Origin of the sequence: Halomarina rubra (genome assembly GCF_023699475.1) — an archaeon.
Lineage (GTDB): Archaea > Halobacteriota > Halobacteria > Halobacteriales > Haloarculaceae > Halomarina > Halomarina rubra.
The window spans coordinates 55,904-109,171 of sequence record NZ_JALXFV010000005.1 but is presented as its reverse complement, the minus strand read 5'-3'; the positions used below and the strand labels follow the sequence as shown (position 1 = coordinate 109,171).

Annotated in this window: 61 protein-coding genes and 2 tRNA genes (2 of these 63 only partly in view); 25 read left to right on the top strand and 38 right to left on the bottom strand. The window is 69.3% G+C overall.

What is annotated here, in order from left to right:
• A protein-coding gene (locus M1L36_RS10330; protein WP_250873658.1) for a DUF7115 domain-containing protein crosses the window boundary here: on the bottom strand, positions 1–374 show its 5' portion. 568 nt of this gene lie to the left of the window's left edge; the window shows 374 of its 942 coding nt (coding positions 1–374); its start codon is at positions 372–374; its stop codon lies off the left edge, out of view.
• Between the two features lie 83 nt (positions 375–457).
• Here M1L36_RS10330 and M1L36_RS10325 point away from each other — a divergent pair.
• Positions 458–597 (top strand) — tRNA-Met (locus tag M1L36_RS10325).
• A gap of 51 nt (positions 598–648) precedes the next feature.
• On the opposite strand, the gene M1L36_RS10320 is transcribed toward M1L36_RS10325, so the two are convergent.
• Positions 649–1,050 carry a hypothetical protein gene (locus tag M1L36_RS10320; protein WP_250873657.1) on the bottom strand — a complete coding sequence of 134 codons (402 nt, stop codon included), beginning with the start codon at positions 1,048–1,050 and terminating at the stop codon, positions 649–651.
• Between the two features lie 287 nt (positions 1,051–1,337).
• Between M1L36_RS10320 and M1L36_RS10315 the strand changes: the two genes are divergently transcribed.
• Entirely contained in the window at positions 1,338–1,469 is a 132-nt protein-coding gene (locus M1L36_RS10315; protein WP_439954815.1) for a DUF7503 family protein, read from the top strand.
• A gap of 1 nt (position 1,470) precedes the next feature.
• Here the strand turns inward: M1L36_RS10315 and M1L36_RS10310 are convergent, their stop codons facing one another.
• Together M1L36_RS10310 and M1L36_RS10305 are read right to left on the bottom strand one after the other, a co-directional pair.
• A complete protein-coding gene (locus M1L36_RS10310) occupies positions 1,471–3,588 on the bottom strand; it encodes a CHAT domain-containing protein (protein WP_250873656.1) in 2,118 nt (705 codons plus the stop codon).
• Between the two features lie 21 nt (positions 3,589–3,609).
• Positions 3,610–4,308 carry a DUF7504 family protein gene (locus M1L36_RS10305; protein ID WP_250873655.1) on the bottom strand — a complete coding sequence of 233 codons (699 nt, stop codon included), beginning with the start codon at positions 4,306–4,308 and terminating at the stop codon, positions 3,610–3,612.
• A 210-nt stretch (positions 4,309–4,518) separates the two neighbouring features.
• Here M1L36_RS10305 and M1L36_RS10300 point away from each other — a divergent pair, with 210 nt between their 5' ends.
• Entirely contained in the window at positions 4,519–5,433 is a 915-nt protein-coding gene (locus M1L36_RS10300) for a mechanosensitive ion channel family protein (RefSeq protein ID WP_250873654.1), read from the top strand.
• Positions 5,434–5,529: 96 nt separating this feature from the next.
• On the opposite strand, the gene M1L36_RS10295 is transcribed toward M1L36_RS10300, so the two are convergent.
• A complete protein-coding gene (locus M1L36_RS10295; protein WP_250873653.1) occupies positions 5,530–7,014 on the bottom strand; it encodes a right-handed parallel beta-helix repeat-containing protein in 1,485 nt (494 codons plus the stop codon).
• 180 nt (positions 7,015–7,194) lie between these two features.
• Positions 7,195–8,244: a S66 family peptidase gene (locus M1L36_RS10290; RefSeq protein ID WP_250873652.1), complete on the bottom strand. Its 1,050-nt coding sequence runs from the start codon at positions 8,242–8,244 to the stop codon at positions 7,195–7,197.
• Between the two features lie 130 nt (positions 8,245–8,374).
• Here M1L36_RS10290 and M1L36_RS10285 point away from each other — a divergent pair, with 130 nt between their 5' ends.
• The 3 genes from M1L36_RS10285 to M1L36_RS10275 all read left to right on the top strand — a co-directional run bounded on the left by M1L36_RS10285 (position 8,375) and on the right by M1L36_RS10275 (position 10,570).
• The gene (locus tag M1L36_RS10285) at positions 8,375–8,818 is read left to right on the top strand and encodes a DUF8009 family protein (RefSeq protein WP_250873651.1); all 444 of its coding nucleotides are present in this window, start codon (positions 8,375–8,377) and stop codon (positions 8,816–8,818) included.
• Between the two features lie 288 nt (positions 8,819–9,106).
• Positions 9,107–9,349 carry a DUF8028 family protein gene (locus M1L36_RS10280; protein ID WP_250873650.1) on the top strand — a complete coding sequence of 81 codons (243 nt, stop codon included), beginning with the start codon at positions 9,107–9,109 and terminating at the stop codon, positions 9,347–9,349.
• 231 nt (positions 9,350–9,580) lie between these two features.
• Positions 9,581–10,570 carry an aldo/keto reductase gene (locus tag M1L36_RS10275; RefSeq protein WP_250873649.1) on the top strand — a complete coding sequence of 330 codons (990 nt, stop codon included), beginning with the start codon at positions 9,581–9,583 and terminating at the stop codon, positions 10,568–10,570.
• Positions 10,571–10,641: 71 nt separating this feature from the next.
• Here M1L36_RS10275 and M1L36_RS10270 read toward each other — a convergent pair whose 3' ends face one another.
• Positions 10,642–10,812, bottom strand: coding sequence for a DUF1059 domain-containing protein (locus tag M1L36_RS10270; protein WP_250873648.1), 171 nt, complete (start codon positions 10,810–10,812; stop codon positions 10,642–10,644).
• Between the two features lie 147 nt (positions 10,813–10,959).
• Between M1L36_RS10270 and M1L36_RS10265 the strand changes: the two genes are divergently transcribed.
• The 3 genes from M1L36_RS10265 to M1L36_RS10255 all read left to right on the top strand — a co-directional run bounded on the left by M1L36_RS10265 (position 10,960) and on the right by M1L36_RS10255 (position 13,303).
• Positions 10,960–11,772: an NAD(+)/NADH kinase gene (locus tag M1L36_RS10265; protein ID WP_250873647.1), complete on the top strand. Its 813-nt coding sequence runs from the start codon at positions 10,960–10,962 to the stop codon at positions 11,770–11,772.
• A 95-nt stretch (positions 11,773–11,867) separates the two neighbouring features.
• Entirely contained in the window at positions 11,868–12,803 is a 936-nt protein-coding gene (gene mptA / locus M1L36_RS10260) for a GTP cyclohydrolase MptA (protein ID WP_250873646.1), read from the top strand.
• Positions 12,804–12,907: 104 nt separating this feature from the next.
• Positions 12,908–13,303 (top strand): VOC family protein, encoded by a 396-nt coding sequence (locus tag M1L36_RS10255; protein WP_250873645.1) that lies wholly within the window; start codon positions 12,908–12,910, stop codon positions 13,301–13,303.
• 105 nt (positions 13,304–13,408) lie between these two features.
• On the opposite strand, the gene M1L36_RS10250 is transcribed toward M1L36_RS10255, so the two are convergent.
• Positions 13,409–14,212 (bottom strand): TrmB family transcriptional regulator, encoded by an 804-nt coding sequence (locus M1L36_RS10250; protein WP_250873644.1) that lies wholly within the window; start codon positions 14,210–14,212, stop codon positions 13,409–13,411.
• 42 nt (positions 14,213–14,254) lie between these two features.
• On the bottom strand, positions 14,255–15,940 hold the full coding sequence (locus tag M1L36_RS10245; protein ID WP_250873643.1) for a DUF255 domain-containing protein: 1,686 nt from the start codon (positions 15,938–15,940) through the stop codon (positions 14,255–14,257).
• 162 nt (positions 15,941–16,102) lie between these two features.
• Here M1L36_RS10245 and M1L36_RS10240 point away from each other — a divergent pair, with 162 nt between their 5' ends.
• The 3 genes from M1L36_RS10240 (at position 16,103) to M1L36_RS10230 (ending at position 19,534) form a co-directional block, all read left to right on the top strand.
• Complete coding sequence (locus M1L36_RS10240; protein ID WP_250874050.1) at positions 16,103–16,588, top strand: FxsA family protein; 486 nt, start codon at positions 16,103–16,105, stop codon at positions 16,586–16,588.
• An 82-nt stretch (positions 16,589–16,670) separates the two neighbouring features.
• Positions 16,671–16,744, top strand: a tRNA-Ile gene (locus M1L36_RS10235).
• Positions 16,745–18,088: 1,344 nt separating this feature from the next.
• On the top strand, positions 18,089–19,534 hold the full coding sequence (locus M1L36_RS10230) for an MATE family efflux transporter (RefSeq protein ID WP_250874049.1): 1,446 nt from the start codon (positions 18,089–18,091) through the stop codon (positions 19,532–19,534).
• A gap of 33 nt (positions 19,535–19,567) precedes the next feature.
• Here M1L36_RS10230 and M1L36_RS10225 read toward each other — a convergent pair whose 3' ends face one another.
• Both M1L36_RS10225 and M1L36_RS10220 read right to left on the bottom strand, forming a co-directional pair.
• The gene (locus tag M1L36_RS10225; RefSeq protein WP_250873642.1) at positions 19,568–20,572 is read right to left on the bottom strand and encodes a Cdc6/Cdc18 family protein; all 1,005 of its coding nucleotides are present in this window, start codon (positions 20,570–20,572) and stop codon (positions 19,568–19,570) included.
• Between the two features lie 273 nt (positions 20,573–20,845).
• Complete coding sequence (locus tag M1L36_RS10220; protein WP_250873641.1) at positions 20,846–20,989, bottom strand: hypothetical protein; 144 nt, start codon at positions 20,987–20,989, stop codon at positions 20,846–20,848.
• A gap of 95 nt (positions 20,990–21,084) precedes the next feature.
• On the opposite strand from M1L36_RS10220, the gene M1L36_RS10215 reads away from it, so the two are divergent.
• Entirely contained in the window at positions 21,085–21,402 is a 318-nt protein-coding gene (locus tag M1L36_RS10215; RefSeq protein WP_250873640.1) for a HalOD1 output domain-containing protein, read from the top strand.
• Positions 21,403–21,588: 186 nt separating this feature from the next.
• Here M1L36_RS10215 and M1L36_RS10210 read toward each other — a convergent pair whose 3' ends face one another.
• Positions 21,589–22,443 carry a hypothetical protein gene (locus M1L36_RS10210; protein ID WP_250873639.1) on the bottom strand — a complete coding sequence of 285 codons (855 nt, stop codon included), beginning with the start codon at positions 22,441–22,443 and terminating at the stop codon, positions 21,589–21,591.
• Positions 22,444–22,570: 127 nt separating this feature from the next.
• Between M1L36_RS10210 and M1L36_RS10205 the strand changes: the two genes are divergently transcribed.
• On the top strand, positions 22,571–22,750 hold the full coding sequence (locus tag M1L36_RS10205) for a hypothetical protein (protein WP_250873638.1): 180 nt from the start codon (positions 22,571–22,573) through the stop codon (positions 22,748–22,750).
• A 21-nt stretch (positions 22,751–22,771) separates the two neighbouring features.
• Here the strand turns inward: M1L36_RS10205 and eif1A are convergent, their stop codons facing one another.
• From eif1A to M1L36_RS10180, 5 genes are all read right to left on the bottom strand, one after another.
• Positions 22,772–23,056 (bottom strand): translation initiation factor eIF-1A, encoded by a 285-nt coding sequence (gene eif1A, locus M1L36_RS10200; protein WP_305794458.1) that lies wholly within the window; start codon positions 23,054–23,056, stop codon positions 22,772–22,774.
• Between the two features lie 174 nt (positions 23,057–23,230).
• Positions 23,231–23,665 (bottom strand): hypothetical protein, encoded by a 435-nt coding sequence (locus tag M1L36_RS10195; protein WP_250873637.1) that lies wholly within the window; start codon positions 23,663–23,665, stop codon positions 23,231–23,233.
• A gap of 105 nt (positions 23,666–23,770) precedes the next feature.
• Positions 23,771–24,436 carry a halocyanin domain-containing protein gene (locus M1L36_RS10190; protein ID WP_250873636.1) on the bottom strand — a complete coding sequence of 222 codons (666 nt, stop codon included), beginning with the start codon at positions 24,434–24,436 and terminating at the stop codon, positions 23,771–23,773.
• A gap of 138 nt (positions 24,437–24,574) precedes the next feature.
• Positions 24,575–24,937, bottom strand: coding sequence for a DUF5789 family protein (locus tag M1L36_RS10185; protein ID WP_250873635.1), 363 nt, complete (start codon positions 24,935–24,937; stop codon positions 24,575–24,577).
• Positions 24,938–25,036: 99 nt separating this feature from the next.
• The gene (locus M1L36_RS10180; RefSeq protein ID WP_250873634.1) at positions 25,037–26,230 is read right to left on the bottom strand and encodes a redox-regulated ATPase YchF; all 1,194 of its coding nucleotides are present in this window, start codon (positions 26,228–26,230) and stop codon (positions 25,037–25,039) included.
• A 169-nt stretch (positions 26,231–26,399) separates the two neighbouring features.
• On the opposite strand from M1L36_RS10180, the gene M1L36_RS10175 reads away from it, so the two are divergent.
• Both M1L36_RS10175 and M1L36_RS10170 read left to right on the top strand, forming a co-directional pair.
• Positions 26,400–26,810 (top strand): VOC family protein, encoded by a 411-nt coding sequence (locus tag M1L36_RS10175; protein WP_250873633.1) that lies wholly within the window; start codon positions 26,400–26,402, stop codon positions 26,808–26,810.
• 311 nt (positions 26,811–27,121) lie between these two features.
• Positions 27,122–27,412 carry a hypothetical protein gene (locus M1L36_RS10170; RefSeq protein WP_250873632.1) on the top strand — a complete coding sequence of 97 codons (291 nt, stop codon included), beginning with the start codon at positions 27,122–27,124 and terminating at the stop codon, positions 27,410–27,412.
• Positions 27,413–27,634: 222 nt separating this feature from the next.
• Here M1L36_RS10170 and M1L36_RS10165 read toward each other — a convergent pair whose 3' ends face one another.
• From M1L36_RS10165 to M1L36_RS10140, 6 genes are all read right to left on the bottom strand, one after another.
• Positions 27,635–28,435, bottom strand: coding sequence for a phosphorylase family protein (locus M1L36_RS10165; protein ID WP_250873631.1), 801 nt, complete (start codon positions 28,433–28,435; stop codon positions 27,635–27,637).
• 42 nt (positions 28,436–28,477) lie between these two features.
• Positions 28,478–29,128 carry an HAD family hydrolase gene (locus tag M1L36_RS10160; protein ID WP_250873630.1) on the bottom strand — a complete coding sequence of 217 codons (651 nt, stop codon included), beginning with the start codon at positions 29,126–29,128 and terminating at the stop codon, positions 28,478–28,480.
• Between the two features lie 30 nt (positions 29,129–29,158).
• A complete protein-coding gene (locus M1L36_RS10155) occupies positions 29,159–30,358 on the bottom strand; it encodes a M24 family metallopeptidase (protein WP_250873629.1) in 1,200 nt (399 codons plus the stop codon).
• 82 nt (positions 30,359–30,440) lie between these two features.
• Positions 30,441–31,778: a metallophosphoesterase gene (locus M1L36_RS10150; RefSeq protein ID WP_250873628.1), complete on the bottom strand. Its 1,338-nt coding sequence runs from the start codon at positions 31,776–31,778 to the stop codon at positions 30,441–30,443.
• Positions 31,779–31,865: 87 nt separating this feature from the next.
• Complete coding sequence (locus tag M1L36_RS10145) at positions 31,866–32,585, bottom strand: fumarylacetoacetate hydrolase family protein (RefSeq protein WP_250873627.1); 720 nt, start codon at positions 32,583–32,585, stop codon at positions 31,866–31,868.
• A gap of 96 nt (positions 32,586–32,681) precedes the next feature.
• Positions 32,682–33,635 carry a D-2-hydroxyacid dehydrogenase gene (locus M1L36_RS10140; RefSeq protein WP_250873626.1) on the bottom strand — a complete coding sequence of 318 codons (954 nt, stop codon included), beginning with the start codon at positions 33,633–33,635 and terminating at the stop codon, positions 32,682–32,684.
• 76 nt (positions 33,636–33,711) lie between these two features.
• Between M1L36_RS10140 and M1L36_RS10135 the strand changes: the two genes are divergently transcribed.
• On the top strand, positions 33,712–34,224 hold the full coding sequence (locus tag M1L36_RS10135) for a gamma carbonic anhydrase family protein (RefSeq protein WP_250873625.1): 513 nt from the start codon (positions 33,712–33,714) through the stop codon (positions 34,222–34,224).
• 73 nt (positions 34,225–34,297) lie between these two features.
• Here the strand turns inward: M1L36_RS10135 and M1L36_RS10130 are convergent, their stop codons facing one another.
• The gene (locus tag M1L36_RS10130) at positions 34,298–34,984 is read right to left on the bottom strand and encodes an SOS response-associated peptidase (RefSeq protein ID WP_250873624.1); all 687 of its coding nucleotides are present in this window, start codon (positions 34,982–34,984) and stop codon (positions 34,298–34,300) included.
• Positions 34,985–35,100: 116 nt separating this feature from the next.
• Entirely contained in the window at positions 35,101–35,541 is a 441-nt protein-coding gene (locus M1L36_RS10125) for an RDD family protein (protein WP_250873623.1), read from the bottom strand.
• A gap of 228 nt (positions 35,542–35,769) precedes the next feature.
• On the opposite strand from M1L36_RS10125, the gene M1L36_RS10120 reads away from it, so the two are divergent.
• Both M1L36_RS10120 and M1L36_RS10115 read left to right on the top strand, forming a co-directional pair.
• Positions 35,770–36,162, top strand: a complete 393-nt coding sequence (locus M1L36_RS10120; protein ID WP_250873622.1) for a hypothetical protein — start codon at positions 35,770–35,772, stop codon at positions 36,160–36,162.
• A gap of 76 nt (positions 36,163–36,238) precedes the next feature.
• Positions 36,239–37,525 (top strand): ornithine cyclodeaminase, nickel-pincer nucleotide-dependent, encoded by a 1,287-nt coding sequence (locus M1L36_RS10115; protein WP_250873621.1) that lies wholly within the window; start codon positions 36,239–36,241, stop codon positions 37,523–37,525.
• Here M1L36_RS10115 and M1L36_RS10110 read toward each other — a convergent pair.
• A complete protein-coding gene (locus M1L36_RS10110) occupies positions 37,501–37,767 on the bottom strand; it encodes a DUF7553 family protein (protein WP_250873620.1) in 267 nt (88 codons plus the stop codon). The genes M1L36_RS10115 and M1L36_RS10110 overlap by 25 nt on opposite strands.
• A 42-nt stretch (positions 37,768–37,809) precedes the next feature.
• On the bottom strand, positions 37,810–38,208 hold the full coding sequence (locus M1L36_RS10105; RefSeq protein ID WP_250873619.1) for a universal stress protein: 399 nt from the start codon (positions 38,206–38,208) through the stop codon (positions 37,810–37,812).
• A gap of 51 nt (positions 38,209–38,259) precedes the next feature.
• Here M1L36_RS10105 and M1L36_RS10100 point away from each other — a divergent pair, with 51 nt between their 5' ends.
• Both M1L36_RS10100 and M1L36_RS10095 read left to right on the top strand, forming a co-directional pair.
• Positions 38,260–39,696: a phosphoribosylamine--glycine ligase gene (locus tag M1L36_RS10100; protein WP_250873618.1), complete on the top strand. Its 1,437-nt coding sequence runs from the start codon at positions 38,260–38,262 to the stop codon at positions 39,694–39,696.
• Positions 39,697–39,832: 136 nt separating this feature from the next.
• On the top strand, positions 39,833–40,795 hold the full coding sequence (locus M1L36_RS10095) for a phytoene/squalene synthase family protein (protein WP_250873617.1): 963 nt from the start codon (positions 39,833–39,835) through the stop codon (positions 40,793–40,795).
• A gap of 36 nt (positions 40,796–40,831) precedes the next feature.
• Here the strand turns inward: M1L36_RS10095 and M1L36_RS10090 are convergent, their stop codons facing one another.
• The 5 genes from M1L36_RS10090 to M1L36_RS10070 form a co-directional block, all read right to left on the bottom strand.
• Entirely contained in the window at positions 40,832–41,305 is a 474-nt protein-coding gene (locus tag M1L36_RS10090) for a CBS domain-containing protein (RefSeq protein ID WP_250873616.1), read from the bottom strand.
• A 66-nt stretch (positions 41,306–41,371) separates the two neighbouring features.
• Positions 41,372–42,250: a bisanhydrobacterioruberin hydratase gene (gene cruF / locus M1L36_RS10085; RefSeq protein ID WP_250873615.1), complete on the bottom strand. Its 879-nt coding sequence runs from the start codon at positions 42,248–42,250 to the stop codon at positions 41,372–41,374.
• Positions 42,251–42,319: 69 nt separating this feature from the next.
• On the bottom strand, positions 42,320–43,195 hold the full coding sequence (locus M1L36_RS10080; RefSeq protein ID WP_250873614.1) for a prenyltransferase: 876 nt from the start codon (positions 43,193–43,195) through the stop codon (positions 42,320–42,322).
• Positions 43,195–44,718 carry a bifunctional phytoene desaturase/3,4-desaturase gene (crtID, locus tag M1L36_RS10075; RefSeq protein ID WP_250873613.1) on the bottom strand — a complete coding sequence of 508 codons (1,524 nt, stop codon included), beginning with the start codon at positions 44,716–44,718 and terminating at the stop codon, positions 43,195–43,197. The genes M1L36_RS10080 and crtID overlap by 1 nt, the downstream gene beginning before the upstream one ends.
• A 77-nt stretch (positions 44,719–44,795) precedes the next feature.
• Positions 44,796–45,413, bottom strand: coding sequence for an alpha/beta hydrolase (locus tag M1L36_RS10070; protein WP_250873612.1), 618 nt, complete (start codon positions 45,411–45,413; stop codon positions 44,796–44,798).
• A 110-nt stretch (positions 45,414–45,523) separates the two neighbouring features.
• On the opposite strand from M1L36_RS10070, the gene M1L36_RS10065 reads away from it, so the two are divergent.
• Both M1L36_RS10065 and M1L36_RS10060 read left to right on the top strand, forming a co-directional pair.
• Positions 45,524–46,222: an SDR family NAD(P)-dependent oxidoreductase gene (locus tag M1L36_RS10065; protein ID WP_250873611.1), complete on the top strand. Its 699-nt coding sequence runs from the start codon at positions 45,524–45,526 to the stop codon at positions 46,220–46,222.
• A gap of 46 nt (positions 46,223–46,268) precedes the next feature.
• Positions 46,269–47,138, top strand: a complete 870-nt coding sequence (locus tag M1L36_RS10060; RefSeq protein ID WP_250873610.1) for a ZIP family metal transporter — start codon at positions 46,269–46,271, stop codon at positions 47,136–47,138.
• Positions 47,139–47,236: 98 nt separating this feature from the next.
• On the opposite strand, the gene M1L36_RS10055 is transcribed toward M1L36_RS10060, so the two are convergent.
• On the bottom strand, positions 47,237–48,622 hold the full coding sequence (locus M1L36_RS10055) for a cytochrome P450 (RefSeq protein ID WP_250873609.1): 1,386 nt from the start codon (positions 48,620–48,622) through the stop codon (positions 47,237–47,239).
• Between the two features lie 120 nt (positions 48,623–48,742).
• Complete coding sequence (locus tag M1L36_RS10050; RefSeq protein WP_250873608.1) at positions 48,743–49,063, bottom strand: transcription factor S; 321 nt, start codon at positions 49,061–49,063, stop codon at positions 48,743–48,745.
• A gap of 85 nt (positions 49,064–49,148) precedes the next feature.
• Between M1L36_RS10050 and M1L36_RS21580 the strand changes: the two genes are divergently transcribed.
• Positions 49,149–49,631 carry an HVO_2922 family protein gene (locus tag M1L36_RS21580; protein WP_369694223.1) on the top strand — a complete coding sequence of 161 codons (483 nt, stop codon included), beginning with the start codon at positions 49,149–49,151 and terminating at the stop codon, positions 49,629–49,631.
• Complete coding sequence (locus M1L36_RS10040) at positions 49,628–49,996, top strand: hypothetical protein (RefSeq protein ID WP_250873607.1); 369 nt, start codon at positions 49,628–49,630, stop codon at positions 49,994–49,996. Before M1L36_RS21580 ends, M1L36_RS10040 begins: the two co-directional genes overlap by 4 nt.
• A gap of 15 nt (positions 49,997–50,011) precedes the next feature.
• Here the strand turns inward: M1L36_RS10040 and thiD are convergent, their stop codons facing one another.
• From thiD to M1L36_RS10020, 4 genes are all read right to left on the bottom strand, one after another.
• Positions 50,012–50,878 carry a bifunctional hydroxymethylpyrimidine kinase/phosphomethylpyrimidine kinase gene (gene thiD, locus M1L36_RS10035; RefSeq protein ID WP_250873606.1) on the bottom strand — a complete coding sequence of 289 codons (867 nt, stop codon included), beginning with the start codon at positions 50,876–50,878 and terminating at the stop codon, positions 50,012–50,014.
• Entirely contained in the window at positions 50,875–51,705 is an 831-nt protein-coding gene (gene thiM / locus M1L36_RS10030; protein ID WP_250873605.1) for a hydroxyethylthiazole kinase, read from the bottom strand. The genes thiD and thiM overlap by 4 nt, the downstream gene beginning before the upstream one ends.
• A complete protein-coding gene (gene thiE / locus M1L36_RS10025; protein WP_250873604.1) occupies positions 51,702–52,346 on the bottom strand; it encodes a thiamine phosphate synthase in 645 nt (214 codons plus the stop codon). Before thiE ends, thiM begins: the two co-directional genes overlap by 4 nt.
• Positions 52,347–52,466: 120 nt before the next feature.
• A protein-coding gene (locus M1L36_RS10020; RefSeq protein WP_250873603.1) for a heme-binding protein crosses the window boundary here: on the bottom strand, positions 52,467–53,268 show its 3' end. 935 nt of this gene lie beyond the right edge of the window; only the last 802 of its 1,737 coding nucleotides appear in the window; its start codon lies off the right edge, out of view; its stop codon occupies positions 52,467–52,469.

The following is a 53,268-nucleotide window of genomic DNA, read 5'->3' as shown; positions in this document are numbered from 1 at the left end:
ACGACGAGGGTGAGTTCGCTGAACCGGTAGACCGCCAGCACGGCCTCGCCGTCCGCCGTCTCGCCCGTCTCGCGGAGGACGCCGCTCAACAGCGGCGCGAGCACGTCGTCGAGGCGCTTGGTGGGGACGGTGAACTCCTCCTCGCCGGCCATCGTGCTCGTCGTGATGGTCGTCTTGCGCCGGCCCTCGGTGACCGCGACGCGGTCGACGTCGTGACCGATGGTCTCGACGGCCTCGTCGCGCAACAGCCCCTCCGCGCGGTAGACGTACGTTCGCGAGGGCGTGACGACGAGGCGGTCGTCGCCGCCGAGCGGCACGGCCGCCTCGACGGGGTCGTCGGCCACCGCCGACGCGAGCAGGCTGGGGGTTTCCATGCCACGCGGTCTGTCTATCGTCTCATAAAACCCCGGGAGAAGATGAGAAGAGTCAAGTGCGAAACCGCGAAATCAGCAGATGCGGCCGGGTGGCTTAGCTGGACATAGCGCCGCACTCATAGGGTTCACACTCGCGCGGCAACTTGCCTGCATCCCGTGAGGTCTTCGCCGACCTCACACCTGGGATATGCGGAGATCGTGGGTTCGGAGCCCACCCCGGCCATACTTCTTTCGGGACTCCTCGCGGAGCGCCAGCGTCGTCTCTCCGAGCGACTCAGGCACCGGGGACGCCCAGCGCCTCGACGCCGACGAGGCCGGCCGACGCCAGCACCCACAGCAGGACGACGGCGACGAACCACGCGACGACGCCGATGGCCGCCGCGGTGACCCAGTTTCCGGGGTACAGCCAGTTGATGAGCGTGACCCAGACGACGAGACCGAGCAGCGGGGCCAGCACCGGCACCGCCGGGAGGAAGAACAGGATGGCCGCCCACGCGAGCGCCCCGAGGAGCGCCGTGAGCGCCGCCCGGCCGTAGCCGGTGTCGACGTCGACGACCAGCAACGCGCCGAGGTGGATGGCTCCCGTCCCGACGACCAGGTTGATGGTGAACGCGACGAGCGTGTTCGCCAGGTCGGCCTCGCCGCCGGCCTGGAGGACGGACTGGAGCACCGTCACCGCCGCTCACCGCCGTCCGTCGTGGCTCGACCTCGTCCCGTCCCGCACTCGATGTGGTGGTGATGTGGTGTCATCGATGGAATACGACAGACGCACGCACGTCGTATGACGTTGCCGCCGGCAGATGGCAGGCTCCGCCGACGGGCGACAGCGCGCCGAAGGACTCGACGGCCGCCCCGTCGTGGAGTTTCGACGACCCGTCGGAACTTTCAAGATTAATTTAAGATTAAATTTCTAAAATCTATTCAGTAAAATTGATTGTTTCATGGCGCATGGGTGCAACTGTCATGTCCGACTCGACCGTTTCGACCTACGTTGCAGAGCACCCAAAGATGGCCGGCGTCCTGTTCACCATGCTGCTCATGCTGACTCAGGCCGGGTCGGCCGCAGCGTCCGCTGGAACCATCGTCGGACCGTAGTTCAGCGGTCGTTCTCTCGCATCTCCGCGAGGACTTCGTTGCGCCACCGGAGTCGACCGTCGATTCTCACGGGAAGTTGGCTCCGGCCCAGGTAGTCGTGGAGTTCGTCCTCGTCGACGAGGAACTCGCCGACCGCACCCGAGTTGAGGTAGTACGTGTCGTTGTCCGCGATGTACGGGACGCATATCGACCCGAGTTTCGTCCGAGACGTCGGGTACGCGTAGAGCGACGCGAGGTACTCGGAGTCTCGCTCCGCTATCGTCGTGTAGATGGGTGTCCCGCCCCTGCTGCTCGCGATCTGGACCTGTGCGTCCCCGACCACGGTGTACTGTCGCCCGGTAATGGAGTCCTTCCGGAGGATGTCGAGCGCGCCGGCCATCGAGAACCCGGCGTTGAGCAGGCGCGCCAGCGTCCGGCCGACCCGGGTCGCCGGTTCGTTAGCGACCTCCGCGAGCGTGACGACGCCCGCCGTCGCTCCCTTCTCGACGAGTTCCACCCCCTGCTCGTAGGAGCGACACGCGTTGAGGACGAACGCGCGCGCACCGACGGTGTCGAGCGTCGTCGCGTCCAGCGGGCCGTCGGCGCACTGCATCCCGTCGCCGTCGACGTGGCCGACGTAGTGGACGAAGTCGTAGTCGTCGGCGAGCACGGACGCCAACTCGGTCCCGGTGAGGTCCTCGTAGATGTCGATGTCGAACGCGACCAGTTCGCGCAACCCGTAGAGGTCCCGGACGTCGAGTTCGGCGCGCATCTCGGGGGAGTTCGAGACGACAGCCACCTCGATGGCACCGCTGGGCTGGGCTTCGAGACGGCGCTTGCACGCCTCGAGCGTCGGCTTCGACGCCCCCATCGGGACGCCGTCGCCGACCCAGACGTGTTCGATGGTGTCCGTCGGCTCGGGCTGGACGACGGTGACGTCCTCGCCGAACGGCGACGTCGGCGGGTCCGGCGACTCCGGCTGCCGGGTCACGCCGCGGACGACTCCCCCGTCGGCGCGGTAGAAGTCCTCGATGGCCGCCAGCGGCTCGGTCGTGGCGTCGGCGGTCGCCGGTCGAGGACAGCGGACCCGCGCGAGGTCGGCGGCAGCGAACGGGACGTGGACGAGGTTCTCGGCCGTCGGCGCGAGGTCGACCGTCGACTTCCACGTCGGGATCACCGGCTCGACGACGCGGTGTGGGGTGTCGAGGAAGGTTCGCACCTGCTCGACGAGCGAGGCGTCGTACAGCGCCGCCGGGTCGAACGGGAGGTCGGCTTCGACGCGACTGCGGGCGTCGAGGTCGACGGGGTAGAGCCCTTCGGTCCGGACGATACAGTCCAGCGTGAACAGCCGTTCGAGCGTCCGGTGGACGGTCCGTTCGAACCCGTCGGCGGCGTCGAGCGGGTAGGACTCGCCGCCGGCGACGAGTCTGGGGCGGTCGCCGAGCATCACCTGCGCACCGAGGTAGTACGCCAGCGGCGCGACCGGGAACAGGAACCCGACGTTCGGGGGCACCTCGATGCGAATCGGCCCGTCGGTCCGTTCGAACCCCGGCGGCGCGTCGAAGTCGTCGCCGAGTTCGAGCAACGGCGGGTGCCCACGGAGCGTCGGCCACGACCGCTCGGGCGAGTCCGTCTTCAGCGCCGACCCGAGACAGGAGAGCGCTCGGGCGAGGTCAGCGGGTCGGTCGGTCGTCGTCACCGTCGTCGCGGGGAACTCGTGCATCGAGCGCACGCCGAGACGGACGTCGTCGGTGTCATCGAGCAGTAGTCGGCGGCCCACGTCGTCGGTCGTCGACCGGAGCGACCCCTCGACGGCGAGGTAGGTCTTGACGGCCAGTGACGTTATCTCGACGACGTACTCGCCGTCGGGGACGCGCATCTCGTTGCGGTTGGCCCCCTCGGCGACGACCCGCCCGTCCATCGTCCGGACGATGAGGTTGACGTGCTGTGGGATACGGAGGGCGGTCGTGTCGAGACGCGCCGCCACGTCGACGGGGAAGACGAAGTTGTCGGGTTCTGTCGGCTCGGGACTGACCGGGGTCGCCGTCTCCAGGCGCGTGGTGACTCCCTGGATGTCGTCGGCGATCTCGACACCGACGGGGTCGTCGATGGCGGCGATGGTCAGGTAACGAGCGCTCACACTGGCTATTCGACTGGGCGATTATAACAACATCCACTCGCTCGACTCGTCGAGCGCCGGGAGCGTCCAGCGCTGTTCGGGTGGGAGGCCGTCGCGCTGCCGGAGGTCGATGCGGGCGTCGAACGCTGCGCCGAGCGCGGCGGTCTCGGGGGCGTCGACCGGCCCGGAGACGTGACAGTGGAACATCCCGCGACGGTCGACGACGCACTCTCCGAGCGCGTCGAGGGTCCGTGTGACCCGGTCGACGCCCGTACCGTCGAGCAGTCCACCCGCCCCGACCACGCCGACACGGAGTTCGGCCGGGGACAGCGGTCCGTGTACCGTTCGCTGGCAGTCGACGGCGGACTGCACCGCGGCGGAGAACCCGTCGAGACGGTCGGTCGGGAACTCACCTGCCGAGGAGGGGGAGACGTCGGCGTCCGTAGAGGAGACGTCGGCGGCGGTCGAACGGGTGTCACCGTGGGTGACGACCGCGACGTCGTCGTCCGTCGGGGCGACACCGTCGGGGAGGAACCGGGACGGGGACGAGCCGCCGACGAGCGCGAGGACGCGAACGCGCTCCTCGCGCGGCGACCCGAGGAGGAGACGGGTCTGTCGTGCGTGGACCGCCGCGTTCACCTCCCCGGTGACGAGCAGTCGGGCCCCCTCACGCTTGAGGCGACGGAGCGCCGCGGCGAACCGCGGCGACCCACCGTCGCCCCCTCGTGTCGTATCGTCCACGCACTTAATCCAACGGTGAGTAGTAAATAACTAACGTCAGACACGGGCCAGAACCCGCCGCTCCGGGTGGCTCTCCCGTCTCTCCGCGTCTGGATTTATACCACTGCCGTGAGTGGAGTGTCACCACATGCTGACGACAGGTGTGCGCGGTTGTCGCAACGGCCGGGTCGACCACACTCCCGCGACGGTGGCCGACGGGGTGGTGTGCGGATGACACCGACCCTCCTCTTGCAGGACGAACCGGTGATTCCACAGGACTTCGAGGGACTCCTCGAAGCGTACCCCGGGGTGCTCGCGGCGGTCGCGACGTTCGTCGTCGCGTTCGTCGTCGTCTACCTCCTCGGGCGACTGATCGCCGTCCCGCTCGTCAAGCGGGCGATGAAGGCTCGCGGGTACAACGAGACCATCCGGAGCCTCGCCGACGGCGTGCTCGGGGCGCTCGCGCTGTTCGCGGCGCTCGCTATCGCGCTGACGCTCGCGGGGTTCGGGGCGTTCCTCGCGGCGTTCGCCACCCTCGGCGGTGCGCTCGCGCTCGCCGTCGGCTTCGCCGCACAGGACCTCATGAGCAACTTCGTCGCGGGCATCTTCATCCTCAAGGACAAACCGTTCGAGGTGGGCGACTGGATCGAACAGGACGACGTCGTCGGCCGTGTCGTCGACATCGACCTCCGAGTGACGACGGTCAAGACGTTCGACAACGAGAAGATCACCGTCCCGAACTCCGAACTCGCCAACAACCCGTTGAAGAACCCCGTCGCCTACGACACGCTCCGCCAGAAGTTCGTCTTCGGCATCGGCTACGAGGACGACATCGACCACGCGAAGCGAGTCATCCTCGACGAGGCGAGCAAGCAAGACGAGATCCTGAGCGACCCCGCACCCGACGTGCGCGTCACCGAACTCGCCGACTCCTACGTCGGTCTCCAGACGCGCTTCTGGATGGGCAACCCCTCTCGCTCGGGGTTCACGGCCATCCGTTCGGACTTCGTCCAGGCGGTCAAAGAGCGCTGTGACGCCGAGGGAATCGACATGCCGTACCCCTACGTGGAGGTCGTCGGCGGCCTCGACGTCGACCTCGACGGCGAACTCGCGACCCAGCGCATCTCCCAGTCCGCGGACGACTGAACCGCGGTCTTCGTCTTCTGGTGTCGCCGGTCGCCGACAGCGCACGCGCTCGTCGTCGGTGTTGTCGAAAACGTGTGTCGCGGTCGCGTGGTCGGGTCAGTACCGTCGCGCGAGGAGGGCGCTCGCTCCGAGCGCGACCAGTGCGGCGGCGACGCCGAAGCCGGGACCGCTCCCGCTCGACGTCGTCGTCTCGCCACCGACGACGCGACTGGTCAGCGTTCCGTTCTCGCCGGCCGTCGCCTCGGTGTCGTTGACCGGAGCGGCGGGTCCGGCGGCCGCGTCGGTGCCGTTCTCGCTCGTCGTGGTCGCCGAGTCGTCGGTCGTCGCGGACGTGTCGCTCGTGGTCGTGTCGTCACCGTCGGTCGCCGACGAATCGGTCGTCGTCGGGTCGCTCGTTGCGTCGTCCGAGTCGTCGGTCGTCGTCACGGTGTCCGAGCCACCGGCGTCGCCGTCACCGGTTCCTGCATCGTCGTCACCAGTCCCGGCGTCGTCGTCGCCGGTGCCAGCGTCACCGTCGTCGCCGGCACCGTCCTCGGTGTCGGTCGGTTCGGCAGTGGGCTGGTCGGTCGGCTCTTCAGTCGGTTCCTCTGTGGGCTCCTCGGTCGGTTCCGGGGTCGGCGTCTCGGTCGGTTCCTCGCCGACGAGCGTGCCGTCGCCGGTCTGCGGGTCGGTGACGTAGTACGGGTCGAACCGGACGTTCGAGACGCCCGCGGTCTGCCCTTCGCTCACGCTGTCACCGTCGCCGTCGGCGAGGCGACCGGTCGCAGGGTCTTCGACGTTCCCGGAGGGGCCGTTCTCCGCGCCCCACCAGTTCTCGCGGGCGTCGACCTGTCCACCTTCGGCGTGGACGCCGTCGCCACCGTTGCCTCCGAAGACGCTGTAGCGAATCGTCGCGGAGTCGACGGAGACGACGCGGACGCCGTGGTTACCGTTGTTCTCGACGGCCGTGCGGTCGACGCTGACGGAGGTGCCCGAGTCGACGCTGATACCGTTCCCGTCGTTGTTCGAGACGGTGCTGCGCTCGACGCCGACGTTCGCGTACAGCGCCTGGACGCCGACGGCGTTGCTCGTCACGTCGACGTTACTGAGTGTGACGCCGCTGTCACTCGCGCCGAGACCGACGTCGTTGCCGGTCAGCGCGGTGTCCGTGACCGTCGCGTCGGCGGTCCGGTCGAGGCTGACGCCGTTCTGGTTGCCGGTCAGCGTCGCACCCTCGACGCTCGCGGCGTAGGCGTCGACGAGGCGGACCCCGTCGACCCACCCGGAGACGGTGACGTCGCGGACGACCGCGTTCTGCCCGCGGACGAGGACGCCGGTGTCGGCCTCGCCACCAGTGTTCTCGATGGCGTTACCGTTCCCGTCGAGCGTCACGTCGCTCGCGGCGATGGTGAGACACGCCTGGCCCGACGCGTTCGCGCCGACGTCGCCGGTGAGCGTGTACGTGCCGGACTGGTCGATGGTCGTACAGGAGTCGATGTCGCCGCTCGACTGGGCGGCCACGGCGGCCGAGGCGGCGGGAACCGCGATGAGGGCGACCACGAGCGCCACGGTGGCGACGCGGTGCCTGTGCGATGCTGTCATCGTCGGCACTCCACCGAGCAAGGGCTTCGTTACACAGCCGTTTAGCTGTCAACGCCGGACGAAACGGAACCGGAACGGACGGTGTGGGGGTGCCTATGACGGCGGTTCCCTCCTGCCGTTTCACCGGCAACGGTTGCCGGGTTGACGAGAACCGGGGCCGCTGGTGGCTGCGACTCGACCTCAGCCGAACCGTATCGTCTCCGCGGCGGGGTCGAGTTCGACGCGCCCGCCGACCGGGAGGGGGACCGTCGGGTTGGTGTGGCCGAAGTCGAGGTCGAAGACGACCGGCGCGTCGGGGTTGTACCGGTCGAGTTGGCCCAAGACGGCCTCGCGCTGGTCGCGGCGGTACCGTTCGCGGGCCGCTTCACCGGGGCGTTCGAACCGGTTGCGCGTCTGGGGGCGACCGACGACCACCGCGTCGAACCGCGAGAGCAGACCGCGCTCGCCCATGCACATCAGCGTCCGGCGAACCTCGTCGGCGCTCGGGCGTTCCTCGGACGTCTCGATGGCGAGGATGGCTCCGTCGAGGCGCTCGGGAGCGGGCAGGTAGCGGTCGGTCGCGAGGTGCCAGTCGACGATGGCGAGACAGCCACCCCAGACGCGCCCGGTGACGCTCTCGTCACCGCCGGCCCACGTCCACCCCGGCGCTGGTTCGTACTCGGGGGTCGTCTCGGCGTAGTCGTCGTTCGTCCACTCGATGGTGTCGTCGGTCCAGCGCGGGGCGCTGTCGAGGTCACCGAGCGTCTCCTCGAACAGTGCCCGGCGGAGGTAGCGTTCGCTGAACGCGGGGAGTCGGCCGGGCGTCCCGACCTGATTCAGCAGTTGGCCGCCGTTGTACGAGACGACGCCCGCCCGCCAGAGGAGCAACTGGAGGTTCGTGTTGTCGCTCATCCCGTAGAAGCGCGTGGGGTTCGCCCGCAGGACCTCGGGGTCGAGGTGACGAAGGACGCGCAGTTGGTCGTCGCCGCCGATGGTGGCGAACACGCCTCGAACCTCGGGGTCGCGAAACGCCTCGTGGATGGCCGCCGCCCGCGCCCGCGGGTGGGCCCGGAGGAACGCGTCGCCCTGCCGGGCGGTCGGGTGGACGACCGGGTCGAGGTCGAACCGGTCGCGCAATCGGTCGAGCGCCAGCGAGAGGACGTGCGGGGCGGCCCGTGCGCCGCCACTGGAGGGAGCGACGACGGCGACGCGGTCCCCCGGGGAGAGCGACGGCGGGGTGAGGAACTCCATACCGGCGCGCCGGCCGCCGCCCGTAAGAGCGTTCCGTCGCCGTGGGCTGCCGTGACACGCTTCGTCCTAGTGCGGTGGCTCCGTCGCTCGCGCCGCCGTCGTTAAGCCACTCGGGGGCGCGTCTGGACCCGTGGACCCCAGCGCCGTCCGGTCGCTCGTGGTGACGTTCGACGACGTCGTCAGCGCCGCGGAGGCGCGGCGGGCGGGTCGGCCGGTCGTGTTGCGTGCGACGCCGCCGTTCCACGGCCGGATGCGTGCGCGCCTCCACGTCGCGACACCCGAGCGCAGCGACCCACCGGGCGGTGCGGACGGGTGGACGGTCCGGGATCCCCACGCTGTCCACCTCGACCCCTGGGCGCTGTTCGACGCCGACGCGCCACCGTACCCGACGCCCGCCGACACCGAGGACCGCCTGCGCGCCGGCGACCGTCCGTTCTCGACGGACGCCCACCACGACTACCACGCGACGGCCGTCGCGGCCTGGCGACGCGCAATTCGCCGCCATCGCCGCGAAGAGGCCCGCGTCCGGACGGCCGACGGGACGCGGCGCGTCCGCATCGGTTGGCTCGACTGACCTCCGGTGACCGCTGGGCGGGTGCTCGTCTCGGTTCGCGACCGGTCGACTCCGGCGGGCGATAGAGCGCTCCGGACCTCGAACACCGTCGTTCGCGCGGCGACTCGACGCCCGACACAGCGTTCCGGTAGCGAACGACGAGACGGCTCGATAAAAGTTCTAACCGTCTCTCGTGGCTCGATAAAACGTCCGAGCACCGAGTTCATCCGGGGTGAAAGGTCACGAAACCCGATGAAAGCTCTGACGGGTATAAGCCCCCGTAGGATGAGGTGAGAACGTCGTCCCCGTATGTCAACGAAAACCCTCCGTTCCGACCGAACGACCGCCCCCTCCCTCCCCACTCGTCTCGCGCGAACGACCCAGCAGACGGTCGCCGCCGTCGCCTTCTGGCTGGCGGTGGCGCTCCCGTTCTGTTACCTCCCGATGCTCGTGGCCGGTCTCCACACCACGACCCGACTGAGCGCGTTCGGCGGCCTCCTCGCGCTGAACGCGCTGTGTCTCGTCGTCGGTCACGCCCACCGCGACGACTGACGCCCGTCACCCCTCCGTCCCCGTCTGGCTGGTCCTCCTCGCTCCGGTCTCCCACTACACCTGCCCCAACTACATCGGTCCCACCACAACCGGTCCCCACACGAAGGTCCCGACGCACCGGTCCCCGACACACCGACTCGAACACACCGTCGCCGCACTGCTCCGCGCCGTCGCACGACACCGCCGGACCGCACCGCGGCGACTAAGGCCCGTCCCCGCGACGCCGGCGGTATGGAACTCGACACGGTACCGCTCGGCCGCACCGGTACGACCGTCTCCAGTCTCTCCTTCGGCACCTGGCGGTTCGGGCGCGAGACCGACGCCGGCGACGTGGAGGTCGACAAGGATCGCGCCTTCGAGTTACTCGACGCCTACGCCGACCGCGGCGGCAACTTCATCGACACCGCCGACATGTACGGCGACGGCCGCAGCGAGGAGTGGATCGGCGACTGGCTCGCCAACCGCGACCGCGAGGACTTCGTCGTCGCCTCGAAGGTGTTCTGGCCGACCCGCGAGGACGACCCCAACGGCCGAGGCATCGGTCGCAAACACCTCCGTCGCCAGATTCGCAAGATTCTGGAGCGAGTCGGCACCGACTACCTCGACGTCCTGTACTGCCACCGGTTCGACGACCAGACGCCCCCCGAGGAGTTCATGCGAACGCTCGACGGGTTCGTCGACGACGGGCGGGTGAACTACCTCGGTGCCTCGACGTTCGAACCGAACGCCTGGGAGGTCGCCCGCGCCAACGAGATCGCCGACCGGCGGGGGTACGAACCGTTCACGGTCGCTCAGCCGCGCTACAACCTCGTCAACCGGGAGATAGAGTACGACTACGTCGACATGTGCGAGACGTACGACGTCGGCATCTGCCCGTGGTCGCCGCTTGCGGGCGGGTTCCTGACGGGCAAGTACACCCGCGAGGCGGATATGCCCGAGGGCACCCGCGGCGCGGAGTCCAGTCGGTTCGCCGACCGTTACCTCAGCGAGACGAACTTCGACGCGCTCGACGTCGTCCGCGAGGTCGCCGGGGAGGTCGACGCCTCGCCGGCACAGGTGAGCCTCGCGTACCTCCAGCACCACCCGCAGGTCTCCGCGCCTATCGTCGGCGCGCGGACGGTCGACCAGCTAGACGAGAACCTCGCGGCCGACACCGTGTCGCTCTCCGACGACCAGTTCGAGCGCCTCCAGTCGGCCAAGAGCGTCTCGTTCATGGACTGAGCGTCGACACGGCTCCGAGTCGCGGGTGGCCGCGTCCGCCGCCCGTCCGTCCCGTGACCGACCGAACCGACTCAGACGGTCTTGACGTTCGAGCGGACGAGTTCGACCGTCTCGTCGTCGAGGTCCAGGTCCGGGTGGGCCTCCTGGACGTGCGTCTCGACCTGCGCCATCACCTCCTGTTCGCTCTCGCCCTCGATGGTCGCGTCACACCCCTCCATGATGCACTCCAATCGCTTCGACATGATGCGCCAGTGATTGGTTCTCCGCTGTCATAACGCTGTCGCGAGTCACCACGGGTCACGGGGTCGTTCCGACCTGGGTTCGGAGGTGGGCGGGGGGTCGGCGGCGGACCCCCCGCTGTTATCACCCGCGGCGACCGATTCGGAGCCATGCAGCTAGGCATCGTCGCACAGCAGGACAACCCGCGTGCGGCGTCGCTCGCGGGCGACATCCGCGACGCGGTCGACGCCGACGTCGTCGTGGACGATGCGACCGCGGACGCCGCCGGCGCACCCGGCGTCGCCGTCGACGAGATGGACGCCTGCGACCTCGTGGTGAGCATCGGTGGCGACGGGACGTTCCTGTTCACCGCCCGCGGTGCGGGTGCGACTCCCATCATGGGCGTCAACCTCGGCGAGGTCGGGTTCCTCAACGTCACCGCCCCCGAGGACGCCGTCGGGGCCGTCACGACGGCCGTCGAGCAGTACCACAGCGACGCCCTGCCCGTCCAGGACCTCCCCCGGGTCCGGGCGACCGGCGCGGACTGGTCGCTCCCGTCGGCGCTCAACGAGGTCGTCGTGATGGGCGAACAGCGCGGTCACGGCGGGGGGTGCGAGGTCGAGATCAGGGTCGACGGGTCGCTGTACTCCGGCGGGTCGGCCGACGGCGTGCTCGTCGCGACCCCGACGGGCAGCACCGCCTACAACCTCAGCGAGGGCGGGCCGCTGGTCCACCCGAACGCGGCGGGTCTCGTCGTCACCGAGATGTGCGCGAGCGAGGGGATGCCACCGCTGGTCGTCGGTCCCGACAGCGAGGTGGTCGTCCGCGTCGACGGCCCGGAGCGGGCGGTCGTGGTCAGCGACGGCCGGCGCGTCCAGGAGGTCACGACGCCGACGGACGTGACGGTCCGGCGCTCGGCGACCCCGGTCCGCATCGCGGGGCCGGACCTCGACTTCTTCGCGGCGCTCGGAAAACTCGACTGACAGCCAAACGCGAATTCCGACGTGTGAGCGCCGACAGAGGCGATTCGGCGGCAGTTCCGGAACCCATAACCGACTGGCAAGCCATGGCTATACCAATGAGCAAACAGCTGCCGGACGTGCAGGCTTCCAGCCCGGACGTCACGGTTGGGCTCAACCGAGTCGGTGTGACCGGCGTCGAGAAACTCGTGAAACTGGACCGTGCGGAGGAGCGACCCATCGTCCTGATGGCGGAGTTCGAGGTGTTCGTCGACCTGCCGTCGTGGCGCAAGGGCGCGGATATGAGCCGGAACATGGAGGTCATCGACGAGACGCTCGAACAGGCAGTCAGCGAGACCGCCTACCGACCAGAGGACGTCTGTGGCGACGCCGCCGAACGCTTGCTGAACAAGCACAACTACACGACCGAGGCGGAGGTCCGGATGGAAGCGACGTACGTCACCCACGACCGGACGCCTGCGTCCGACCGCGTCACGCAGTCGACCGCCGACATCATCGCCGCGGCGACGGCCACCGACGAGGGCACCCGCGAGACCATCGGCGCGAAGGTCGTCGGGATGACGGTCTGTCCGTGCTCGCAGGGGATGTCCGAGACCCGCGCCCGGACGACGCTGGAGGACCTCGGCGTCGAGCGCGACACCATCGACGAGTTCCTCGAACAGGTCCCCCAGCCGGGGCACTCCCAGCGCGGGCACGCGACGCTCACCATCGAAGCCGACGGGTCGCCCGACGTCGAACTCACCGACCTCATCGACGTCGCCCGGAACTCGATGAGCGCGCGCATCTACAACCTCGCGAAGCGCCCCGACGAGGACCACATGACCTACCAGAGCCACGCCGACGCGAAGTTCGTCGAGGACTGCGTCCGCGCGATGGCCGACGGCGTCGTCGAACAGTTCGACCACCTGCCCGACTCCGCCGTCGTGACGATGAAGCAGTCCAACGACGAGTCCATCCACCAGCACAACGCCCACGCCGAGCGCGTCGCCGAGATGTCGACCCTGCGCGGCGAGGTCAACGGCCACGACGAGTAAGCCGCACCCGCCACGCACCACTCCCGTGGTGTCGGCCGGCCGAGCGTTCATTAGGTCCTCCACGCAACGACACCGTGTCGGAGCACCCGCTCCGCCGACCCACCATGACACACGCAATCAGCTGGTTCGAGATTCCCGCCACCGACCTGGAGCGCGCCCGCGAGTTCTACACGACCGTCCTCGACCGCGGCCTCGTCGCCGCCGAGGACACCGACGAGCCGTACCTGCTGTTCGAGACGGGGGACGGCGAGGTCGGCGGCGGCCTGTTCGAGGCCGGCGAGCACGACTTCGACTCCGGCGAGACGATGCCGTTCCCGACCGGCGAGGCCGGCCCCACGGTCTACCTCACCGTCGACGACTCCATCGACGCAGCCCTCGACCGTGTCGAGACCGCGGGCGGTACCGTGCTGGTCGGAACGACGGCCATCACCGAGACGCTCCACTACGCGCTGATTCGGGACACCGAGGGCAACCGCGTCGGCCTGATGGCGATGGAGTGAGGCCGGTCCCGGTCCGGAGTACCGGAGCGGTCGACCCTCGTCGCCTCGCCACGGGCCGTCCGAGCGGGGCGAGCACGGTTCGCCGAGCGCGACCGTCGGGAGTGCTCAGAAGGACAGCGGTGTCGCCGCGGCCCAGCGCGGTTCGAACTCCTCGCGGATCTCGCCGGCGAACTCCCGGTCCTTGAGGTCGATCATCGCGAACGTGTCCTCGGCGTGGAGCGGGTGGGGGACCTCGATGCAGACCTCGCCACCGTCGACGACGGTGAAACTCCCCGTCACGTCGTCGCTGGTGCGACAGTCGAACAGGTCGTGAGGTGCGAGCGACTCGCGGTAGCGCCGACCCACGGACTCCGGGAGGTCGTCGACGAGTTGGGGGCGCATGAGCAGCGACACCTCGACGCCGCGGTCGAGCGCGCGTTCGAGTTCGCGCGCGACGCGCTCGCCGAGGTCGTCCATGTCGAAGCTCTGAGAGAACGTCGAGGCGACCATTGAGACGCGCTCGTCGGCGGCGGCGATGCGTTCGACCATCAGGTCGGTCGTCTCCGCCGGCCCGACGGCGGCCGTCCAGAAGCGCTCCTCGACGGTGTCGGTCGTGTCGAGGCTGCCGACGAGTTCGTCGACGATGCCCTCGTACTGCCGTTCCTTCTCGTTGAGTTCGCGTTTCTTGTCCTCGAGCAGGCGGTCGAGTGCGGTGTCGGGTTCGACGGCGACGTACTTCTTCGGCCGCGAGGCACTCTGAGAGCGGACGAGGTTGTACTGCTCGATGCTGTTGAGTACGTCGTAGATGCGCCCCATCGGCACGTCACTGACCTGTGACAACTCCTTGGCGGTTGTCGGGCCCGTCGTCAGCAGCGCGCGATAGGCTCGTGCCTCGTACTCCGAGAGGCCGAGGTCGCGGAGGCTAGCCATTACCGTTCGCTGGGACCGGGAAACCAAAAACGATTCGGGAGTTTAGTTCAGCTCCGAGACACGCCGCTGGAGCTCCTCGGGCGTGCGTGCCGTCGCGCTCTCGGCCCCGAGCGTCACGCGAGCGACGGTCTCGGAGCCGCTCGATTCGACCGCTTCGGGGAGGTCGGCGTCGGGGACCACGACCTTCTCGTGGTCCGCGATTCGGAGCGCCGCGCGGTGGAGGTCGCTGCCGGCCACCCCCGACACCTCGACGGTCAGCGGCCGGTCGACGAGACGTGCGGTGGCGCTCGCGTAGCTCGCGACGTCGACGCCCATGCGGTCGCGTGCGTCGGCGAACGCCGCGAGGCTCTCGCGGGCGACGTCGCGGTAGCGCTCCTCGCCGGACAGCACCGACAGGTCGGTGAGCGCCTCGGCGAGTTCGACGGTCGTGTCGATGGGCCGGAGCGGGCGGTCGAGCAGGCCGAGCGCGTCGTCTTCTGGCGGGCGGTCGAGCACCGTCCCGTCGACGAACAACGTCTCGACGGTCCGGTCGGCGACGCGGGTCGCGGCCGTCCGGTACCGGTCGTCGCCGAGCACCTGCGTGGCGGTCGTGAGCGCCCGGAGCAGTCGGGCCTGGTCGCCGAGCAGTCCCGTCGGACCGCCCTCGAAGTGCGCGACCGTGCCGTCGGCTTCGACTCTGCCGAGGAGCGTGTCGAGCGCCGCCGTCGCGTACGTGCGAGCGGTCTCGTCGTCGGTGTAGGCGTGGTAGGTGAGCAGGGCGTCGACGGCGAGGCCGTTGCGGTCGGCGAACACCGTCTCGTCGACGTGGGGGGCCGCCCCGCGCTCCTCGAGCGGGTGCTCGAAGTACGCCTCCTCGCCGGCCTGACTCCCCGCGAACGCGCCCGTGGGGGCGTCGTCCGCGTCGGCTCTCTCTTCCGGGTCCGTCGCCCCGTCGTCGGCGTCGACCCACAGCGTCGTCGTGAGGAAGTCGATGGCGTCGTCGGCGACGTCGCGGTAGCGCTCCTCGCCGGTGTGGAGGTAGGCGTTGGCGAACGCCCGGACGAGCGCTGCGTTCTCGTCGAGCAGTCGTTCGTGGTGAGGGTCGGCCCAGTTGCGGGTCGTCGCGTAGCGGTAGAACCCGCCGTCGGGGTCCGCGAGGTGCGTGGCGACGGCGTCGAGCGTTCGGAGCGCCCGCGACCGGTCGCGTTTCAACGCGAACTCGACGGTCCGGGGCAGCGGGAACTTCGCGTCGGTGCCCCACCCGGCGTGCTCCTCGTCGAACGCGACCTCCAACTGGCCGGCCATGTGCGCCTCGACGCGCGAGTCGAGGTCGCCGCGCGGGGGGTCGGGGTCCCGGAGCGCCCGCGGGATGCGTCCGGCGTCGGTCCCGCGGTCGTCGTACGCCTCCCGGACGCGCTCGACGACCGAGCGCAGCGCCTCGGGGTCGAGGTACGTCGCGCCGCTGATGAGGCGGCCGTCCGGCGTCAGGAACACCGTGGAGGGGAACCCACCCATCTGGTAGCGTTCGCGGACCGCCGGCAGACGGTCGGCGTCGACGCGGACGGGGACGAACCCCTCGCGGACGTTCGCGGCGATCATGGGACTGCCGAACCCCTCCCGCTCCATCTGCGCACACCAGGTACACCACGGCGCGGTCAGGAACACCAACAGCGGCGCGTCGCGTTCTTCGGCCTCCGCGAACGCCTCGGGTCCCCACTCGCGCCACTCCACGAGCGACTCGTCGGTCATGGTCGGAGTCGGGCGTCGGCCGTCGAAAGGGTTCTGACTCGGCGTCGACGCTCCGTCGCCGTGCGAACGACGGTCGGTGTCGTTCGCCCACCGGATGCAGTCGTTCACTGCTGGGAGGCCGGAACACGTTTGGGCCCGGGCGGACTAGCGTGAGGCATGGGAATGCTGCGTATCGTCGGGTTGCTGTTGCTCATTCCGCTGTTCGACGTGCTGGTGTTGCTCGTCGGCGTGTTGCCGAACCTCGGCCTGCCGGCGACCGTCGCGCTCGTCGTGCTGACGGGTCTCGTCGGTCTCCTGCTCGTCCGCGCTGAGGGCCGACACACCGCCCGGCGTATCCAGCGCAAACTCGCTCGCGGGTCGCTGCCCGAGGACGAACTCATCGACGGCGCGTTGCTCGTCGCCGCCGGCGCGTTCCTGCTCACGCCGGGGCTGGTGACCGACCTCCTCGGATTCGTCCTCGTGTTGCCGCCGACGCGCTACCCCGTCCGCGTCGCCGTCCGGCGGTGGGTCGTCCGCCCCTACGTCGACGCGAAGACCGGTGGGTTCGCCACCGGCCAGGTGTACACGCGGGGGTTCCCCGACGAGGACCCCTACGACCTCGACGACGACGAGTACGAGATGGGTCGAGGGAGCAGAAGCGACAACTGAACCACGGTACCGAACGGCAGTCGGCGCTGCCGAAGCGACACGCTTAATTGTATCTCACCGGTACTCGAAGATGCGCCCGAATGGGTCGATAGCTCAGTTAGGTTGAGCGCTCGGCTGATAACCGGGAGGTCCGCGGTTCAAATCCGTGTCGACCCATCCGGTCACCACTCGTTCGGTGTCCGACTGCGACGTGGGCGCTGACCTCCCCAGCCAACCAATCTCGGACGAACTACACACCGGAGAGCGACCGCGCCGTTCCCACGACGACCGGACCCGTCTCACGGTGTCGTCCCGTCCGGACCCCGTTAACTACTTAACCACAACACATAACAGCTCGGTGACCGATTCTCCACTGCCGTCGCGACTGTCAGAGGCGCGTCCACCGGTCCTCGCTTCTCGCCCGCACTCCACTCGGCGCGCGGTTCGTCCCCTCGGGACGTGGTTCGTCACCGTCTCACCACCGAGCGGTCGCCGCGTGCGCCTCACGAGAGAGCGGGTCGTCCTTAGGTGACGACTCTCGGGTCGGACTCCGGCCCGCGCCGTCGGCCGGATTCGGGCCGGTAATCCGGCGACCTGCCTCCTCGAATCGACGGACGGCGGTCGACTCAATCGGTCGCCGATAGGTGCCACTAGCCTTATGCACGTCGACCTCTCAGTAAGATTACACGCTCGGCTCCAGCGTCCGACCACAGGTGGGTGGTTCCGATGTGGGGATGCGGAATCGTTCGTCCCTCGGTTTCGAGGGGCTGGTGGTCCGTCTGGAGCCGTGCGTGTCTCGAATCTCGACGGGTACGTACTTAGATAGTGTCCGATTTTCGCGTGAGTGTTCTGACGCGGTGGACGATGGCGACGTTTATGCTCCGCCTATGTTCCGGGGCCACCGGGTCGCGCTCGGCGGCTCACCGACCCGCAGCGACCTGGCCCCGAAGACGAGTATAAGGGTGACCGAAACGGTTCGGGAGTCCGACGGAAATCGACAGCGGGCGGCCCCGTCCCGACACGCGAGTCGAGTAGTGGCCGGGAGGTGACTGTCTGACGCTTAACGACCTGCGTCGCGGCGCGTCGTCCTCGTCGGGCGGCACTCACGAGGTACACTACGTACCACGGCCGTCGCGCACGCGGGCCGTGGAGGTCGCTCACACTCCACGGTGTCTCCAGTGGACGGGCGACGTCCCCTGCTGGTCGCCGACTACGCCGACCACCTCGCACCGACGTCGACCGACTGTTCGACTCCCGAGCCCACCCGTTCACTCGGGAGTGACCCTCTCGTCGCGCGGTCCGTCCGGACGTTCCAGACGAAACGGAGGGGTTGTGAACAACCGTTACATAGCGCTCCCGAGAGCTCCGGTCACGCGCGGCGACCTGCTCGGTACGACCGATTACCCGGGGGCCGTTCTAACCGAAAACAGCCGTGTGTGACCCTGCCAGCCATAGCTTCCGGCCGCAGGCTCCGGGAACGAAGAGGATATCCGTCGGTCGTCGCCTACGGTGAGTATCTCCGTGCCCTCCCTCCCGAACCCGATTCGTCTCCTCGTCGCCGCCGTCGGTCTCCTCCTCGTCCGGTTCGGCGTCCTCGACCGCGAGCGCGCACGCCGCACGACCGACCTCGCGTGGCCCCGCATCGTCACGGGCATCGCGCGGATGTCGAAGAACGCCGTCGACGTCGCGATGGTCGGTATCGCCCTCGGCGGGGCCGCCATCGGCGGAGTGGGTCTCGCCGGTCCCTACTGGGGACTGGCGTTCTCGGTCGGCGGCGGAATCGCGGCGGGCACCATCGCGCTGGTCTCCCAGCGCTTCGGCGGCGACTCGCTCGACGGTGTCGGCCAGGCGGTCCGCTCCAGCGCCGCGGTGGTCGTGCTCCTGACGCTCCCGCTGGTCGTCGTCTTCTGGACGTTCGCACCCGACCTCGTCGGCCTGCTGAGCAGCGAGGCACCGGTCGTCGCCTACGGGGCGGACTACCTCCGGGTCGTCTCGCTCGGCGTCCCGTTCGCCGCGCTCAACCTCATCGGCTCCCGGGTGTTCATCGGCGTCGACGACGCCTGGACGCCGATGGTGCTCCGGGCGGGCGGGGCACTCTCGAACATCGCCATCAACGCCGTCCTCATCTTCGGGTTCGACCTCGGCGTCGTGGGGGCCGCCCTCGGCACCGTCCTCTCGAACGCGCTCGTGACCGCGGTGTTCGCGGGCACACTCGCCAACGGCCGCCTCCCCGGCGTCGGGGAGTTCCCCGTGCAGGTCGACCCGTTCGGCACCTACCTCGACCGCGACGTCGTCGGGCAGTTGGTCAGCATCGGTCTGCCCGTCATCGGGCGCAACGGCGTCTGGACGGTCGCGGAGTTCCCGATGCTCGCCATCGCGGGCCTGTTCGGTCCGGGCGTCCTCCCGGCGTTCGTCATCGCACGCCGCATCTGGGGTATCATGAACACGCCCGGGTGGGGGTTCGGCCTCGCCGCCAGCAGTCTCGTCGGCCAGGAACTCGGCCGGGGCGACGAGGACAGCGCCGAGTCGTACGCCCGTGAGATAATCCGGTTCGCGGTCGCGGTGTACGTCCTCTCGGGAGCCATCGTGTTCGTGCTCGCCGACCCCGTCGTCCTCGCGTTCGTCGACGACCCGACCGCGCCGTCGGTGCCCGTCGCCACCGACCTCGTCCGGGTGGCGTGTCTCGCTATCGTCTTCCAGGGCATCTCGGGCGGGGCTGCGGGGCCGCTCGACGCCAGCGGCGACACCCGCTGGCCGTTCGCCAGCCAGTTCGTCGGGATGTTCTGTTGTTCCATCCCGGTGGCGTACCTCGGGGCGACCACCTCGCTCGGTATCGCCGGGTTGTACCTCGCGTTCGTCGCCGAGACGGCCATCCCGGCCGCGCTCAACTACTACCGGATGCGCTCGAACGTCTGGAAGCGCGTCAGTCGGGGCTACCGGCCGGGAGCGACCCCCGCCGACGACTGAGCGGGGCGACGAGGCGGGGCCGACACGTTCGACTCACCCCGTGAGGCGGTACGTCCGCGCACGGTTCTCGCCCTCCGCGACGACGAGGTCGTACTGGACGAGCTTCGAGAGGTAGTTCCGCACCGTCCGTTTCGTCCGAGGGTCGTCGACCGCCTCGCGGTACCGCTCGTACAGTTCGCCGGCGTGCTGACGGCCGTGCTCGTCGAGCAGGTCGTACAGCACGCGCTGGTGTGGCGTGAGGTTCTCGACGGTCGTCTGGCGGATCTCGCGACGGGCGTCGGGGATGGCCCCCGTTACGGTGCTGGGGTCGACGCTGTCGTGGCCCGCCCGTGCCGCGTCGCGGGCGGCGTTCCGGAGGATACCCAGCGCGACCCGGGCGTCGCCGGCCGCCGCGTCCGCGATGCGTCGTAACAGCGCGTCCGACACCGCCCCCGGTTCGAGGCCCCAGTCGACCCGGTCGCGCATGATGGCGACCAGTTCGGCCTCGGTGTAGTGGTCGAAGCGGATGCGCCGGGCGCTCTGGAGACGGCTCGCGACCCGGTCGTCGAGGTCGACGAACAGCTCCTCCTCGCGGTTGGCGATGAGTATCATCGACAGCTTCGGGACGCGATACAGGTCGTACAGCACCGCCGAGTCCTGGAGCTGGTCGACCTCGTCGAGGACGACGACGTACGGGGGGCCGTCGTACTCGCGCACCCGTCTGAGCAGTTCGTCGTGAGGGGTCGACCCGCGGTGGACGTCGACGGTGCCGTCGAGGCCCTCGAGGATGCGATACAGTGCTCGGAACCGCGAGTAGTTCTGCCAGCAGTTGACGTACTGGTGTTCGATGTCGACGACGGCCTCCCGCAGCTGTTCGACGGTGTACTGCGCGATACAGGTCTTGCCGACGCCGGAGGGGCCGAACAGGAACGTCGTATCCCCGCGTTCGCCGTCGACGATGGGGTCGAGCGCGTGGGTCAACTGGTTGACCTCGGCGTCGCGATGCTGGACCTCACGCGGGACGAACTCCGGTTGCAGGACCCGGGCATCGCGTATCATACCCGATTGGTTTCCCCGGCAGGAGCTTAAACGAAATGGGGTCGTTTCCGATTCTTCCGATTCTTCCGGCCCGCCGCCTATCTGTTTTGGTGGCGGAGCCAACAGCGCCCCCGGCGTCCGATTCGTACGGGTCGGCGTCCGACCACTCGACGAGGGTGTGCGGCTCGCAGTGACGGTGGTGGCCCGTGTGGTATCGCACCCGAACGCCGGGGAGCCTCCGAATCCATGTCCGCTCCCTGCTCCTCTCCGACTCGACGCCCGCCGAGCGACCGCTCACCCACGCGGTGGAACCACCTCGACCTCGTGGCCGGCGGCGTCGGCGTGGACCGCCGCGAGCCGCTCCGCCAGGTCCGCTTCGGCGGCGCGCCCGCGAAACTCGCACTGGGCACAGACGAGACGCCACCAGTCGTCGTTCATGAATGTTATTGACTACCGCCCACCATGGTTCTTCCCTCCGCACTCGTTCTCCGCTTCCATACCTTCTTTAGTCAAGCGGCGTGGAGGGAGGAGATATGGAGGGGGAACCGAGCGCGTGGGACACACCGGACGAGGACCGACGAGAACTGCGACATCGCGCGACGGTCGACCCCGACCGCGGCCCGTCGCTGCTCCGGGTCGTCAGCGAGGGCCTCGCGGAGCTACTGGACACCGACCCGGAGTCCCTCGAACCGCCGCTGGCGACCGTCGCGGCGTGGGACGCACTCGAACGACTCCTCGACCGACAGCCCGACGACAGCGCGCCGGTCCACTACGTCGAGTTCGTCTACGAGGGGTACGTCGTCGCCGTCCACGGTGACGGTCGCGTCCGTATCTACGCCGTCGAGGAGTGAGCGACGCGTCACGACCGGCGAGGGCCCGTCACACCGACAGGCACAACTCGACGGTGGTCGAACCGCACGCTGGCCGATGACGACGCACTCCCACCGAACCGGAGTAGGCTCCCGGTGGTGACGACCTCTATGAGTGCCGAGGCCGTCTCCGACTCTACGCCGAGCGGACACCCCCCGACCGCCGACTCACCCCTGGTCGGAACGTTCACCGTCATCGAGACACGTCGCACACGTCGGGAGTGACCGCGCCAGCGCGAGCAGGTCGTCGACGGCGCTCTCGCCGACCGGGAGCGTCGGGAGGCCCGGTCGACGGAATCGGGTCACGCCGTGGCGCTCGCAGTCGTCGAACCCCAGACGGAGCCGTGGCTCCCGGCCACGGACGGAGGGGTAGGGGCGGCCACAGCGGTTCCGGTCGAAGTCGAACTGCTCGCGTCTCAGCGGGCCGTCGGCCCACGCGTAGCCGCTGACCATCGGGCTGACGACCGCCACCGCCCCGTCGTCGCGGATGGTGCCGTGGTCGTGGCGTAGCCCGAGAGCGTGCCCACACTCGTGGACGAGAATCTGGATGGTCCGGAAGGTGAACCGGTCGGGGACGACGTCCTCGACGTCCGTGGCCGGTGGGGCACGGGCGACGTGGCGTGCACCGCCGACGGCGGCGACGTAGGGGATGCCCGCACCGGTCGGTGACCGGCGCATCGAACTGTCGGTGACGAGGAGGTTGACGTCGGTAGCGGGGTCGACCGTCCCTCCGACGCCGCCGGTGAGGAGCCGTCGCGGCCACGCACCGTCGGCGACGAGTCGGTGAGCGTTCTCGGTCGGGACCGAGACGACCCCACCGTGGCTGACGTCGACTGAGAGGGCGAGGCCGTCGAGGCCGCGTTCGAGGTAGCCGGTGACGCGCTCGCGCAACGCCTCGTACTGGGCCGCACGCGGTGTCGCCCACCACCGGACCTCCAGTTCACCGACGAGGGTGGTGACGACACCGACCGCGCCGAGGGTCCCCACCACGCCGCCGCCGAGGAGGAACTCACGTCGTCGCATCACGCAGCGCTCGGCGACCGCGACAGCGACGGCCGTCGACCTGCGTCCACCTCCCCGGTCGGGCCATACTCGCGATGTGTCCGGCGCTGACTTGTCTGTACTGGCCGACAGTCGTCTCGGAGAGAGGGTGTCGCGTCCGGCGCCGCCGCCGACGGGGTCCGCGGACCTCGTGCTCGCGGCTCTCGCGGCGGTCACGCCGCCGGCGCTCGAATCGCCACCGGCGTCGGTGGTCGACCGTCTCGACGTTCACGTCGGTGGGCGTGCCCGCCTCGTCGCGTTCGAGGGTCGTCACTCCACGGTGCGGTGACGACGGGCGGGGAGAACCGGTCTACTCGATGTGGCCTTCGCGGCGGAGCTGTTCGGCGTCCTGCTCGGTGTAGCGCCACTCGACATTGGCTTTCTCGTCCTGCCAGGACCACGGTTCGACGAGGACGACGTCGCCCTCGTTGATCCAGGTCCGGTACTTCATTCGACCGGGGATGCGGCCCATTCGGTTCTTGCCGTCCGAACAGCGCACGCGGACGTGGTTCCCACCGTTGTGCTCTGTCACGACCGCGAACAGTTCGTCGTCGTTGGGCATCCGGAGGTTCCGGCGGCCCGATTCGCCACTCATACTAACGAGTTCGTGGGGACACGGTAAAGTCATCCGATATACGCGATAGCGTGGCACACGTGGTCCACCCCGCTCCACCACGCGCGTCGTCCCGTCCGTGGCACCTCCGGAGGCCTGCTAAACCGGCCCACTCGCCCCCGAGCGGGCTGTACGGTCGGCGTTCGGCGACCGCACTCACTCCGCGTCGTCCGGCGTGACGTCGACGACGGTCGGGTCGTCGGTACCGCCGTCCGCCGGGACCGCGCTCTCGTCGGCCGACTCCTCGGCCATCGCTTCGAGGGAGGCGAGTATCGTCTCGGGGTCGACCTGCTCGACGAGGTACTCGACGAGTGACGCGCCGGCGCGGCCGGCGACCTCTCGGCCGACCAGTCCGGTGACGCCGCTGCCGACCACGCGGTCGGCGAGACGCCGGGCGACGACCCGGCCGACGGGGCCACCGAGCGTGCGCCTGAGCTGCGTCTGGTCGACCGCCTCCGCGTAGGCCGCCCCGTTCTGGAGCGCCTCGAAGTCGACGGCGTCGACGAGTTCACGGGCGACGTCGACGAGCACCAGCGCGTCCAGTCCGTCGTCGATACTGTCGAGGGTGTCGTCCTCTGGTCGGTCGCTCATCGTTCATCCGCCTCGCTGGTCGGTCGGTTCACACCCGAGACGACTGCCGCCCGACGGATGGGGCCGTGGCTTGCACGGGCGTCCCCACCACGACGGGTGGGTCGCTCACTCCGAGATCGCGACGCCGCCTTTCATCCCGACCGAGAGGTGTGGCTCGCAGTGGTACAGCGCGACCCCGACGTCGTCGAACGTCTCCCGGAACTCGGTCCCCGCCTCCGCGATGGGTTCGCCCGAACTGAACTCGTAGTCGGACTCCCCGATCTGTTCGTCCGGTTCGGCCTCGACGTTGTGCGCGCCGCCCTCGCCGGTCCACGTCCAGACGACGGTCGTCCCCGGCGAGACGACGACCGCCGAGGGGGCGAACGCGAAGAACTCGCCGTTGCCCGCCGCGCCGACCTCGACGGTCACCTCCGTCGAGCCGCGCATGTCGAGGAGCGTCCCGTCGTACGTCTCGTCGGCCGCGCCGACGCTCGTCTCGGTCAGCCACTCGTCGACGGCCGGGTACTCACTGCCCGGGAGCGTCTCACCCCCCGCCGTCCCGCCCGCGGTGTCGGTACCCGTCGTCTCGTTGCCAGTCGTCTCCTCTCCCGTGGTCTCGTTCCCCGTGGTCTCGTCTCCGGTCGTGGGCTCCCCGACGGTCCCGTTGCCTGTCGTTCCGTTCTCCCCGTCGGTCGTGTTGTTCGCGCTCGGTCCGGCACACCCCGCGAGCCCCACCACCACGACCGTCCCCATGCCGCCGAGGAACCGACGGCGTGACACGTCTCCGTGCATAGTAATGTGTCGGAAGCGCAAGGACATGAAGGCGTCGGAGACTGTGTCCGTCCGAGAGGAGAGACCGACCCGCTGGACACTCACCGGTCGTGGACGGTACGAGGAGAGAACGGCGGCCGAACCGGGTGTACGTCGTGACTACAGCGACTCGGTCTCGTCGACGGAGTCGGCTATCTCTTCGAGGTTCCGCTCCTCGTTGTACTCGGCGTAGCTGTCGGCGTCGCTCCGACCGGTGAGTTCGCCGTACAGCGCCTCTCGGACCTCTTCGGGCGTGTCGTACTCCTCGCGCTGGCTCATGCGGTCGAAGACGCTGCCGAGCGACTCCGTCTCGTTGGGCATGTCGAGTGGCTGGTTGGCGTACTGCTGGGCCAACTCCTCGTTGCGGACGGGGTACTCCGCGTCCCCGAGGTCGCGTTCGACCTCGTCGAGGATGCGTTCGACGCTCTCGGCGCGTTCGTGTTTGCGCTCTGCGGCACGGTCCTGGGCGTCGTCTCGGGCCATGCCACGAAGTACGCTCGGCCGGCCCAAAGGCGTGTGGCCTGCGGAAGCGAGCGCGGTCGACGGGACAGAGGACGGTGCGGTGGGTGATAGCCGGGTCGCTCAGTTCGTCGAGAGGATCTCGACGACGTCGCGGTGTTCGAGGGGGTGGTCCGACCCGATCTGGCGCTTCGAACGACAGTCGACGCCGTGGAGCAGGCCGTCGCCGATGTCGGAGTGCAGGAAGTACGCGAAGTCCTCGGTCGTCGCGTCGGGCGGGAGCAGGAAGCAGTCACGGAGCACCTTCCCCTCGTCGGTGACGACGCCGTTGGAACTCCCCGGGAAGATGGCTTTTACACCCAACTCCTCGAACAGGGCGGCTTCGAGGGCGGACTGGACGCCGGTCTGGCCGAACGCGTGGAGGAAGTCCCGGATCTGTTCGAGCCCCTGTTTCTGCTCCATCGAGAGGTCCGCGAGGATGTCGAACTCGCCCTCGCCGGGCGTGTAGTCGACGACGCCCTTCTCGTCGGCGCTCTTCAGCGCTTTCTCCGCGTGGGCGCTCGCGGGCGTGAACGTGAGGTGCTCGTAGTCGGGGTCGGCCGTTATCTCCTCGTAGTTCGCCTGTGCCTCGGGGGTGTCCATCTTGTTCGCGGCGATGACCATCGGCTTCGTTCGGATGCGCATCTCGCGGGCGAGTTCGAGGCGGTCGGCGGCGTCCCACTCGTCGGGGTCGAGGTCGAGACCGAGCGCGAGGACGACCTGTTTCACCTGGTCCTTGTTCGTCCCGAACGCGTTCATCTGGTCGGCGACGTACTCCTCGATGGCCGGTTCGGTGCCCGCGTAGGCGTTCTCGTACTTGTCGACGGCCTTCTCCAGGATGCCGAGGTACCACTGGTCGAGTTCCTCTTCGAGGAACGCGATGTCCTCGCGGGGGTCGTGGCCCTCGGTCGGTTCGCCCTCGATGTCGGTCTTCCCGGAGAAGTCGACGACGTGGACGAGCACGTCGGCCTCGTTGAGGTCCGAGAGGAACTGGTTGCCCAGGCCCTTCCCCTCGTGTGCGCCCGGAATCAACCCCGCCACGTCGACGAGTTTGACGGGGACGAACCGCGTGCCGTCCGCGCAGTAGCCCGTCTCGGGCGTGCAGGTCTCCCCGAAGTCGGGGGCCGCACAGTCGACGCGGACGTACGCCTCGCCGACGCTCGGGTCGATGGTCGTGAACGGGTAGGCACCCTCGGGCACGTCGTTCATCGTCGCGGCGTTGAAGAAGGAGGACTTGCCGACCGACGGCTTGCCGACGAGACCGATTTTGTAACTCATTGGGCGGGTTCGGCGAGCGGGCCGCTAAGGCGTTGCGACTCCGAACCGCTTCGCGCCGTGTGAACGCGTTTCGTGGACGGGACTGCGTTCGGAGCGAGCGTGACCGAACGGTCGACTCGAGTTCTCACCCTGTCCTCGGACTCTTCGCGCGGGCGCTCGGAGCGGTGGTATGGACGTTCGACACATCGACCACGTCAACCTCCGCATCCCGGCCGACGGCGTCGAGGAGGCGCTGGCGTTCTACGTCGACCGACTCGGGTTCGACGCCGACCGGATGGACGCGTTCGAGGCCGGTGAGAAGCCGTTCTTCTCGATTCGCCTCGCACCCGAACACGTCGTCCACCTCTGGCCGAGCGAGGAGTTCGAACCGCCGACCGGGACGAGCTACGACCACCTCGCGCTGGTCGTCGACCACGACGTCGAGACGGTGAGAGCACGCCTCGACGAGGCGGGCGTCGTCGTCGAGCGGGAACTCGACGCGCCGACGGGGGCGACCGGGACCGCACCCGCGGTCTACGCCCGCGACCCGTTCGGGTACCGGGTCGAACTGAAGGCCCCGACCGACCCCGACGACGTCTGATACCGTCTCACACTAGCTGGTCGAAATCTATATAGTGCGGATGATTTCGGGTAGTTCGAGACGAAAATCATCCTATCTGTCGGTATTCATCACGGTCGTTGTTGAGACAGACGGGTTGTCATGGCAACTCTTACAGGGTGTTTCGAGGCGTGATACTACAAAATCCTTCGCGACGTGTGCTAACCATTCTCAATTCGTATCACCGATACAGAATGTTTTTTATACCCTCGGCGTATTCTACAGAGTGTAGACGGGACGCCCCCTCCGGGCGGCCCGACGAACCGCTCGCAAACCACATCCAATCCAACACAATGTCACGACATCTCCGCTCTGACGGCTGGACTGACCCCCGAACGCCGTGTGACGCACGGTCGCTCGTGGCGACGCTCGCGCTCGCCACGCTCGTCCCCATCGCGATCTTCGCGGTGGAGTTCCCCGCGACCGCCGCGCTGGTCGGTGCGACGCTCGTCGCACTCGGCCTCTCCGCACGGTACGTCGTCCCGGCCGCCGCCCGCCGGATGCACGGCCGCACGGCCGCCATCCGCGTCCCTGGTCTCGACACGCAGATCGAGGTCAGCCTCGCGGCGCGCCCGAACCGATAACACCGCCGACCGCGTCCGCCGCGCTCGAACGAGCCGGCCGACACCGACGCACCGAACGAATCGGACGCTGCGGTCGACGGTTCGTCGTGAGCGGCGTCGTGACAAACACACTCTAGCACACCACTGGAGACCACCGCTACTGTCATTTCATCGGGGCTCGCGGTCCCCACGCTTTCACCCCCCGAGAGCGCCAGCGACGCGATGCGACGCGACTCGTCCGCGTCAGCGCGCCAGCAGTCGCTCGGCCAGTGCCAGTCCGACGCGCGCGGCGTTCTCCGCGGCCGCGTGGTTGGCGTGCTCGCCAGTTTCGAGGTCCAGGTTCTCGCGTGCGCTGCTCGTCGCCGGCGGTCGGTCGTAGTTCGCGAGGCCACGCACGACGACGTACCGGTCGAGCGCGTCGAATCGGTCGAGCGCCACGACGGCCCCGGCGGCCTCCATCTCGGTGACGCGGTACGGGTCCGCGTCGTAGGCGTCGACCAGCCACTCGGCCTGCTCGGCGAGCGAGGCGCCGTGCCAGAACTCGTCGCCCGAGACGACCGTCCCCCGCGTGACCTGCGGCGGGTCCGTGACGGTCCGGAGGTCGACGCCCTCGGCGGCGTCGACAGCGAGGTCCGCGAGCGTGGGGTCGAGGTCGTAGACGTAGTCGCGTTCGCGCCAGTACAGCAGGTCGACGGGGTCGTCGTCGTCGACGCGGTGTTTCTTGTCCCAGTCGACGACGCAGTCGCCCACACAGACCGACCCGAACGGTCCCGTCTCGGGGGGTCCACCGGCGATGCCAACGGTCGAGAAGTACGCCTCCGAGCAGTCGACGCGTGAGGAGGCGAACAGCGCGGCGAGCGTCGTCGCGGCGTCGGCCTTCCCGATACCGGTGGGGACGACGCCGACGCCGTCGTCGGTGACGCGAAGCGGGTCGCGCAGGCCCGGAAGCGACAGTTCGGTCGCGAAATCGAAGCGCTCGAGCCACGGGCGAAGTTCGAGGCCGATTGCGGGACAGACGACGACGCGGAGCGAGTGGGTGGGCATACCCGTCGTCGCACGGCGACCGGGAAAACAGCTCCCGACCGCTCAGACGAGGTCGACGAGCGGGTCGAGCGTCTCGAACTCGTAAGTCGGTTCGACCGACAGCGAGTAGTCCGCGCGGTGCTCGCGGCGGAGGAACACGCTGTCGACGCCGGCGGCGTGGGCGGCCTCCACGTCGGTCTCGCTGTCGCCGACGTACAGTGCGTTCGTCGTCCCGACGTCCTCCAGTGCGCGTTCGACGAAGTGCGGGTGGGGTTTCTTCCGGCGGACGTCCTCGACGGTCGGTTGGCGACCGTAGTACGTCACGAAGTGCTCTCGCAGGTCGTAGTGGTCGAGGATGCGTTCGATGGTGGCGTGCTGGTTCGAACTGACGATGCCGAGCGGGACGTCGAGGTCACGGACCACGCTCGCGTCGTCGTACATCGGTTTGCGCCCCTCGACGACCTCGCGTTGCTGGACGGTCGTGTAGTTGGTGTCGCGTTCGTGCCAGAACGCCTCGGGGTCGAGGCCGTGGCGGGCACACATCGCTTCGAGACCGTCGACCGTGACGGAGGAGAGGACGGTCGCGAGGTCCTCGTCGCTGGGGTCGACGTCGAAGCTCGCGAACGTGTCGCGGGCCGCGCCGCGAAGCACGTCCCAGTCGGTTATCTCGACGAGCACCCCGTCGTTGTCGAAGACGACCGCTTCGTAGCTCACGCCCCGACGTTCGGTTCGACCCGCCTGAAGCTATCGGATGACGTTCGACTCCAGGTCCCGCGGGAAGTACGTCAGCATCTCGAAGCCGTCCTCGGTGACGACGACGGTGTCGGAGTGGCGATAGCCGGCGTCCTCGGTGTAGATGCCGGGTTCGATGGTGTAGATGTGACCGACCTCCATCCGGGCGTCTTCGGGGTCGTACTCGGTGTCGTCGCTCTCGCAGTGGGCCGTCCAGCCGCGGTCGATGTACGGCGGTTCGTGACCGTCCATCCCGATGTTGTGGCCGACGTGGTGCTGGGCCAGCGCCGAAACGCCCTGCTCCTCGAAGTAGTCCGAGACGGCGCGGTCGACGTCCGCAATCGGGACGTCCGGACCGAGCGCCTCGATGGCGATGCTCTGGGCTTCGAGCATCAGTTCGAAGTAGTGGACCTGCTCGTCGGTCGGTTCGCCGACGAACATCGTCCGTTCGAGTTCGGAGTGGTAGCCGTCGACGTTCGCCGACGCGCCCGTCACGAGCACGTCGCCCTCCCGGAGACGCTGGTTGGGCGTGTGGCCGTGGGGCAGTGCGGTCTCGTGGGCGCTGATGTAGCCGGCGTGGACCGGGCCGCTCCCCCGGACCCGTTCGACGTACCGGCCGCCGAGCGTGTCGAGCATCGCCCGCGAGGCGTCCGTCGACGCCTGCTGGCTCACCGTCGCGGGGTGGGCACCCGGTTCGGTCAGGTCCGCGAGGTAGCGATGGCCGAGGTTGGCCCACTTCGCGGACTCGCGGACGAGCGCGACCTCGGCGTCGGACTTCGCCCAGCGCATCCGGGGGACCCACGACTGACTCCGCACGTCGAGGAAGTCGCTCAACGGCGGGCCGGTGTAGCCCATCGTCCCCGGTGCGCCGTCGGCGTCCGCGAGCACCGACTCCGCACCCATCTCGCGACACATCGACGCGGCGGCCTCGACGGGTCGCCCACCGGGGTAGTCGAAGTAGTGGTGAATCGCGTCGATTCGGGGGTTACCCTGGACGCGTTCGACCTCTAGGCGCGGGACGGTCAGTTCGGCGCGCTCGGGCGTGACACAGAGGACGACCGGCCGCTCGGTCTGGATGTGGGCGAACCCGGTGAGGTACTCGATGCTCGTCGCGCCGAACCAGACGCCGGCGTCCGCGTCGCTGTCGGCGATGCGCTCGCGGACCGTCGCGAGTCGCTCGCCGTACTCCGTCTCGGGGAGCCGTGTTGCCATGTGTGAGCGACCGCCGCACCGGACAAAAGCGTTCGCCGCGCCCGGCGACTTCCGGAGTCGGCGGATGCTCGTTCGTGGGTGGTCACTCGCTCTCGGCGGTCGCCGACTCGACGCCGGCCGCCCGGTCGACGACCGTCCGCTCGGGAATCGGGTCGAACGGCCGCGCGCGAACCGAGAACAGCCGTTCGAGCCACGACAGTTCGCGGGGGTTCGCCTTCGGGACGACGTGGTAGTCGACGACGAACTCGCCGTCGGCCTCGTGGAGGTGGAAGTAGTTGAGCCGGAACGACGGTCGGTAGACACCTGGAAGGGGCGTGAACGGCGTCTCGACGCGCTGGAGTATCTTCAGCCACGTCCCGGTGTTGAGCACGTACCGGCCGTCGAGTTCGGTGAGCGAGGCGCGGTGGGTGTGGCCGTAGACGAACGCCACCACGTCGGGGTCGTCGGCGAACACCGCGCGGGCGGCGTCGAGGTACCGGTCGTCGGGGCCCTCGTCCTCGACGAGTTCCTCCTCCTCGTCGGGGACGACCCGGAACCGCCGGAGCGTCTTGCGGACGTCGCGGTAGTAGAAGTACAGCGGAATCGCGAACACCAGCGACAGCAACACGAACAGGATGTTGATGGCGATGATGGCGTTGACCGCCTCGCCGACGACGCCGAGCGGGGTGAGGTACGTCTCCAGTTCCAGCGCCCGGATGCCGGTGAGTTCGGCGAGGACGTCGGAGGCCAACACGAGGAGACTGACGTAGAAGGTCACGAGAAACGGGAGTGCGGCGTACCGGAGCCACGGGTTCATCTCGCGGTAGAAGTAGTTCGACGCCATCCACCGGGGAATCTCGGTCATCGGCTGGACCGACTGGATGTCCTTCAGCCAGTTGTACCGCCCGCGTTTCGACAGGCGGCCGGCGGTGCTCGTCACGTTGCGGTTGACGAAGTACCCCGGCGGGTTCGCGTACGGGTTCCCGAAGTCCGGGATGCGGTTGTTCGGGTCCTGTTGCATCCCGTGTTCGATCCAGATCTTCCGCCCGTCGAGGTGCCGGACGAGGTGGAGTTCCTGCTCGAGCGTGACGTTGTACTCGGCCAGGCGGTCGAGGTACTCGGGGTAGCACGCCAACTCGTAGTCGTGGTTACCCGGGATGAGCGTGATGCGGACGTGCTCTCCGGTCGCACGCAACTGCTCGAACAGGTCGGGGTACGTCTCGACGAGCACGTCGAACTTCGCGAGGCCGTCGACTTCGGTGAACTCCCAGAGGCCGAACGCGTCGCCGAGGACGACCAGTTCGGCGTCCTCCTCGCCGTCGGTGTACTCAGCTTCGAGGTCCCGCAGGAACTCGAGGAACTCGGCCTCGAACTCGCAGTGGCGCAACTGCTCGTCGCCGCCGATGTGGAGGTCGCTGACCAGGTAGTACTCGCTCGCCATCCGTCGGTTCGACCCGCTGTTGGCGCGCAGATGACATGAACCTCGCGTCGGCACGGTGAAGACGCGACGAACGGGGTTCGTCGCCGGTCAGTCCGAGGCGACGACCGTGTTCCGGAGCGTGCCGACGCCCTCGTACGTTATCTCGACCTCGTCGCCCGGTTCGAGGAGGCCGGGGTTGGCGGGGCTGCCGAACGCGACGACGTCGCCCGGTTTGAACGTGAACCGCTTCGAGAGGTACGCGACCAGTTCCCGGGGCGAGAAGAACATCTGTGCGGTCGTCGCGTCCTGGCGTTGCTCGCCCGCGACGTACGTCTCCATGCGGATGTCGTCGGGGTCGACGTCGGTCTCGACGTACGGTCCCAGCGGCGCGGAGCCGTCGAACGCCTTGCGCGCGGTCCGGCCCACCTGGTCGAGCGCGTCGAGGTCGTTCATCACGGTGTAGCCCCGGAGCACGTCGTCGACCTCGCTCTCGGTGATATCGTGGCACTCCTCGCCGACGACGGCGGCGAGTTCGCCCGCGTAGGTGAACTCCTCGGTGAAATCGGGGTACTCGATGTCCGCGCCCGGCGCGAGCACGGAGACCGGCGGTTTGATGAAGAAGTCCGGCTCCTCGGGCGTGTCGTAGCCCATCTGCTCGACGGTCGCCGCGAAGTTCCGGCCGACGCAGTAGAGCGCGGTCGGTTCACACGGTGCCAGCAGGTCGTACTCCGTCTCGTCGTACCGGTCGCCGTCGTCGGTCGTCACGGTGCCGTCCTCGTAGCGGCCGCTCCGGACGCCGTCTGCGGTCGCGATGCGTGCGAGTTTCACGTCCCCGCAGAGCCACGGCTCCGAGGTAGGTGTTGTGTCGCGGGACGGAGGGGTCGGGCGGCACGACCTCCCCGTCCGAACCGGGTTGCCCGCGGTTCAGTCCGCGAGGTTCCGCAGGTGGGCTTTCGTCCCGCCGTTCTCGTAGAGGGTGCGGTAGTTCGCTGCGATGATGCCCGCGGCGCGCTGCATGTACTTCGGCGTCGACCCGGCCATGTGTGGCGTGAGGAGGACGTTCGAGAGGTCCCACAGCGGGGAGTCGGCGGGCAGTGGTTCGGTCTCGAACACGTCCAGCGCCGCCCCGTCGATGACGCGGTACTGGAGCGCGCTCACGAGCGCGTCCTGGTCGACGACCGCGCCGCGCGCGACGTTGACGAGCACGCCGTCCTCACCGAGGAGCCGGAGCTCCTCGCGGCCGACCATCTCGCGGGTCTCGTCGGTGAGCGGGCAGGCCACGAGCAGGTAGTCCGACCGTGCACAGACCTCCTGGAGGCCGTCGGGGCCGAAACACTCGTCGACGACGCCGGCGTTCGTACTCGGGTCGCGTTTGACGCCGAGCAGGTTCATCTCGAAGGCGCTCGCGAGTTCGGCGACGCGGGTGCCGACCGCGCCGAGGCCGACGATACCGAGCGTCTTCTTCATCAGTTCACCCCCCGAGTAGCGCTCCCAGACGCCGCGCTGTTGGTGGTGCATCCCGGTGAGCAGGCCGCGCTCGAACGCCAACAGGTAGCCGACGACCTGCTCGGCCATCGGTTCGGCGTGGACGCCGGACATCGTGGTCAGGGCGACGTCGCGGTCGTCGAGCGCCTCGCGGGGGTAGCGGTCGACGCCGGCGGATAGCGCCTGTATCCACTCCAGGTCGGGGGCGTCGTCCAGCAGGTCGGCCGGGAATCGGGCGGCGACGACGGCTCTGGCGTCGCCGACCGACTCGCGGAACTCGGTCTCCGTTCGTGGGCAGTCGACCGTCACCGACGGGAGTTCGTCGGCCAGGGCCTCACGCAGGTCCGTCGCGGCGGACCGCGAGACGGTGTGCGTGAGTAGAAGGCGGTCCATAGCCCGGGATTGCCGGGGACCACCATCAATACTCGGGGTCCGCCAACGATTTGCTTGTACATCGCTGACATACACCATGGACAGTCGCCAGTATCCGTTCGGGGGGAAGACCCCCGACGTCAACGAGGAGGCGTACGTGAGCCGCGAGTCGACGCTCATCGGGGACGTTCACGTCGCCGCGAGCGCGAGCGTCTGGCCGGGGGTCGTCCTCCGTGGGGACGTGGGGCCGGTCGTGGTCGGTCGGGCCTCCCACGTCGGGGACAACGCGACGCTCCACGCCTCGACGCTCGGCGAGCGCGTGATGGTCGGCCACGGGGCCGTGCTCAACGAGGCGGCCGTCCACGACGGCGCGCTCGTCGGGTTCAACGCGACCGTCTCGGAGGCCACCGTCGGCGCGGACAGCATCGTCGCGATGGGGACCGTCGTCCTCCCGGGCACCGACATCCCACCGGAGTCGTTCGCGTTCGGGACGCCCGCGAGCTACGTCCCGCTCTCGGAGTCGGGTGTGAACCCGGAGGAGGTGTTCGACGACTACTCCTCGGGCGGGTACGCCGACCTCGCGGCCCGTCACGGCGAGTTGTTCGAGTGAGCGAAGCGAGGTCGAGCCAGCGACCCGCCGGTCCGCGCTGTTCGAGTGAGTGTCTCGGGGTCGTCAGTGGCGACTACGCCAGTTCCTCAACGACCTCGGGCGTATCGTTCGCGGGGTTGTTCACTGCCGTCGACACCGGGTAGGCGCGGAAGGCGTCGTCGCTCGGTACCGAGACGTCCGTGACGCTCGCGCCCTCCAGCCACGCGTCCTCGTCGGCCGGGTCGAGGACGAGCGCCATCCGGTGGTGGTACTGCGCCATGAACGGTGTCGGCTCGCGAGTGACGACGGTGAACGTCTCGATGGGGTCGGCCTCGGTGTCGGGCCCGCCGCTCGCGAACTCGCCGAGACCGGTCTGTTGCTGTTTCGGCGTCCACTCCTGGTAGAGCCCCGCCAGCGCGAACGGTTCGCCGTCACGCCGGGTGATGCGGTAGGGCTGCTTCCCGCCCGCCTCCTCTTTCCACTCGTAGAACCCGTCGGCGGGGACGAGACAGCGTCGCTCGCGGTACGCCTCGCGGAACGCCGGCTTCTCGTCGAGCGTCTCCGCGCGGGCGTTGATGATGCCGTCGCCCTCGTCGTCGGCCCACGACGGGAGGAGTCCCCAGCGCGACTCGGTGACGGTGTCGGGCGAGACGTCCCGAATCACGGGCAACGACTGGCTGGGCGCAGCGTTGTAGCGGGGGCGGTACTCGACGTCGAGGCGGGCGTCGAACCGCCGTTCGAGGTCGTCGGGGGCGACGAAGAGACTGTAGCGTCCACACATACAGTCGGGGAGGGGCGACACGGGCAAGAGGGTTCGCTACGCCCCGGCTCGCTGACAGTCCGAGCGGCGACGAGTCGCGGCGGACGACGACCGACGGCTCGTCACAGATGGCGTCGTTACAGACGGCGGGCCTCGCGGTTCGCCGGGACGACGACGGTGCCGGCCGCGAGGTCTCCGAGGCGCTGGCGTCGCGACCCGACGCGGACGAGCGACCCGACGACGCCCAGCGACAGCAGGTCGCCCAGGCGAACGAGTTCGCGGACGAGTGCCGCCCGATACCCACAGGGCCCTCCTTCGGTAGTCGTCACGACGACGCCGACCAGTCGCTTTCCGAGCGTCTGGCCGTAGCGTCCCTGCGACACGACGACGTAGCCGAACCACGCCACGAGCCAGAACAGCGCGGTCGGACCGGTCGACCACCCCTCGACGGAGAGCGCCACCGCGAGGACGCCCGCCGCCAGCGTTACGAGCGCCACGTCGAGGAAGAACGCGGCCGCCCGGAGGCCCACGACGGCGTCCTCGGTGAGGTCCGGCGACACCCGCGGATATCCCATCATACTCGAACTGGTCGTCAGGGAACACAAAAAACCGCACGACGGCGTCTGACGGACGGCGGACGCCGCGCGAGTCGTTGCCGGCCACACCGACCGCACCGAACGGACCGACTGACCGCACCGACCGCACCGACCGCACCGACCGCACCGGCCGCACCGGCCGCGAACGGCCGGGCGTGACACACCGTCTCGGCCCGCGAACTTATCTCCGATGACGAGTAACGGGGGCACGTGTCACGGGACCCGACGTTCGACCTACCGACCCGCCCCACCCGCAACTACTCGCGGACGACCGTCGAGTACGAGGGGTCGGTCGTGTTCGGACTCACGCCGGAGGGCCACGAGGTGGACGACGACCACCTTGACGGCCTGCTCGTCGGCGTCCTCGACGACGGTCCCTACCGTTACGGCGACTGGTTCGACCTCCCGATGCCGCTGTACACCGTCCACGACGACGTCACCGGCGACACGTTCCGTGCGGGAATCCGAGACGGCACTATCGAACTCCACGTCCTGCCGGCGACCGAACCGCCGGGGCTGGCGGCGCTGTACGACCGTCTCGTCGCCACGACGGACCACGAGTGGGCCGTCGACTGTCGCTCGGACGCCCCCGCAGGCGACTGAGTACGGAGGGTAGTCGGGAAGCGACACGGTTTGCCCGACGGGTAACCGCTTTCTCCCCCCGCACCGACTCGCCGGTATGTCAGTCTCTCGCGTGGTCGAACTGGAGGGTCACATCATCGACTCCGGGATGATGCAGGCGTGTTTCGGCATCGTCATGGACCTCGACGGGGCGTTCGACGTCGAGGAGTTCCGCGTCGGTCGCTCGAAGACCGAGGAGTCGTACTGCCGGATGACCGTCACCGCCGAGGACCCGGTGACGCTCCAGTCCATCGTCCACGAACTCCACCAGCACGGGGCGAACCCCGCCGACCCACAGGACGCGCACCTCACCCCGGCGAGCGCCGACCGGGTCGTCCCCGAGGGGTTCTACTCGACGACGAACCACCCGACGGAGGTCCGCTTCGAGGGCGAGTGGCTCCCCGTCGAGCGCATCGAGATGGACTGTGCGGTCGTCGTCCACCCGGCGGACGAGGGCGGCGACCGTGGTGCCGAGCGGTCCGCTCTCAACCACGCGCCCGACGGCGAGGGACCGTGGGCCGAGACGAAGGTGCTCAACGCCATCGAGGCGGGCGACCTCGTCGTCACTGGCGAGACAGGCATTCGGGTCCACCCGCCCGAACGCCCGCGCGAGAAGCGTGCCTTCGGGTTCATGCAGGGTGGGGTCTCCGCCGAGCGCCCCTCCGAGTCGACCATCTCACAGATCGCCGAGGAACTCCGCCGTGTCAAAGCCGACGGCGGGAAGGTGCTCGTCGTCGCCGGCCCGGCGGTCATCCACACCGGCGCACGCGAGGCCCTCGCGCGACTCGTCCGGGAGGGGTACGTCGACATGCTGTCGGCGGGTAACGGCTTCGCCGTCCACGACATCGAACGCGACCGCTACGGCACCTCGCTGGGTATGGACACCGAGACGCTCGACCACCCCCGGAAAGGCCACAAACACCACATCTACACCATCAGCGAGGTCATCCGCGCTGGCGGCATCCCCGAGGCCGTCGCCGAGGGACTGGTCGACTCCGGGGTGATGTACGAGTGCGTCGAGAACGACGTGGAGTTCGTGCTCGCGGGGTCGATTCGCGACGACGGGCCGCTCCCCGACACCATCACCGACGCCATCGAGGCCCAGAACGCGCTGCGCCGGCAGGCCCACGAGGCCGACATGGTGATGATGCTCTCGACGCTGTTGCACTCCGTCGCGGTCGGCAACTGCCTCCCGTCGACGACGCGGGTCGTCTGCGTCGACATCAACCCCGCGACGGTGACGCAACTGCTCGACCGGGGCAGCGCGCAGGCCGTCGGGATGGTGACCGACGTGGGGACGTTCGTCCCGACGCTGGCCGACTACGTGCTGGCCGAGGAGTCGTAGCGTTCGAGGTTCCGACGCGCCCGGCGGACCGAGACCCCCGCCGACCCCGAGAGGTCTTTCTCCAGTGTGTCGAGCGCGCGTTCGAAGCGCTCGATATCCGCCCCCCGCCCGTCACGTGCGACGTCCGAGAGTTCGCTCGCGAGGAACGAGATGGTCGCTCTCGTCCCCATGTCTCGGACGCCGTCCGCACTGGCGTCTAGCTGTTCGCTCGCCTGTCGCAGGTAGTGACGGGTGTCCTCCATGTAGCGCAATATTTGTGAGAGACCCCTAAAGGTAGTCCCTGCCTAGCGGTCCGTCTCGAGCGGAATCGCCACCACGGGCCGCCGCGTCGAGAGCAGGAGGTCCTGTGCCGTCGAGCCGAACACGATCTTCCCCGTCGGGTTGCGCTTGCGGATGGCGATGAGTATCTCGTCGGCGTCGTACTCCTCGGCGGCCGCGAGGATGTCCTCGGCCGGGTCGTTGCCACGGACGAACTGGTGGGTCTCGACGGTGGCGGCGAGGCCATCGACGAGCGTGTCGATGGCCTCCGTGCCGCCGCGGATGTCGTCGGAACTGGACTGCTCGCCGCCCTCCTGGGAGTTGACGACGTAGACGGTGTCGTCCGCCGTCGTCCGTCCGGCGAGGTACTCGTTGATTCGGTCGCTCGTCTCGACGTTCTTCGTCGCCGCGATGAACGTTGTCATACCACGACCCACACCCCGTACCGTCATAAACGTCCCCGCCGAGCGCGGGGTATGAACGTCCTGTTCGCCTCCAAGGATGGTCTCATCGGCGACATCGCGTGGCGGATGAGCCGCGAAGGCCACGACGTCCGGTACTGCATCGAGAACGACCACGAGCGACACGTCGCAGACGGGTTCGTCGAGAAGGTCGACGACTGGGGCGACCACGAGTCGTGGGCCGACCTCGTCGTGTTCGACGACGTCTGGGGGTTCGGCACCGAGGCCGAACGCCTCCGGGCCGACGGCGTCCCCGTCGTCGGCGGGACCGAACTCACCGACCGCCTCGAAGACGACCGGGGGTTCGCCCAGGAGGTGCTCGCCGAGGCGGGCGCGGACGTGCTCCCCCACCGCGAGTTCACCGACTTCGGCGCGGCCCGCGCGTGGGTCCGGGAGAACCCCGCCCCCTACGTCGTCAAACCCTCGGGTGAGGTCCAGAACGTCAAACGGCTTGTGTACGTCGGACGCGACGCCGACGGTGGCGACGTCGTCGACGTGCTCGACGCCTACGAAGAGGCCTGGGGCGACCGCATGGCGGGGTTCCAGCTTCAGCGCCGTGCGACCGGCGTCGAGGTGGCGGTCACGGGCTTCTTCGACGGCGAGTCGTTCGTCGAACCGGTGAACGTCAACTTCGAGCACAAGAAGCTGTTCCCGGGCAACGTCGGTCCTTCGACCGGCGAGATGGGGACCAGCATGTTCTGGACCGAGCGCGTCGACCTGTTCGACCGCACGCTCGGCCGGTGTGAGGACCTGCTGGCCGCGGAGGGCTACGTCGGGAGCATCGACCTCAACTGCATCGCCACCCCCGACGGCGTCTACCCGCTGGAGTTCACCCCGCGATTCGGCTACCCCTCCATCTTCGTGCAGGCCGCCGGGATGGAGACGCCCCTCGGGGAGTTCTTCTACGGACTGGCGACCGGCGACGCTCCCGAACTGCGGGTGAAATCCGGCTACCAGGTCGGCGTCCGGGTGTGCGTGCCACCGTTCCCGTTCGACGACGAGGAGACGTTCCGCGAGACCTCCTACGACGCGGCCATCGCCTGGGCACGCGACGACCCCGCGAGCGCCGCGGACGGGGGGACGGTCACGGCGGGCGGTGCCGACGGCGAGGACACGGACGAGTCGAACGTCGACGCCCGTCCCGACGGTCTCCACATCGAGGACGTCAAGCGAGTCGCTACCGACGGGACTCCGACCGACCCCGGCGAGCGGGGCCAGTGGCGCGTCGAGGGTTCCTCGGGCGTCGTGTTGACCGTCGCCGGGTGTGGCGAGACGATGCGGGCCGCCCAGCGCGAGGCCTACGAACGCGTCTCGAAGGTCGTCCTCCCCTCGGCGTACTTCCGCGACGACATCGGCGACCGGTGGTTCGAGGGTGGAGGCACGCCCCGCGCGCTCAACACCGAACGCGCCGGCGACGGTGACCGCCTGGCGGCGTGGGGCTACCTGCGGTAGTCGCTCCGCCAGTCTCGTCGCTGTCTGGACGGAGTTGGTGCTTCACGGCTAAAACCGTGCGCCGAAGGTGCAACCTGGGTGTGTGGCACAAAGGCATAAGCCGGTCCCTGCCGTAGTTTATACCCTACGAGGCCCCATGGTCAACAAATCGCAGTTAGCCCAGAGCAAGTCGATTCACCGGCGAACTGGGAAGACCTTCTACTTCGCGACGAGAGTGCTGCCCGAACGGGTTCGCCAGTCCACGTACGTCCTCTACGCGTTCTTCCGCATCGCCGACGAGGTGGTCGACGACGAGGAGAACCAGCTCACGCCGGCCGAGCAACGCGACCGGCTGGAGGCGATTCGGGCGGCCGTCCTCGGCGAGGAGCCGACCGACGACCCGGTGCTCTCGGCGTTTCGGGAACTCAAAGCGGAGAACGGCATCAGCGACGAGGAGGTGAACGTGTTCGTCGACGCCATGCTCACCGACGTCGAGAAGACCCGCTACGCCGACTACGGGGAGTTGGAGGCGTACATGCGCGGGTCGGCCGCGGCCGTCGGCGAGATGATGACCACCGTCATGTCCCCGACGCCGGAGGACGACGAGCGCGCTCGCCCCCACGCGCGGGCGCTCGGCGAGGCGTTCCAGTTGACCAACTTCGTCCGCGACGTCCGCGAGGACATCCGCGACCGGGGGCGCATCTACCTCCCCCAGACCACGCTCGAGCGCCACGGCGTCACCGACGAACAGATCGAGCGCGCGGAGTTCGACGAGCACGCCGAGGCCGCGGTTCGAGAGGAGCTTCGACGCGCCGAGGGACTGTACCGCGAGGGCGTCGCCGGCATCAAGTTCCTGCCCCGGGACTGCCAGTTCGCCGTCCTCCTCGCGGCGGTGCTGTACGCCGACCACCACCGCGCCATCCGGCACGCGGACTACGACGTGTTCTCCTCGACGCCGCAGTTGAGCACGCGCCGGAAGCTCTCGCTGGTCGTCCGGACCCGCGCGTACTGGGCGCTGTCGAAGGACCCCGAGTCGGTGTTCGCCCGCGTCAGCGCCATCCCGATGGCAGAAGAGCGTCGCTCCGGCCGCGAAGCCGGCGAGCCACGCCCCGTCCAGTAACCCGCTCTGGGCCTCTGACTGCGACGCTCGCCCGTCTCACGCCTCGGCCCGTTCGTCGCGGACCGCTCGAATCAGGTCCTCGCGAGTGACGATGCCGACGAGCGTGTCGCCGTCGAGCACCGGGAGGCGGTTGATCTCCCCCGACAGCAACTCCAGCAGGCGGTCGAGGTCGTCGTCGGGAGCGACGGTCACCACGTCGGTGGTCATCACCTCGCTGATGGGTCTGTCGACGTCGACGTCGAAGTCGTCCCCCGAGACGTCGACGGAGTAGGTGACGGTCTCGAGGAACGGCGGGAGGCCGACGGGAATCCAGAACGCGCGGTCGGTCTTCTTGAACAGGCGCACGAGGTCGCCCTGCGTGACGATACCGACGAGGTCACCACGCTCCGAATCGACGACCGGGAAGCCGTTGAACTGCGCCTTCCCGAGTCGCGTGAGCACGTCGCCCACCTCGTCGTCCGGTTCGACCGTCTCCACGTCGTGCGTCATCACGTCGCGTGCAGTGAGCATGGTCGTGGTTCGTCGGCCCACGCGGTAAGTTGTGGTGGTGGCGGTGAGCGAGTCGAGGCCCGGGGTTTACCGCCCGATGTAGCGAAGCGGCGTCGTCCCCCGCACGTCGAAGTCGAAGCGGTCGGTCGCCAGCAGACCGAGACCGAACAGCGCGGCGACGGCCGCGGGCACCCAGTTCGCGTAGAACAGGTTGATGACTCCCCAGAGGATGACGAAGCTCACCAGGTCGTCGAGCATGAACTCGCACTCTCGCACCCGGTCGAGCAGGCCACTCCTCGAAAAGCCCCAGTCGAACGCGGCCACGGAGACGGTCGCGGAGACGACCCACCCGAGGTAGTTCGAGACGGGGACGCCGTAGTAGACGCCGCCCGCGTCGTACGCCCAGAACTGGACGGCGACGGCGGCGGGGTCCAACACGAGGTCCATCGCGACCACGGCGGCGACGGCGACGGGGAGTCGCACCAGCGCGCTGTCGGCCCGGTCGCCGAGCAACAGCAGACAGAGCAGGTAGCTGTTGAGCACGAGCGGGAAGAAGAACACGGGCAGGGCGACGGGGATGACGCCGAACAGCATCGGTCCGAGTTCGATGGTGTACTCGAACGCGCCGTACGGTTGGCCCGTCGTGACACCGAGGTACTCGATGCCGTAGGCGTAGCCCGCCAGCGCGAGCAGCGCGACGGTCGCCTTCCGGCCGACGAGCGGTGCGACCCCCGCCACCAGCGGGAGGCGCATCACGACGACGCCGAACAGCACGAAGTACGGGTTGAACTCGAGGAACGACAGCGCGGGCGGGAACCAGCCCTCGGCGCTCGCGACCAGTGACAGCGCGCCCACGAGCGGGAACACGACCGAGATGGTGAAGCGGTTCTCGCGGACCAGCGCGTCCAGTCGGTCCTCGACGCGGTCGCGGGACCACTCGCGCGTGGCGGTCGCGCTCTCGGTCATCGCACGCCTCCGGTGACGCCCGGTCGCGCCCCCCGCCGCCGTCCGGCGAGTCGGCGACGCGCTCGACGCTCACCCATACAGCATCACCCACAGCCCCGCCATCGTCACGACCATGCCGACGACGGTGTTGATGGCGGGGTACCACCAGTAGGCGTCGCTCACGTCGACCGACGACGCGGCGATGCCGAACACGATGACCGGGTAGACGCCGAGCACGACGGCGAAGAAGGGGTGGACGAACCAGAACGCGACCGCGGCGAAAGCCCAGCACAGCGCACAGTAGGCGTAGGTGCGGCGCTCGCCGAGCACCGTCGCGGTGGTCCGGATGCCCGCCGCGCGGTCCGGGTCGATGTCCGGAATCGCGGAGAACGTGTGCATCCCCATCGCCCAGAGCCAGCCACCGACGACGGCGGCCAGCGGCGGGAACGCCCCGGCGAGCGCGGCGAACGCGACGACTGCCGGCAAGATGTAGAGGCCGTTCGACACCGAGTCGAGAAACGGTGTCGTCTTGAACCGCAGCGGCGGCGCGCTGTACTCTATCGAGAGGAGCCCCCACGCGAGGAAGGCGACGAGCGCCGTGTCGGGCAACACCAGCGCGAACGGGAGCGCGAGCAGCGCACAGAGGAGGACGCTCGCGACGACGAGTCGCCCGCCCCGATAGCGCACCTCGCGGCCCTCCTTCTTCTCGTTGAACGCGTCGACGTCGGCGTCGAACACGTCGTTGACACCGTACAGCAGGACGTTCGCGGGGAGCAGGAAGTACGCGAACAGCGCCAGTGCGACCGGCGAGAACAGCTCCGCGGGCGTGCTGGCGGCGTACGTCGCCCCGACGACGACCGGCCCGGCGAGGTAGAACCAGAACCGCGGGCGGGACAGTCTGAGGAGGTAGCCCAGTCGCGACTCCTCGGACGGGAGGGCGTCGCGGACGGTCGGGGCCAGTTCCATCACGTGTCCTCTACGAGCGCGCTCGCCGTATGCTCACCGCTGATGAGACACATCGGGACGCCGATGCCGGGCGTCGTGTAGCCCCCGGTGTAGTAGAGGCCGTCCAGGGCCTTCGAGCGGTGGCGCGGGCGCAACAGCGCGGTCTGGCGGAGCGTGTGGGCGATACCGCCGAGCGCGTTGCCGTCGTAGGCGTTGTACCGCTCGGCGAAGTCGTTCACCGCGAACTGCTCCTCGAAGACGATGCGCTCGCGCAGGTCGACGCCCGTGTTGTCGGCGAGGTCGTCGAGCACCCGTTCGCGGTACTGCTCGCGAATCTCGGGCGTGTCGTCCAGACCCGGCGCGATAGGGACGAGCACGAACAGGTTCGAGTGGCCCTCCGGGGCGACCGTGTCGTCGGTCGCACTCGGCGCACAGACGTAGTACGCGGGGTCCTCGGGCCAGCCGGGGTCCTCGAAGATGCGCTCGAAGTGACCGTCCCACTCCGGGGGCAAGACGAGCGTGTGGTGGGCCAGCGGGTCGATGTCGCCCTCGACGCCGAGGTACAGCAGGTAGGCAGAGGGCGAGTACGTCTTGCGCTCCCAGTAGTCGTCGTCGTACTGGCGCTCGTGTTCGGGTAACAGTTCGCGCTCGACGTGGGCGTAGTCGGCGTCGCTGACGACCGTGTCGGGCCGGTACACCGTCCCGTCGACGGTCTCGACGTGGATACCGGACTTTCGCTTGGTTATCTCGACGACCTCGCTGTCGGTGACGAACTCGACGCCGAGTTCCTCCGCCATCTCGACGATGGCGTCGACGACGACGCCGATACCCCCGCCGTCGCGCTCGTCGGCCTCCCTGCGGACGGGGTACCAGACGCCCATGTTGAAGTCGACGTGACTCATGATGTTGTAGAGCGCCGGGGTGTTCGACGGCGCGCCCCCGAGGAAGACGAGGGTGTACTGCATTATCTGGCGCAGTTTCGGGCTGTCGAAGTAGTCGTTCACGTAGTCGTCCATCGTCCCGACGAGTTTCAGACCGATGGGCGCGGCCCTCATCACGTCCGGGTCGACCCAGTCGCGCAGGCGGGGGCGGTCGGTGTAGACGAAGTCGTCCATCGCCGTCTCGTAGTGGAGTTCGCTCGTGTCGAGGTACTTCAGGAGCGCCTCGCCCGCGCCGTCCTCGTAGGACTCGAAGGTCTCGACCATCGCCTCGACGTCGGGGAGCACGTCCATCCGGTCGCCGTCCTTCCAGAACACGCGGTAGTGGGGGTCCAGCCGTTCGAGGTCGTAGTAGTCGCCCGGCGAGCGGTCGAACTGCGCGAAGAAGCGCTCGAACACGTCGGGCATGAGGTACCACGAGGGTCCCATGTCGAAGGTGAACCCCTCGGCTTCGAGGCGGGAGGCCCGCCCGCCGACCTGCTCGTTCTTCTCCAACACCGTCACGTCGGCCCCGTCGCGGGCGAGGAAACACGCCGCCGACAACCCACCGAACCCACCGCCGACCACGACCACCTCGCGGTCGTGGAGGGCGTCTCGTTCGCTCATACCGACTCGACGCCCGGAACCGCCTAAAAGGGGGCTGTTCGGTCCGACCCCGGACCACACGATTGCGGCGACCGCCCCTACTCGGAGAGGAACGCCACTGTCTCCTCGACGACTCGCTGCTCGTCGTGACGGAACGAGTGGTCCTCGCCGGGCAGTTCGACCAGGTCGCTGGTCGGGAGGTGGTCGTCGATTGCCCGGGCGGTGTCGACGCTGACGACCTCGTCGTCGGTACCCTGCAGGAGGCGGACGGGGGCGGTGACGCGCGCCAGTTCCGCGGCGGTCACCGACGGCGCGTCGTCGTGCTCGCCGAACAGTATCGCGGGTGCCCACAACACCTGTCGGTCGACGTCGGGGCGGTGGGTGAGCGCGAGGCGGCCGCCGAAGCTCTTGGCGACGAGCGCCACGGTCGAACAGCCCCGAGCACGGAGGAACGCGACGCCGGCGTCGAGTTCCGCCTCAAACTCGGCGTCGGTCTTCGCGCGCAACCCGTCGTGGTCGCGCCACGTCTCGAATCGGGCGACGGCGACCCCCTGGTCGACGGCCGCCTCGGTGAACCGGTCGAACACGTCGCCGAACGGGCCGTGACCCGCGCCGGGGACCACGAGCACGCAGCGGTCGGTGTCCTCGGCCGGCGTCGCCAGTCGGCCGCCGAACTCCTCGCCGTGTGCTTCCAGCGTGACACTCGATTCGTTCATCGAACCGACATCCCGGGCCGGGGCGAAAAAGCTGTGGGAGCACCGGACGACGGACCGGTCGTCGGTTCTCCTTCCGAAACGGCGAAGCGGCCGCCGCGAGTGGAATCGGTATGGACGGAACCACGGTCGTCGTCACGGGTGCGAGTCGCGGACTCGGCGAAGCGGTCGCACGGCGGTTCGCCGCGGCGGGCGCACACGTCGTCTGCTGTGCCCGCGAGGCCGACGCCATCAAGGCGGTCACCGACTCGATTCGGGACGACGGCGGGAGTGCGACCGGGATGCGCTCGGACGTGCGCGACGAGTTCGACATGGAGCGACTGATGGAGACGGCGGCCCGCGAGGGCGAGCACGGTGGTATCGACGTCGTCGTGGCGAACGCCGGGGTCTACCACGGTGAGACCGCCCAGACGCCGCTGGCGGACGACGCCTACAGCGCCTTCGACCAGCACTACCAGACGAACGGTCGCGGGGTGTTCGCCGCCGTCAAGGAGGCGCTCCCGCACCTGAACGACGACGCCCGCGTCCTCGTCCCGTCGGGGAGCGTCGCGGTCGACGCGAAACCCGGTCTCGGCTCGTACGCCGCCTCGAAGGCGTTCGCCGAGGCGCTGGTCCGGCAGTTCGCCGTCGAACTGGACGCGACGGTCGGCGTCGTCGACCCCGGCCAACTCGCCACCGAACTCACCGGCGGTGGGGGTCGCGACCCCGCGGACGTCGCCGACCAGTTCCTCTGGGCGGCGACCGACGCCCCCGCAGAGGACCTCGACGGCGGCCGCCTGGACCTGAAGACCTGGAAGCAGGCGACGCGCTGAGGCGTCTCCGAGGGTTTATTAACCACCACAATCGAGTTAGTAACATATGGGGGTAGCCGAGACGTTCGATAGCAACTCCGGGGTCGGCCGCCCGTCGTGGGTCGGGGTCGCCGCCGTCGCACTGTTGGTCTGTGCCACGGCCCTCGCGGCGGTCGAGGGTCTGTGGAAGGTGCTGGTGATCTCGTGGGTCGCGTTCCTGGCGATGGGTGTCGCCATCCCGCTCGGGGTCCGCGCGGAGGGGGCCATCGACGCCCGACGCCTCGTCTGGGGGTACGGCCTCGCCAGCGGCGCGATGCTCACCAGCGCCGCGGCGTTCATCGTCCCGCAGGCCATCGGTCTCGACCCCAAACTCGGCGGCTTCGGCATCGCGGCCGGCGTCGTCGTCGGCTTCGGCGGCCACACGCTCGGCCACCGCGTCTCGCACCTCGACCTCCCGTTCGACAGCACGGCCGCCCAGATAACGGCCCACGCGCTGTCGGCGGGGCTCGTCATCGGTCTCGTCTACGGGTCGATGCAGGACGTGGGGCTGTTGCTCGGTCTCGCCATCGTCTCGCACAAGGGGCCGGCGGGCTACGCCTCCGCCCGCCGACTCGTCCGGTCGGGACGCTCGCCGTGGGTCGTCCTCCTGCCGGCCGCGGGCGTCGGTATCGCCGCGATTCCGGCGGCGACGGTCGGGCTTCCGAACGTCGCGACGCTGAACGCGTTCGTCTTCGGGTTCGCCGCGGGCATCTTCCTCCACGTCGCGCTCGACTTCCTGCCCCGGTGTGAGGTCGGCAGCGAGGTCAGCGAGGTCGCGGGCATCACCGAACACGACCACGACCTGCTCGACCGACTGCGCACCCACGCCGTCGCCTCGACGACCGTCGGCGCGCTCGCCGTCTTCGGCACGTGGACCGTCCTCAACGGCGGGTTCTGACGCCGGTTCCGACACCGAGTTCGACGGTCCCTCTGGTGGCTGCACTCGCTCGGTCGGACGCTCTTCTCGACTCCCACGACGCCGACGGTCCGTGTCGCTCAGCGCCGGGGGGTCGCGACCCGCTCGGTGACGACGAGGTCCAACCCGCCGGCCGGTTGGAGCGTCGTTCCGAACGAGAGGTCGAGCGGCGCGTCGTTGGCCCGTTCGAACGACACCTGCTGGGCCATCGTCGCGACGACGAGCTGGAGCTCCTGCATCGCGAACCGGCGTTCGATGCAGTTCGCCGACCCGCCACCGAACGGGAAGTACGCGAACTCGGGGCCGTCCCACGTCGCCCAGCGCTCGGGGCGGAACGTCTCCGGCGCGGTGAACCACCGCGGGTCGTTGTGGACGACGTACTGGGGCATGACGACGGTGCTCTGGACGGGCAGGTCGTAACCGGCCAGCTCGGTCTCCCGAATCGGCTGGCGGAACGTCGCGAACAGCGGCGGGTACCGCCGCAGCGACTCCTTGACGACGCGTTCGGTGTAGCCCAGGTTCGAGAGGTCGGCGGCCGTCGCCGAGGCGGTCCCCAACACGGCGTCGACCTCCGCCTGGAGTCGGTCGGCGACGCCCGGGTGGGTCGCGAGCGCGTACGCCGTGAACGTCAACGCCGCCGCCGTCGTCTCGTAGCCCGCGACGAGGAACGTCACCAACTGGTCGCGGATGGTCGACTCCGTCAGGTCGCCGTCGGCGTCGTCGGCCTGCAACAGCAACGAGAGCACGTCGTGGCAGTTCTCGAAGCCGGCGGCCCGTCGTCGGTCGATGAGGTCGCCGATGACCGCGTCGAACTCCGACAGCGCCCGCCGGTAACGACGGTTCGTCCGCGTCGGCACCCAGTCGGGGACGAACGCGGCGCGCGCCGGCGTCTCGAACTTCCCCTCGAAGGCGTGGACCGCCTCTCGGATGCGCTCGCTGTCCCCCTCGCCGCGGCCTCCACAGTCGACGCCCAGTTCCGACCGTCGCTGCTGGTGGTCTGCGTCCGCCCCGAACAGCGCGTCGATGAACACGTCGAGGGCGAGTTCGCGCATCGCCTCGTCGACGGCGACGGTCTCGCCGTCGTCCCACAGCGCGGCCATCGTCTCGGCGTGGCGGACGGTGACGTCGGCGTACCACTCGACGGGGTCGAACGAGAGCGCCGACGTCGCCGTCCGGAGGCCGCCCCATCGGTCGTCCTCGGCCAGCAACAGTCCGCTGGCGAGGACGCCGTCGATGCGGTCGTCGAACCCGTCGGGCGTCCGGTAGGCCGCCTCGTCGGTGACGAGCACCCGTTCGACGAGCTCCGGGTGGGAGACGACGTAGACGTCGTCGCGAGCGACCCGCGCGTGGACCACGTCGCCGTACTCGGCGCAGGTCTCGTAGAACGTGATGGGGTCCCTGAGGAACTGGAGCGTGTTCCCGATACCCGGCAGGCCGGTGGGACCGGGCGGACTCGCTCGTGTCATTGCCACTCACTCGTCGTCCGACTGGATAACAGTTCGCTCTACTGTCAGTCGTCGCGGGCGACGGGTCGGTCGTCGCCTCGCACTCGCCAGACGGCCCTCCTCACGCCGTCGGTTCGACGTTCAGCTGTACCCCCGCCAGCGGTGGCCGCACTCGGTGCACTTGAAGAAGCGCGTCGGCGGTTCGTCGGCGCTCCCCGTCTGCTTGATGGTGTACCAGGCGGTGTCGTTGCCACACCGGTCGCACTCCTCATTGGCCGTCGGTTTCCCCTCGTCGGCGGCGTCCTCGCTCGTCTCGATGACGTCGTCGAACGTCTGTGACTCCGTGGAGACGTACTTCGCGGCCTCCTCCTCGTCTCTGGCGACGCGCGCGCCACACGACGAGCAGACCATCTCTCCCGAGTCGGCGTGCATGAGCGAACCGCACTCGTCGCAGAACTGCATACGTCACACTACCCGCTCGCGGGTGAAAAGTGACCGGTCGACCACCCGGCGAGACGCTATTGCCTCCGTATCACCTATCGATGGCATGAACGGTGAACCACGGGTGGCGGCCGCACTGACCGTCACCGTCGACGACGCGAGACTGTCGCTGACCGCCTCGGAGGGCGAGGAGGCGGTCACCGACCTCGAAGGCCCCGGTGTACGGGGCGAACTCCGCGTTCGCGTCGGTCGCGACCCGAACGGCAGGTCGGCGAGCGCCGGCGAGGAGGCGACCGACGCCACCACCGCCGCGAACGCCGGCCGAGCGGAGGACCGAGCCACGGACGACCGGTCTCCGGCCGACCGCGTGACCGACGACCCGACTCCGACGAGCGCTCGTCCGGTCCGCGCGAAGGCTCACTTCGAGGTGTACGAGGACCGTGCCGGGGAGTTCCGCTGGCGACTCGTCCACGACAACGGCAACGTCATCGCCGACTCCGGCGAGGGGTACGCGACCTGGGGCGGTGCGGAGAACGGGTTACGGAGCGTCAAACAGAACGCGCCCGGCGCGCCGATCGAACGACTGTGAGCGCGGACGACCGCGACGACGACCTCGTTCGCGTCGTCGTCGGCTGTGACTGCACCACGACGGCGACCGACAACCGGGTCCGCGACCCGATGGGCCGAATCTCGAGCGCGTTCTTCGACCTCACCCGCGAGTGGACGGTCGAGCGAGTCGGGTCGCTCGGGACGCGGGGGTACGAGGGACCACCGAACGGGGCCACCTTCGACGCCGTCGAGACCGACGAGGGGTGGCGCTGGCGACTCCTCGTCGCCGGCGACCCGGTCGCGCTCTCGCCCGAGACGTTCGAGACCGCCGAGCGGGCGCGCGACCGCGGGGAGCGAGCGGCCCCGCGACTGATGTGGGCCGCGGTGACCGCACAGCGACCGTGAACTGGCGCGTCGGGGTCACTCCACCTCGACGCTCGGAAGCGCGCCCTCGACGTCCGCGAGGTGGTTGACGCTCCCGCGCTCGCCGACGGCGGCGGGACTGGCGATGGTGGCGTGGGTGAAGGTGATGCCCCGCTCGACGGCCGCTCGGAGGTCGTCGCCCCGAGCGAGGCGGGCCGCGATGGCGCTGGAGAGTGTACAGCCAGAGCCGTGAGTAGCGTCGGTCGCGACCCGGTCGGTCTCGAAGACGACCTCCTCGTCGGGCGTGACGAGCGTGTCCCGGACCGCGTCGTCGGTGTCGACGTGCCCGCCTTTCAGCAGGACGGCGTCGGCCCCGCGGTCGTGGAAGCCGGCGGCGACCTCCCGGGCTGCGGCGGGTGAGTCCGGACGGCGGCCCGTCACCGTCTCGGCCTCGTCGGCGTTGGGCGTGACGAGCGTCGCGCGCTCGAACAGCGCGTCGTAGGCGTCGATAGCGTCCGGGTCGAGCAGCGTGTCGTCGGCCGAGGAGACCATCACCGGGTCGACGACGACCCCGCCGTCGAACCCGTCCAGTAGGTCCGTCACGGTCCGGACGATGGGTTCGGTCGCGAGCATCCCGACCTTCACCGCGCGGACCTCGAAGTCCGCCGCGACGGTCTCGAACTGCGCGCGGACCTCCGCGGGCGGGAGCGTGTGGACCGACTCGACGGTGTGGGAGTTCTGTGCGGTGAGCGCGACGCAGACCGACCCGCCGTAGACGCCCAGACGGGTCATCGTCTTCAGGTCGGCCTGGATGCCCGCCCCGCCACCGGAGTCACTGGAGGCGACGGTCAGCGCGTACGGCGGCCGTTCGGGGGTGGCGTCGACGCGACCCGTGGCCGCTCGTTCCCGCTCAGGGTCGCTCATCGCTCGACCACCCGTTCGATGCGGCCGTCCGCGGACGGTTCGGTCTTCGCGAGGCCCGCGACGGCGTCGAGGAACGCGACCGCGTAGCTCGCCGGGCCGTGGTACTCGCCGAACGCCCCGTCTGCGGCCGCCTCACCGGCGAGACCGAACGCCGTCGTCCCCGCGAGCGCGGCGCGGTGGACGTCGAGGTCGCTCCCGGCGAACGCCGCGAGCGTCCCGCCGAGCATACAGCCCGTTCCGACGACTCGGCCCATCGCCGGGTCGCCGACGTGGACCTCGTGGGCGGTGGCTTCGGTCGCGACCACGTCCACCTCGCCGGAGGCGACGACGACCGCATCGACGCGCGCGGCGAGCGCCATCGCGGTCTCGGCGATGTCGGCGTACTCGCCGACGGACTCGACGCCGCGGACCTCGCTGTCCGCCCCGGCGAGCGCGGTCACCTCGCCGTAGTTGCCCTTCACGACGGCGACGTCGAGGTCGGTGACGAGACGCTCGGCGACGCGGTCACGGGTCGGCGTCGCGCCGACGCCGACGGGGTCGACGACGACCGGGACGCCGTGGTCGGCGGCCGCTTCGCCGGCCGCGACCATCGCGGCCTCGCCAGTCTCGCTGACGGTGCCCATGTTGAGCAGACACGCCTGCGCGCCGGCGACCATGTCCGCGACCTCGCGTTCGTCGTCGGACATCACCGGGAGACCGCCCCAGTGGAGGACGCAGTTCGCCACCTCGTTGACCGTCACCTCGTTGGTGAGCGCGTTCACGAGCGGCGTCGCCTCCGCGAGCGCGTCGAGTGCCTCTCCGACGCGGACGTCGGGGTCGCCGCTCATCGGGCGGCCCTCCCCGCCGCGACGGCCTCACCGAGCGCTTCGGTCGCCTCGCGCGGGTCCTCGGCGGCCGTGATAGCCGAGACGACGGCGACGCCGTCCGCACCCGCCTCGACGACCGCCGACGCGTTCTCGACGGTGACGCCGCCGATGGCGACGAACGGCAGGTCCGTCGCCGCGGCGATGGCCCGGACCCGCTCGAGGCCGAGTTCGGCCTGCCCCTCGCGGACGTCCTTCGAGTCGGTGGCGAACACCGCCCCGACTCCGAGGTAGTCCGCACCCGCAGCCTCCGCGGCGCGAGCGCCCTCCACGGTCGAGACCGAGCGGCCGACGACGGCCGACGCGCCCAACTGCTCGCGGGCGACGCTCACGGGCAGGTCGTCGTCGCCGAGGTGGACGCCGTCGGCGTCGACAGCGCGCGCGAGGTCGACCCGGTCGTTGACGACGAGCGGGACGTCCGCCGCCGCGGTCAGGTCGCGCAGTTCGACGCCGAGGTGGTAGCGCTCGCGCGCGGTCGTCGCTTTCTCGCGGAGTTGGACCACGTCGACGCCGCCCTCGACGGCCCGGCGGACCACGTCGACGGTCGAGCGCCCGGCCGAGTGGGTCGCCCCGGTCACGAGGTAGGTTCGGAACTCGAAATTCATGGGTGGTAGTCGTCGGTTGTCCCGCACGGACAAACGAGTACCGACTGCGTGTGCTGGGTGGTCGACGAGACGCTCGGGAGTCGCGGCGTGTGGCCGAGAGAGACGGCCCTGGGGAGTCGGTTACGCGAGGAAGACGTGTCGGGGGCGGTCCGCGAGGATGTCGCGGCCCCACTGGACGGTGTCGCGGAAGGCGTCGGAGCCGAAGAACGCCATGGCGTCCTCCTGGGAGCGCCACTGGCTGGCGATGAACATGTCGTTCTCGTCGGCGAGGTTCGCCATCAGGTCGGTCTCGTGGTGGCCGTCCATGTCGTCGAGCAGGTCACCGACGGTGTCGAACTTCTCGACGAACTCCTCGCGGTGGTCGGGTTTGACGGTGTAGAACATCCCCATCGTCCCGAAGCCGCTCTCTTCGCCAGCGCGGGCGACGATACCGGGCAGGTCGCCGAGGAACCCGGCGGCGGTGTCGGCGGCGCTCGCGGTCTCCCAGATGCTCACGACGGCGTGGCGGTCGGTGACCCGACCCTCGTAGACGGCCGTCCGGACGTGCGTGTCGTAGCGGTCGAACCCGTCGGAGAGGTCCTCGACCTCCTCGGCGAGCGTCTCGCCGTCGGCCTCGGAGTAGAGCACGATGGCGTAGACGTCCTCGCCGTGGGGTTTCCCGGCGTAGATGTCGAGGTCCGCGAGTTCGCCGCGAATCTCGTCGTCGGTGCTCTGGGGGGTCGACCCGCCGGCGTCCTCGCTCCCCTCACCGCCTCCGAGCGGACCCGTCTCGGTCTCGGTGACGCCCGGCAGGTCGGCGAGGAATCCGCTCGCGGTGTCGGCGGCGCTGGCCGTCGTCCAGACGCTCACCACGGCGGTGCCGTCGCCGGTCGACTGGACGAGCGTGGCGACGTGGCTGTCGTAGTGGTCGAAGTTCCCGCGG

Bases quoted from the DNA above. Each gene is read 5' to 3' on its own strand.
- thiD (WP_250873606.1), bottom strand. From the start codon at position 50,878: ATGAGCGACCCTGAGCGGGAACGAGCGGCCACGGGTCGCGTCGACGCC.
- M1L36_RS10190 (WP_250873636.1), bottom strand. From the start codon at position 24,436: ATGCACGGAGACGTGTCACGCCGTCGGTTCCTCGGCGGCATGGGGACG.
- M1L36_RS10280 (WP_250873650.1), top strand. From the start codon at position 9,107: ATGTCAACGAAAACCCTCCGTTCCGACCGAACGACCGCCCCCTCCCTC.
- M1L36_RS10050 (WP_250873608.1), bottom strand. From the start codon at position 49,063: ATGCAGTTCTGCGACGAGTGCGGTTCGCTCATGCACGCCGACTCGGGA.
- M1L36_RS10225 (WP_250873642.1), bottom strand. From the start codon at position 20,572: ATGATACGCGATGCCCGGGTCCTGCAACCGGAGTTCGTCCCGCGTGAG.
- M1L36_RS10090 (WP_250873616.1), bottom strand. From the start codon at position 41,305: ATGCTCACTGCACGCGACGTGATGACGCACGACGTGGAGACGGTCGAA.
- crtID (WP_250873613.1), bottom strand. From the start codon at position 44,718: ATGAGCGAACGAGACGCCCTCCACGACCGCGAGGTGGTCGTGGTCGGC.
- M1L36_RS10180 (WP_250873634.1), bottom strand. From the start codon at position 26,230: ATGAGTTACAAAATCGGTCTCGTCGGCAAGCCGTCGGTCGGCAAGTCC.
- M1L36_RS10155 (WP_250873629.1), bottom strand. From the start codon at position 30,358: ATGGCAACACGGCTCCCCGAGACGGAGTACGGCGAGCGACTCGCGACG.
- M1L36_RS10080 (WP_250873614.1), bottom strand. From the start codon at position 43,195: ATGGAACTGGCCCCGACCGTCCGCGACGCCCTCCCGTCCGAGGAGTCG.
- M1L36_RS10100 (WP_250873618.1), top strand. From the start codon at position 38,260: ATGAACGTCCTGTTCGCCTCCAAGGATGGTCTCATCGGCGACATCGCG.
- M1L36_RS10175 (WP_250873633.1), top strand. From the start codon at position 26,400: ATGGACGTTCGACACATCGACCACGTCAACCTCCGCATCCCGGCCGAC.
- M1L36_RS10110 (WP_250873620.1), bottom strand. From the start codon at position 37,767: ATGGAGGACACCCGTCACTACCTGCGACAGGCGAGCGAACAGCTAGAC.
- M1L36_RS10300 (WP_250873654.1), top strand. From the start codon at position 4,519: ATGACACCGACCCTCCTCTTGCAGGACGAACCGGTGATTCCACAGGAC.
- M1L36_RS10255 (WP_250873645.1), top strand. From the start codon at position 12,908: ATGACACACGCAATCAGCTGGTTCGAGATTCCCGCCACCGACCTGGAG.
- cruF (WP_250873615.1), bottom strand. From the start codon at position 42,250: ATGACCGAGAGCGCGACCGCCACGCGCGAGTGGTCCCGCGACCGCGTC.
- M1L36_RS10290 (WP_250873652.1), bottom strand. From the start codon at position 8,244: ATGGAGTTCCTCACCCCGCCGTCGCTCTCCCCGGGGGACCGCGTCGCC.
- M1L36_RS10095 (WP_250873617.1), top strand. From the start codon at position 39,833: ATGGTCAACAAATCGCAGTTAGCCCAGAGCAAGTCGATTCACCGGCGA.
- M1L36_RS10130 (WP_250873624.1), bottom strand. From the start codon at position 34,984: ATGTGTGGACGCTACAGTCTCTTCGTCGCCCCCGACGACCTCGAACGG.
- M1L36_RS10070 (WP_250873612.1), bottom strand. From the start codon at position 45,413: ATGAACGAATCGAGTGTCACGCTGGAAGCACACGGCGAGGAGTTCGGC.
- M1L36_RS10055 (WP_250873609.1), bottom strand. From the start codon at position 48,622: ATGACACGAGCGAGTCCGCCCGGTCCCACCGGCCTGCCGGGTATCGGG.
- M1L36_RS10065 (WP_250873611.1), top strand. From the start codon at position 45,524: ATGGACGGAACCACGGTCGTCGTCACGGGTGCGAGTCGCGGACTCGGC.
- mptA (WP_250873646.1), top strand. From the start codon at position 11,868: ATGAGCAAACAGCTGCCGGACGTGCAGGCTTCCAGCCCGGACGTCACG.
- M1L36_RS10140 (WP_250873626.1), bottom strand. From the start codon at position 33,635: ATGGACCGCCTTCTACTCACGCACACCGTCTCGCGGTCCGCCGCGACG.
- eif1A (WP_305794458.1), bottom strand. From the start codon at position 23,056: ATGAGTGGCGAATCGGGCCGCCGGAACCTCCGGATGCCCAACGACGAC.
- M1L36_RS10170 (WP_250873632.1), top strand. From the start codon at position 27,122: ATGTCACGACATCTCCGCTCTGACGGCTGGACTGACCCCCGAACGCCG.
- M1L36_RS10250 (WP_250873644.1), bottom strand. From the start codon at position 14,212: ATGGCTAGCCTCCGCGACCTCGGCCTCTCGGAGTACGAGGCACGAGCC.
- M1L36_RS10115 (WP_250873621.1), top strand. From the start codon at position 36,239: ATGTCAGTCTCTCGCGTGGTCGAACTGGAGGGTCACATCATCGACTCC.
- M1L36_RS10265 (WP_250873647.1), top strand. From the start codon at position 10,960: ATGCAGCTAGGCATCGTCGCACAGCAGGACAACCCGCGTGCGGCGTCG.
- M1L36_RS10295 (WP_250873653.1), bottom strand. From the start codon at position 7,014: ATGACAGCATCGCACAGGCACCGCGTCGCCACCGTGGCGCTCGTGGTC.
- M1L36_RS10060 (WP_250873610.1), top strand. From the start codon at position 46,269: ATGGGGGTAGCCGAGACGTTCGATAGCAACTCCGGGGTCGGCCGCCCG.
- M1L36_RS10185 (WP_250873635.1), bottom strand. From the start codon at position 24,937: ATGGCCCGAGACGACGCCCAGGACCGTGCCGCAGAGCGCAAACACGAA.
- M1L36_RS10275 (WP_250873649.1), top strand. From the start codon at position 9,581: ATGGAACTCGACACGGTACCGCTCGGCCGCACCGGTACGACCGTCTCC.
- M1L36_RS10220 (WP_250873641.1), bottom strand. From the start codon at position 20,989: ATGAACGACGACTGGTGGCGTCTCGTCTGTGCCCAGTGCGAGTTTCGC.
- M1L36_RS21580 (WP_369694223.1), top strand. From the start codon at position 49,149: ATGAACGGTGAACCACGGGTGGCGGCCGCACTGACCGTCACCGTCGAC.
- M1L36_RS10245 (WP_250873643.1), bottom strand. From the start codon at position 15,940: ATGACCGACGAGTCGCTCGTGGAGTGGCGCGAGTGGGGACCCGAGGCG.
- M1L36_RS10215 (WP_250873640.1), top strand. From the start codon at position 21,085: ATGGAGGGGGAACCGAGCGCGTGGGACACACCGGACGAGGACCGACGA.
- M1L36_RS10150 (WP_250873628.1), bottom strand. From the start codon at position 31,778: ATGGCGAGCGAGTACTACCTGGTCAGCGACCTCCACATCGGCGGCGAC.
- M1L36_RS10210 (WP_250873639.1), bottom strand. From the start codon at position 22,443: ATGCGACGACGTGAGTTCCTCCTCGGCGGCGGCGTGGTGGGGACCCTC.
- M1L36_RS10195 (WP_250873637.1), bottom strand. From the start codon at position 23,665: ATGAGCGACCGACCAGAGGACGACACCCTCGACAGTATCGACGACGGA.
- M1L36_RS10240 (WP_250874050.1), top strand. From the start codon at position 16,103: ATGCTGCGTATCGTCGGGTTGCTGTTGCTCATTCCGCTGTTCGACGTG.
- M1L36_RS10125 (WP_250873623.1), bottom strand. From the start codon at position 35,541: ATGATGGGATATCCGCGGGTGTCGCCGGACCTCACCGAGGACGCCGTC.
- thiE (WP_250873604.1), bottom strand. From the start codon at position 52,346: ATGAATTTCGAGTTCCGAACCTACCTCGTGACCGGGGCGACCCACTCG.
- M1L36_RS10165 (WP_250873631.1), bottom strand. From the start codon at position 28,435: ATGCCCACCCACTCGCTCCGCGTCGTCGTCTGTCCCGCAATCGGCCTC.
- M1L36_RS10105 (WP_250873619.1), bottom strand. From the start codon at position 38,208: ATGACAACGTTCATCGCGGCGACGAAGAACGTCGAGACGAGCGACCGA.
- M1L36_RS10270 (WP_250873648.1), bottom strand. From the start codon at position 10,812: ATGTCGAAGCGATTGGAGTGCATCATGGAGGGGTGTGACGCGACCATC.
- M1L36_RS10135 (WP_250873625.1), top strand. From the start codon at position 33,712: ATGGACAGTCGCCAGTATCCGTTCGGGGGGAAGACCCCCGACGTCAAC.
- M1L36_RS10315 (WP_439954815.1), top strand. From the start codon at position 1,338: ATGTCCGACTCGACCGTTTCGACCTACGTTGCAGAGCACCCAAAGATG.
- thiM (WP_250873605.1), bottom strand. From the start codon at position 51,705: ATGAGCGGCGACCCCGACGTCCGCGTCGGAGAGGCACTCGACGCGCTC.